This is a genomic window from Micromonospora sp. NPDC051924 (assembly GCF_055586005.1).
The window spans coordinates 1-57,671 of the sequence record NZ_JBVJJA010000006.1; the positions used below are offsets into that span (position 1 = coordinate 1).

Genomic DNA, 57,671 nt, shown 5'->3' on the forward strand with positions numbered 1-57,671 from the left:
CCCCCCCCCCCCCCCCCCCCCCCCCCCCCCCCCCCCCCCCCCCCCCCCCCCCCCCCCCCCCCCCCCCCCCCCCCCCCCCCCCCCCCCCCACCGCTCTTCAGGCATCTGTGCCCCTGTCGCTGAGATTTGAAGATTTCTGCAAGTGCTAAAGTCTTCAGCAACTCGGGAGGGATGTTCATGTCGGTGCCGCTGTACCAGGCGAAGGCGGAGCTGTTCCGCACCCTCGGGCATCCGGTCCGGATCCGGGTGCTCGAACTGCTCCAGGACGGACCGAAGCCGGTCCGCGACCTGCTGGCCGCCATCGACGTGGAGCCGTCCAACCTCTCGCAGCAGCTCGCCGTGCTGCGCCGCGCCGGCATGGTCACCTCCCACCGGGAGGGCGCGCTGGTCATGTACTCGCTGAGCACCCCCGACGTGGCCGACCTGCTGGCCGCCGGCCGGCGCATCCTCGGCGCGGTGCTCACCGACCGGGACGCCCTCCTCGACGAGCTGCGCGCCTCCGGGACGGACCGGTGAGCAGCGAGACGATCGAGCGCGCTCCTCGGGCCGGCGAAACGGTGCCGACCGCGGTCCGGGACCGGATCCTCGGGCTGCTGCCCGGCCGGGGCGACTGGACGGCCGTGCGCCGCTCGCCCCGACGCGACCTGCTCGCCGGGCTGACCGTGGCGGTGGTGGCCCTGCCCCTCGCGCTCGCCTTCGGCGTCACCTCCGGGCTCGGTGCGGAGGCCGGCCTGGTCACCGCCGTGGTCGCCGGGGCCGTCGCGGCGATCTTCGGCGGCTCCAACCTGCAGGTCTCCGGCCCCACCGGGGCGATGACCGTCGTCCTGGTGCCGGTGGTGCAGCGCTTCGGCCCCGAGGGTGTGCTGATGGTCGGCGCCCTGGCCGGGCTGCTGCTGATCGCCCTCGCCCTGGCCCGCCTGGGCCGGTACGTCCGCTACCTGCCGACCCCGGTGATCGAGGGCTTCACCGCCGGCATCGCCGTGGTCATCGCCCTGCAACAGGTGCCGGCCGCGCTCGGCGTCACCGACGCCCGGGGCGAGAAGGTCTGGGCGGTGGCCGCCGATTCGGTCGTCCGGTTCGCCGGGCATCCCCGTCCGGTCGCCGTGGCGATGGCGCTCGGCGTGGCGGGGCTCATGCTGCTCGGCGCCCGATGGCGGCCCGGCGTGCCGTTCTCCCTGCTCGGGGTGGCCGCCGCCACGGTCGTCGCCGAGCTGGCCCCGATCGACGTGGTGCGGATCGGCACCCTGCCGCAGGCGCTGCCCGCGCCGTCGCTGGACTTCCTCGACTTCGGCGCGGTCGGCACGCTGCTGCCCAGCGCGGTTGCCGTCGCCGCCCTCGCCGCGCTGGAGAGTCTCCTCTCCGCGACCGTGGCGGACGGGATGACCGTCGGCCAACGGCACGACCCGGACCGGGAACTCTTCGGCCAGGGCCTGGCCAACCTGGCCTCCCCGCTCTTCGGCGGCATCCCCGCCACCGCGGCCATCGCCCGTACCGCCGTGAACGTGCGGGCCGGGGCGTCCTCGAAGCTCGCCGCGCTCGCCCATGCGGTCGCCCTCGCCGCCATCGTGCTCGCCGCCGCTCCGCTGGTCGGCCGCATCCCGCTCGCCGCCCTGGCCGGGGTGCTGCTGGCCACCACCGTCCGAATGGTGGAGGCAGCTTCGCTCCGGGCGCTGCTGCGGGCCACCCGCGCCGACGCGGTGGTGCTGGTGCTGACCTTCGCGGTCACCGTGATCTGGGACCTGGTCACCGCGGTGGCGGTCGGGCTCGCCGTGGCGGTCGTCCTCGCCCTGCGCGCGGTGGCCCGCAGCGCCCGGCTGGAGCAGGTCCCCCTCGACCAGGGCGAGCACAGCGCCGAGGAACACGCGCTGCTCGCCGAGCACATCGTCGCGTACCGGCTGGACGGGCCGCTCTTCTTCGCCGCCGCGCACACCTTCCTGCTGGAACTGGCCGAGGTGGCCGACGTGCGGGTGGTGATCCTGCGGATGTCCCGGGTGTCCACCGTCGACGCCACCGGCGCGCAGGTGCTCGGCGACGCCATCGAGCGGCTGCGCGGCCGGGGGATCACCGTGCTGCTCTCCGGCATCACCCCCGGCCACGACCAGGTCCTCAGCGCCCTCGGCGTCGCCGAGCAGTTGCGCCGCGACGGCCTGGTCTTCCCGGACACGCCGGCCGCCATCCGGCACGCCCGGACCATCGCCTTCGCCGACGTTTCCCCCTAGCCGGGCAGTGCGCCCAGCCCGGCCAGCAGCTCCCACCGTTCGGCCTCGCTCAACACCGCGTACGCGGGCTCGTCGCGGCGGTCGGTCTCGGCCTCGACGGCTGCCCGTTCCGGGCCGTCGGGCAGCTCCTTGATCTGCGCGGCGGTCAGCCCGGCGGCCCGCCACGCCGTTCGGTGCGCGTCGGCGCGGTGGTGGCGCAGCGACCCGAGCCGGGTGACCAGCAGCAGCGCGGGCGTCGCGTCGGCCGGCTCGTACGGCGGGGTCATGGCGCGGAACGCCGGACCGCCGGTGGCCAGCCCGTGCTCCAGCACCCGGCCGACCAGCTCGGCGAGGCGCGGTACCGAGGCCAGGCCCGGCAGCAGGCTCGGCCCGGCGGACCAGAGCTCCTCGGCGGCCTCGGCGGTCGCCCGCTGCGCGAAGAGCGCCAGCTCCCGGCCCAGCTCGGTGAGGCGCCAGGCACCCTCGGCGTCCACCGTGGTGACGCCCTGGGTCAACTCCTGGTCCATGCTGCCGGAGGTGTAGACCAGCCCGTCGGCGAGGGCGTCGGCGGGCATCGGCCGGGCCAGCACGCCGGAGAAGAAGCTGTTCTCGTACCCCAGGTCCACGCCCCGTTCGGCGTAGAACGCCTCCATCCGGGGGCGGGCCGCCCAGCGGGCGGCCACGTACACCCGGTCGATGACCGGTCGGATCAGTCGCGCGTAGCTCACCGTCGTCTCCACGCCGCCGGACCCTACCGGCGGCGTGGAGACCCGTGGGGGCGCTACTCCGGCACCCGCCGGTACGCGCCGTCGCTCGCCGAGGTGGCCATCGAGGCGTACGCGCGCAGCGCGGCGGACACCGGCCGCTGCCGTTCGGTCGGGGTGTACGGGCGGTCCCGCTTCTCCTCCTCCACCCGGCGTGCCTGGAGCACGTCGTCGGGCACGGCGAGTGCGATGGACCGGGCCGGGATGTCGATGACGATCTCGTCGCCCTCGCGCACGAGCGCGATCAGGCCGCCCGAGGCCGCCTCCGGGGAGACGTGACCGATGGACAGCCCGGAGGTGCCGCCGGAGAACCGGCCGTCGGTGAGCAGCGCGCAGGAGCGGCCCAGCCCTCGGCCCTTGAGGAACGAGGTGGGGTAGAGCATCTCCTGCATGCCGGGGCCGCCCTTCGGGCCCTCGTACCGGATCACCACCACGTCCCCGGCGACGACCTCCTTGGCCAGGATCGCCGACACCGCGTCGTCCTGCGATTCGTAGACCTTGGCCGGCCCGCGGAAAGTCAGGCACTCCTCGGGCACCCCGGCGGTCTTGACCACGCAGCCGTCCGGGGCCAGGTTGCCGTGCAGGATGGCCAGGCCGCCGTCGGCGCTGTACGCGTGCTCCCGGTCCCGCACGCAGCCGCCCGCCGCGTCGGTGTCCAGGGACGACCAGCGGTTGGTGGTGGAGAACGGCTCGGTGGTCCGCACTCCGCCCGGGGCGGCGTGGAACAGCTCGACCGCCTCGCGCGTCGGCGAGCCGCCCCGGACGTCCCAGTCGGCCAGCCACTGCGCCAGGCCGGGGGAGTGCACCGCGTGCACGTCCCGGTTGAGCAGGCCGGCGCGGTCCAGTTCGCCGAGGAGGGCCGGGATGCCACCGGCCCGGTGCACGTCCTCCATGTGGTACTGCGGCGAGTTCGGCGCGACCTTGGCCAGGCAGGGCACCCGGCGGGAGATCGCGTCGATGTCCGCCACGCTGAAGTCCAGCTCCGCCTCGCGGGCGGCGGCGAGCAGGTGCAGCACGGTGTTGGTCGAGCCGCCCATGGCCACGTCCAGCGCCACGGCGTTCTCGAAGGCGGCCCGGCCGGCGATCGCCCGGGGCAGCACCGAGGCGTCGTCCTGCTCGTACCAGCGCTTGGCGATCTCCACGACGGTGCGGCCGGCCTCGACGAAGAGCGAGCGGCGCGCGGCGTGGGTGGCCAGGGTCGACCCGTTGCCGGGCAGCGCCAGGCCGATCGCCTCGGTGAGGCAGTTCATCGAGTTGGCGGTGAACATGCCGGAGCAGGAGCCGCAGGTCGGGCAGGCGGAGCGCTCGATCTGGCCGAGCTGGTCGTCGGTGACCGCCTCGTTGGAGGACGCGATCATGGCGTCGATCAGGTCGATCTTGGAGTGCACCACGCCCTCGATCGCCACCGTCTTGCCGGCCTCCATCGGGCCGCCGGAGACGAACACCGTCGGGATGTTCAGCCGCAGCGCGGCCAGCAGCATGCCCGGGGTGATCTTGTCGCAGTTCGAGATGCAGACCAGGGCGTCCGCGCAGTGCGCGTTGACCATGTACTCCACCGCGTCGGCGATCAGCTCCCGGCTGGGCAGCGAGTAGAGCATCCCGCCGTGCCCCATCGCGATGCCGTCGTCGACGGCGATGGTGTTGAACTCCCGGCCCACCCCGCCGGCCTCGGCCACCGCGTCGGCGACCAGGCCGCCGAGGTCCTTGAGGTGCACGTGACCTGGGACGAACTGGGTGAAACTGTTGGCGATGGCGACGATCGGCTTGCCGAAGTCGTCGTCGGTCATCCCGGTGGCCCGCCAGAGGGCCCGGGCGCCGGCCATCGTCCGACCGTGGGTGGAGGTCCTCGACCGCAGCTCAGGCATGCCTACCAGTCTGGCACCACCGTCGCGGCGCCCCCAGGGCATGCGTACCGTGTCCCAACAGTTGCGCACCCGGTGCCCCACGGAGTGCGCCCATCCGGCACAGTTGACGTCGTGCACCTCCCCCCGGGCATGCTCGCCGCCGCGGTGCTGAGCGGGCTCGTCGCCGCCGGCGCCACCGCGTTGCTGGCCGCGTCCGCCCGCCGTCGGGGCGGCCCGCACCGCCAGGCGTACGCCCTGCTCGCCACGGCCGCCGGCGGTGCGCTGGTCAGCCTGCTGGCCGGGCTCACCGGCGCGCTCTCCGCCGGCGACCACTGGGCACACCAGCAGGGGCAGCGCACCGGGTGGGCGACCCTGGTCTCGGTGGGCACCACGATCAGCGGGGTGGCGCTCGGCGTCGCCCTGCTCCGGCTGCTCGGCGCCGCGGCCACCCGGGCCGCCACCGCCCGGCTGATGCTCGACGGCGTGATCATGGCCAGCGCGCTCTGGTTCGTCGGCTGGGTGGTCTTCACCGAGCCCACCCGGCTGCTCGGCGCGGTGACCCCGGTGGCCTGCGTACCGATCGTGCTGGCCACCGTGAGCGCCGCGCTCGCCGCCGGGCTCACCCTGATCATGGTGCTCCGGGCCGTGCCGCCGCGCGGCCGGCTCGCCCTGCTCGGCGCCGGGCTGACCGGGGTGACCAGTGGCGGTCTGGGCCTGTCCGCCGGGCTCTGCCAGGCCGGGCCGGGGATGGCGGCCACCGGCGCGGCGCTGCTCGCCGCGGGCCTGCTCGCCGTCGCCGTGGCCGTGCACCGGGTCGACCTGCCCGGGCAGGTCGACGTCGACCTGATCGGCCGCGACGGCGAGTACGCCTTCGTGCCGATGTTCGCGATGGCCGCCTCGGCGATGTACCACCTCGTCCAGGGCGGCCGGTTCGACGCGTTCGGCATCGTGGCCGGCAGCGTCGAGGGCTTCGCCCTGGTGGCCCGGCAGTACCTGGCCCTCAACGACGTGCGCGGGTACGCCGGCCGGCTGGCCGAGCGGGAGGCGCACTTCCGTGAGCTGGCGCACACCGACCAGCTCACCGGCCTGGCCAACCGGCGCGGGCTGCTGCGGGCACTGCACCGGTGCGCCGAGGCCGGGGTGCCCTGCGTGCTGCTCGGGATGGACCTCGACGGCTTCAAGAACGTCAACGACATGCGCGGCCACGACGTCGGCGACGCGGTGCTGGCCGAGGTCGGCCGGCGGCTGCGCGCCAACCTGCGCCCCGGGGACCTGGCCGCCCGGCTCGGCGGCGACGAGTTCGCGGTGCTGACGTACGGCGGCAGCGACCCCGGCCCGGTCGCCGAGCGGCTGCTCGGGGTGCTCGGCCGCCCGTACGAGGAGGGGGACGGGCCAGTCTTCCTCTCGGTCAGCATCGGCGTGGCCACCAACACCGGGCAGACCGACGTCGAGCTGCTGCTGCGCAACGCCGACCTGGCGCTGCGGTACGCCAAGCAGCGGGGCAAGAACCGGATCGAGCGCTACGACGCCACGTACGACCAGGTGCTGAGCCGGCGGACCAGGCTGGAGCACGAGCTGCGCGGGGCGATCGAGCGCGACGAGCTGCGGCTGGTGTTCCAGCCGGTGGCCTCGCTGCCCTCGGTCCGCCCGGTGGGGGCGGAGGCGTTGCTCCGCTGGCACCACCCGGAGCTGGGCAACGTCCGACCGGACGAGTTCATCCCGCTCGCCGAGGAGTGCGGGATGATCTCGAAGCTCGGCGCGTGGGTGCTGCACCAGGCCTGCTACCAGCTCTCCCGCTGGCTGGCCGACGGGCACGACGTCTGGGTCTCGGTGAACGTCTCCCCGCGCGAGCTGCACGCCCCGGAGTACGTGGTCCAGGTCGCCGACGCGCTGCGCGCCCACCACGTACCGCCGCAGCGGCTGGTGCTGGAGGTCACCGAGCACGCGGTCGCCACCGACCTGGACGAGCTGATCCGCCGGCTCAGCGCGCTGCGCCTCACCGGGGTGCGGATCGCGTTGGACGACTTCGGCACCGGCTACTCCTCGCTGGGCCAGCTGCGCCGGCTGCCGATCGACATCCTGAAGATCGACCACAGCCTGGTCGCCGAGCACGAGCCGGTCCGGCCGGTGGGCCGGGACGGCCCGGCGTTCGCCCCGATGGTGGACATCGTGCTGCGCCTCGGGCACCACTTCGGCCTGGAGGTGATCGCCGAGGGCGTCACCAACCCGACCGAGCTGGCCGCGGTGGTCGCGGCGGGCTGCCGCTTCGGCCAGGGCGCGCTCTTCGGCTGGGGGGTGCCGGCCGAGCACCTGGAGGCGATGCTGGAGGCGGCCAGCTCGCCGGGGGCGCGGCCGGCCACGCTGCCCCCGCCTCCGCCGGCCCCGCCGGTGCGGCCCGGCCCGTCGCCCCTGCTGCCCCGGCTGCGGTCCAATCCGCCCCCGTCGGTGCCCGCCCCGCGTCCCTCGATCGAGGGGTCTTCGCAGGTGGCACCGGTCGCCGAGAGCGTTCCGAGGCCCGACACGCCCACGTCCGTGAACCAGAATGTGGGATCAGTTGACTCATCGCGTGAGATGCGTCAGGCTTAGCCCATGTCGTCGAACCGGTCGCTGCGAGTACTTACCTGAGCGCACTCTCCCTCCTCGAGAGTGCGCTGGCCCCCGTGCATCTGCACGTGGGCTTTTTTGTTGCCGTCGGACCATCGCCGGGACGGCCGCCGTCCCACTGAAGACAAGCGCATCACCCACTCCAGCCGAAGGCCTGAACCGCCATGACGAGACCCACGCCAGAGACCCTCGCCCACTCCGCCCGGCGAGCCCGCCCGGCCGCCGAGCCGGCCGGTGACACCGACCACGCCCCCACCCCCCGCAACGGGTCCGCCCCGGCCGCCCCGGCCGTAGCGGGAACGGGCGCCCCGGCCGGCGCGGACCGACGCACCGCGACCGAACGGCGGCCTGCGCCGGCGCAGGTCTCCGGCGCCGGCTCGCTGGTCCGGTCGCTCGAGGCGCTCGGTGTCGACGTCGTCTTCGGCATCCCGGGCGGCGCGATCCTGCCGGCGTACGACCCGCTCTACGACTCCAGCGTCCGGCACATCCTGGTCCGTCACGAGCAGGGCGCCGGCCACGCCGCCACCGGCTACGCGCAGGCCACCGGCAAGGTGGGCGTCTGCATGGCCACCTCCGGCCCGGGCGCGACCAACCTGGTCACCCCGATCGCCGACGCGTACATGGACTCGGTCCCGCTGGTGGCGATCACCGGCCAGGTCGCCCGTCCCTCGATCGGCACGGACGCCTTCCAGGAGGCGGACATCCAGGGCATCACCCTGCCGATCACCAAGCACAACTTCCTGGTCCAGACCGCCGACGAGATCCCGCAGGTCCTCGCCGAGGCGTTCCACCTGGCCTCGACCGGACGGCCCGGCCCGGTCCTGGTGGACATCCCCAAGGACGTGCTTCAGGCGCAGACCACCTTCGCCTGGCCGCCGACCCTGGACCTGCCCGGCTACCGGCCGACCCTGCACCCGCACGGCAAGCAGATCCGCGAGGCGGCCCGGCTGATGGCCACCGCCCGCCGCCCGGTGCTCTACGTCGGCGGCGGCGTGCTCAAGGCCGGGGCCACCGACGGGCTGCGCCGGCTGGCCGAGCTGACCGGCATCCCGGTGGTCACCACCCTGATGGCGCTCGGCGCGTTCCCCGACTCGCACCGGCAGCACCTGGGCATGCCCGGCATGCACGGCACCGTCGCCGCGGTCTACGGCCTGCAGAAGGCCGACCTGATCGTCGCGCTCGGCGCCCGCTTCGACGACCGGGTCACCGGCCGGCTGGACTCGTTCGCCCCGGACGCCACCGTCGTGCACGCCGACATCGACCCCGCCGAGATCGGTAAGAACCGGCACGCGGACGTGCCGATCGTCGGCGACGCCCGGCACGTGATCGACGAGCTGATCGCCGCGGTCACCAGCGAGCGGGCGGCCCACCCGGCGACCGACCTCGCCGACTGGTGGACCCAGCTCGACGACCTGCGCAAGCGCTACCCGCTGGGCTACGAGGAGCCGGCCGACGGCACCCTCTCGCCGCAGTACGTGATCAAGCGGCTGGGCGAGATCGCCGGCCCGGACACCGTCTACGTGGCGGGCGTCGGCCAGCACCAGATGTGGGCCAGCCAGTTCATCTCGTACGAGAAGCCGTACACGTGGCTCAACTCCGGCGGCCTCGGCACCATGGGATACGCCGTCCCGGCGGCGATGGGCGCCAAGGTCGGCAAGCCGGACACCACGGTCTGGGCGGTGGACGGCGACGGCTGCTTCCAGATGACCAACCAGGAGCTGGCCACCTGCGCGCTGGAGGGCATCCCGATCAAGGTCGCCGTGATCAACAACGGCAACCTGGGCATGGTCCGGCAGTGGCAGACCCTCTTCTACGGTGAGCGCTACTCCAACACCGAGCTGGGCACCCACAAGCACCGCATCCCGGACTTCGTCAAGCTCGCCGAGGCGCTCGGCTGCGTGGGCCTGCGTTGCGAGAACGCCGCGGACGTGGACAAGACCATCGCGGCCGCCATGGAGATCAACGACGCCCCGGTGGTCATCGACTTCGTGGTCGGCAAGGACGCCATGGTCTGGCCGATGGTGGCCGCCGGCACCAGCAACGACGAGATCATGTTCGCCCGGGGCGTCCGCCCCGACTTCGACGAGGACGAGCTGTAATGACGATGCACACTCTCAGCGTCCTGGTGGAGAACAAGCCGGGTGTCCTGGCTCGGGTCTCGGGGCTGTTCTCCCGGCGGGGCTTCAACATCGACAGCCTCGCGGTCGGGGAGACCGAGAACCCGGACGTCTCCCGGATCACCATCGTGGTCAACGCCGAGTCGTCCCCGCTGGAGCAGGTCACCAAGCAGCTCAACAAGCTGGTCAACGTACTGAAGATCGTGGAGCTGGACCCGCAGGTCTCGGTCGCCCGGGAGCTGCTGCTGGTCAAGGTCCGGGCGGACCGCAACGCCCGCGGGCAGGTGCTGGAGACGGTGAGCCTGTTCCGCGCCCGGGTGGTCGACGTCGCCCCGGACACGCTGACCATCGAGGCCACCGGCACTCCGGACAAACTCGACGCGCTGCTGCGGGACCTGGAGCCGTTCGGCATCAAGGAGATGGTCCAGTCCGGCACCGTGGCGATCGGGCGCGGCTCGCGCTCGATCACCGCCGGCCCCGCCCTGCGCGCCGCCTGAGCACGACCCGGGTGGCGCGGCGTCGCGCCACCCGGACCCGCACCACACGGATTCACGACGGGCCGCCGGGCACCGCCGTAGGAAAGGGAAGTCAATGAGCGTTGAGGTTTACTACGACGACGATGCCGACCTGGGCCTGATCCAGGGCCGCAAGGTCGCCGTGATCGGCTACGGCAGCCAGGGTCACGCCCACGCGCTGTCGCTGCGCGACTCCGGCGTCGACGTGGTGATCGGCCTGCCGGCGGGCTCCAAGAGCCGGCCGAAGGCCGAGGAGCAGGGCCTGCGGGTGCTCACCCCGGCCGAGGCGGCGGCCGAGGCCGACGTGATCATGATCCTGGCGCCGGACACCGCGCAGCGTGCCCTGTACGCCGACGCGATCGCGCCCAACCTGGCCCCGGGCAAGGCGCTCTTCTTCGGGCACGGCTTCAACATCCGGTACGGCCTGATCAAGCCCCCGGCCGACGTGGACGTGGCGATGGTCGCCCCGAAGGGCCCGGGTCACCTGGTCCGCCGCCAGTACGTCGACGGCAAGGGCGTGCCCTGCCTGGTCGCCGTCGAGCAGGACGCCAGCGGCAACGCCTTCGGCCTGGCCCTGGCGTACGCCAAGGCGATCGGCGGCACCCGGGCCGGTGCGATCAGGACCACCTTCACCGAGGAGACCGAGACCGACCTCTTCGGCGAGCAGGCGGTGCTCTGCGGCGGCGCCGCGGCGCTGGTGCAGACCGGCTTCGAGGTGCTCACCGAGGCCGGCTACGCCCCCGAGGTGGCCTACTTCGAGTGCCTGCACGAGCTGAAGCTGATCGTCGACCTGATGTACGAGGGCGGCATCGCCCGGATGCGCTACAGCATCTCGGACACCGCCGAGTACGGCGACCTCTCCCGCGGCCCCCGGGTCATCGACTCCCGGGTCAAGGAGGAGATGCGCAAGATCCTCGGCGAGATCCAGTCCGGCGAGTTCGCCCGCGAGTGGGTGGCCGAGGACGAGGCCGGCCGGCCGAACTTCGCCAAGTGGCGGGCGGAGGGCGCGGCGCACCCGATCGAGGAGACCGGGCAGAAGCTGCGGGCCATGATGAGCTGGGTCGACCGGCCCATCACCGAGACCGCCTGACGAGCCTTCCCGCACGGGGCCCCGCGGCCCGCGACCCGACGCTCTCCCCGGCGTCCGGTCGCGGGCCGCGCCCGTCCGGGGTCGATCGCCGGCCCGGTCCATCTGGTGGGACCGGGTGACGGACGCCTCGGGCGCGCGGCCGGCGGTGAACGGGGGGTGACGAGCGTGCGACGAGGCTGTGTGAGGGCGCTCACCCCGCAGTCCGGGACACACCGCCGGAACCGCCCCCTACGATCCTTCATAGGTGCGTAATCGGCACCTGACGGCCATGGCACGGATCAGCGCAGGGCGCAGCGCGGCGTCCCGACGCCCCAGGCCGACCGCATACGAGCGTCTACGAGGACCGATGAATCCTGTCGTACTGATCGCCGAAGAACTCGCTCCCGCCGCCATCGAGGTGCTCGCGCACGACTTCGACGTGCGTCACGTCGACGGCACCGATCGCCTGGCCCTGCTCTCCGCGCTTTCCGAGGCCGACGCCGTGATCGTACGCAGCGCCACCCAGATCGACGCCGAGGCGATCGCCGCCGCGCCGCGGCTGAAGGTGGTCGCCCGGGCGGGCGTCGGCCTGGACAACGTCGAGGTGCCGGCCGCCACCGCGCGGGGCGTCATGGTCGTCAACGCTCCCACCTCCAACATCGTCTCCGCCGCCGAGCAGGCCGTCGCGCTGCTGCTCGCCGTCGCGCGGAACACCGCCAGCGCCAGCTCCGCGCTGAAGGCGGGGGAGTGGAAGCGGTCGAAGTACACCGGCGTCGAGATCCAGGGCAAGACCGTGGGCGTGGTCGGCCTCGGCCGGATCGGCGTGCTGTTCGCGCAGCGCATCGCCGCCTTCGGCACCCGGCTCATCGCGTACGACCCGTACATCCAGCCGGCCCGCGCGGCCCAGCTCGGCGTCCGCCTGGTCGGGCTGGAGGAGCTGCTGCGGGAGAGCGACTTCATCTCGATCCACCTGCCCAAGACCCCGGAGACCGTCGGCCTGATCGGCGAGAAGGAGCTGGCGATCGTCAAGCCGGGCGTCCGGATCGTCAACGCCGCCCGCGGCGGCCTGGTCGACGAGCAGGCCCTGGCCGACGCCATCGCCGAGGGCCGGGTCGCCGGCGCCGGCGTCGACGTGTACGCCAAGGAGCCCTGCACCTCCTCGCCGCTGTTCGCCTTCGACAACGTGGTGGCCACCCCGCACCTGGGCGCGTCCACCCACGAGGCGCAGGACAAGGCCGGCCTGGCCGTGGCGAAGAGCGTCAAGCTGGCGCTGCAGGGCGAGTTCGTGCCGGACGCGGTGAACGTGCAGGCCGGTGGCGTGGTCGCGGAGGACGTCCGGCCGCTGCTGCCGCTGGCCGAGAAGCTCGGCCGGGCCTTCACCGCGGTGGCCGGCGGGGTGGCCGCCAGCGTCACCGTCGAGGTGCGCGGCGAGATCGTCACCCACGACGTCTCGGTGCTCAAGCTCGCCGCCACCAAGGGGCTGTTCAGCTCGGTGGTGGAGGAGCAGGTCACCTACGTCAACGCGCCGCATCTGGCCGCCGAGCGCGGTGTCGAGGTCACCCTGAGCACCCAGGCCGAGACCGTGGACCACCCCAACCTGGTGACGGTGCGCGGCGCGCTGCCCGATGGCCGGACGGTCAGCGTCTCCGGCACGGTGACCCACACCGGCACCCGGGACGTCCTCAAGCTGACCGAGGTGGACGGCTTCGACGTCGAGATCGGCGCCGAGGGCATCCTGGTCTTCCTGCGCTACGTCGACCGGCCGGGCGTGGTCGGCACCGTCGGCACGCTGCTCGGCGAGGCCGGCGTGAACATCGCCGCCATGCAGGTGGCCCGGCGGGAGGCCGGTGGCGAGACGCTGATGACGCTCACCGTCGACCAGGCGCTCGGCGCCGACCTGCTCAGCTCGGCCGCCGACTCGATCGGCGCGGTCGCGGCCAGCGCCGCCGACCTGCGCGACGAGTAGGTCCGGACAGGACGGATCGGGGGCCCGGCCGGACGGCCGGGCCCCTCGTCATGTCCGGGTCAGCTCAGGGGGCGACGCGGGCGGGCGGCGCGTAGACCGAGCCGTCCTGCGGGTCGAAGAGCATCAGGGCGTGCTCGCCGGCCAGCCGCTCGATGTCGAGCAGCACCTGGTCCGCACAGGTGGGGAGCAGTTGCATCGCCACGTGGTCGGCGGCCGTGTGCAGCGGGGCGACCTCCCACGGGGTGCCTGGGCCGGCCGGGCGGTCCGGGTAGGCGCGGGTGATCGCCCGGTAGAAGTTGACCACCCGCGGGTCGGGGTACTGCTCGCCGTGCCGCCCCTCGCGGCACCGCGACACCGCTGCCCGTACGTCGTCGGGCGTGGCTCCGGGCGGGAGGGCCCACACGCTCAGATCGAAACTCACGGCGGACAGCGTGCCATCCCCGGTCCGCGCCGTCACCCCTGCCCCACCGCAGGTTAACCCGGTGTTGACCGGCCGGGTGTCGCGACGGTCCGCTGTGGAGACTCTTGCGTCGAGTTGCGTCGATTCGCTAGCGTACCGGTGCGGTCACTGGCTGAGTTGGGACTCCGGCCCGTCTTCGGGTGGCGCGGTCGTTCGTCCGGCCCACCAGCCCGCACCCCTCGATTGCGCGAGCCACGCGCACTCGTCGCTGACCGGCCCCCACGGTCGTTGCCGAGACCGTGGGGGCCGATCGCGGACCGCGTCCCGGATGCGAAGACGGGGCGGGGGTCTCGGCGTTCAGCGCCGATGGTGGGTGAAGAGCGCCCGATAGTCGGAGCCGTTGCGGAACCAGGCCAGCCCGGCCGGCCCGGCGGCGTAGAGCGCGGTGGCGTAGGCGTCGGCGACCGCGAGATCCGGCCCCACCACGGTGGCGGAGACGAGCTGGTCGGCCGGCTCGCCGGTGTGCGGGTCCACCACGTGCCCCCGGCGCCCGGTGACGCCGGAGGTGCCGACCGCGCCGGCCGTCATCTCCAGCACCAGCGGCGCCCGGCGGGCGTCCGTGGGGTGGTGCACGGCGACCCGCCACGGGCCACCGTGCGCGGCGTGGCCGCGTACCGTCAGGTCGGCGCCGCAGAGCACCGCGTAGTCGTGCACGCCGGCGGCGCGCAGCCGGGCCGCGGCCCGTTCCACCGCCCAGCCGCCGAGCAGGCCGCCCGGGTCGAAGCCGCCGGGCACCGCCCAGGCGTCGAACCACCCGTCGGTGGCCGCCCGCATGGCGGCGCAGCGGTCCACCAGATCGGCCAGCGGGGGGTACGACTCGGGGCTGATCTCGCCCCGCCGCAGCTTCGACACCAGGCTGTCCGGCTGGTTCGGCCCGTAGGTGAGGTCGATGGCGCGTAGTTCGGCGACCGCGTCGCGCAGCGCCTCCCCGACCCCGCGTCGGCCGAGCCAGTCGGGAGCGTTGAGCAGCACCGTGTACTCGGCGGTGGAGGTGCGGACGGTGTGCTGGACGCTGATCCGGTCGACGGCCGCGCCGCCGGCCCGGTCCAGCCGGTGGCTGCGGGCGCCGAGGCGCAGGTCGGGGCGGGGGCGGACGAAGGCCGACTGGTCGATCCACCGGGTCCGGGGCTGCTCGTTCGTCCAAGCCGCCCGTCGCTGCTCGTCGATCCGCATCGCTGCTCCCTCGCTGGCGACGCCGCAGCGTCGCGGCGAAGCCGGTCCCGGGCCCCCGTCGACCCGCTCGCACCTGACCATAGGGGCTGGAGTTGATCGCCCCATGAGTGACACCTGAAAGCATCCTGAGTGTTCTGGTTTCCCGAATCGTGGAAGACGCGTACCGGGAGCCGGGACGGCGACGTACCGTTGCGCAGAACGACGAGGTGAGGAGCGGTCAGGTGGCACGCATCGCGGTGGTGGCTGGGGACGGGATCGGACCCGAGGTGGTCGGGCAGGCCCGCAAGGTCATCGACGCCGTGCTTCCCGGGGTGGAGGCCACCGAGTACGACCTCGGCGCCGCCCGCTACCACCGCACCGGCGAGGTGCTGCCCGACTCCGTCCTCGACGAGCTGGCCGGGCACGACGCGATCCTGCTCGGCGCGGTCGGTGACCCGACCGTGCCGGCGGGCGTGCTGGAGCGCGGCCTGTTGCTCAAGCTCCGGTTCGCCTTCGACCAGTACGTCAACCTCCGCCCGTCGCGGCTCTGGCCGGGCGTGCCCGGCCCGCTGGCCGCGGTCAAGCCGGGCGAGGTCGACCTGGTCGTGGTCCGCGAGGGGACCGAGGGCCTGTACGCCGGCGCCGGCGGCTCGCTGCACCGGGACACCCCGGCCGAGGTGGCCACCGAGGAGAGCCTGAACACCCGGCACGGCGTGGAGCGGGTGATCCGCGACGCCTTCGCCCGGGCCCGCCGCCGCGAGCGGCGCAAGGTGACCCTGGTGCACAAGACCAACGTGCTGACCCACGCCGGGTCGCTGTGGGCCCGCGCCTTCGAGTCGGTCGCCGCCGAGCACCCCGACGTGACCACCGAATACCAGCACGTCGACGCCGCCGCGATGTTCCTGGTGACCAACCCCCAGCGGTACGACGTGGTGGTCACCGACAACCTCTTCGGCGACATCCTCACCGACATCGCCGCCGCGGTGACCGGTGGCATCGGGCTGGCCGCCAGCGGCTGCATCAACCCGGAGGCGCGCTACCCCTCGATGTTCGAGCCGGTGCACGGCTCCGCGCCGGACATCGCCGGCAAGGGTGTCGCCGACCCGGTCGCCGCCGTGCTCTCCGCCGCGCTCCTGCTCGACCAGCTCGGGCACGCCGACGCCGCCGCCCGGGTCACCGCCGCCGTCGGCACCGAGCTGGCCGCCCGTACGTCGGGCGCCCCGCTGCGCACCGAGGAGGTCGGCGACCGGCTCGCCGGGTACGCCGTAGCCTGACCCCGGGTCCGTGGGTGGCCCGGGTACGGGCCGCCGGACCCGTGCCCTGGGGACCGCACCACCGGCCGGCCGTAGCGCCATCCGGTGGTCTCGATGTGTCGGGGCGGAGCTATCCGCTGAACGACCGTTCGGGGTAAGTTTCTGGCACCAGTGACGTCGGCGTGCGATCCCGCATGCCGTGGGACCCGCAGGGAGGTCAGCGCGATGAGCGGTGGTGACAAGCTCGATTTCGAGATCCGTCCGAATCCCGCGCCGGTATCCGCCGCCGACCGGGCCGCCCTGCTGGCGAACCCGGGGTTCGGTCGGGTGTTCACCGACCACATGGTGACGATCCGGTACGCCGAGGGGAAGGGCTGGTACGACGCCCGGGTGGAGGCCCGCGCGCCGATTCCGATGGACCCGGCCGCCGCGGTCCTGCACTACGCGCAGGAGATCTTCGAGGGGCTGAAGGCGTACCGGACCGGGGACGGGGCGGTCACCATGTTCCGCCCCGAGGCGAACGCGGCCCGCTTCGTCGCCTCGGCCAAGCGGCTGGCGATGCCCGAGCTGCCCCCGGAGACGTTCGTCGAGTCGCTGCGCCGGCTGGTCGAGATCGACCAGGAGTGGATCCCGGAGCACGAGGATGCCAGCCTCTACCTCCGCCCGTTCATGTTCGCCAGCGAGGTGTTCCTCGGCGTCCGCCCGGCCAACGAGTACCTCTACTGCGTGATCGCGTCGCCGGCCGGCGCGTACTTCGCCGGCGGGGTCAAGCCGGTGACCGTCTGGGTCTCCCCGGACTACACCCGGGCCGCGCCGGGCGGCACCGGCGCGGCGAAGTGCGGCGGCAACTACGCCGCCTCGCTGGCCGCGCAGGCCGAGGCGATCGAGGCCGGCTGCGACCAGGTGGTCTTCCTGGACGCCGTGGAGCGGCGCTTCGTCGACGAGCTGGGCGGCATGAACGTCTTCTTCGTCTACGACGACAACACCCTGGTCACCCCGCCGCTGACCGGCACCATCCTGCCCGGCATCACCCGGGACGCCGTCCTCACCCTGGCCGCCGAGGCCGGGCACCGGGTGGAGGAGCGGCCAGTCAGCTTCGCCGACTGGCAGGCGGACGCGGCCAGCGGCCGGCTCCGTGAGGTCTTCGCCTGCGGCACCGCCGCGGTGATCACGCCGATCGGTGGGGTGCGCTTCCCGGACGGTGAGTTCCTGGTCGGCGGCGGTGAGCCGGGCCGGTCCACGATGGCGCTGCGGCAGCAGCTGGTGGACATCCAGCGCGGCCGGGCGGAGGACCGGCACGGCTGGGTGCAGCGGGTGCTCTGACCTGCCCTAACGCACCCGGCGACCGGGTTGCACAACTGACTGTCCGATAGCCGACATCGCCTCCGGCGGTGTCGGCTGTTTTTCCTGGTAGAAGCACCCGTCACGGTGTGTCACCGGGGCTCGTCGCCGGACATTCACCTCGGTATCTATGCCCATTGATCGATGTCGCCTACCTTGCAGCGCAGAAGTTGCGTCTGTGGGGGAGGCAGCATGTCGAGTCCGCTCGGCCGTCGCACCATCCGATCGAGGGTCTGGGCCGGTGCCCGACTGCGGTTCACCGCGACCCTCGCCGCACTCGTCATGCTGCTGGCCCTCGGGTTCCGGGCCGACCTGCCGGACCTCGTCCCGGCCTCGGTCTCCTGCGACTCGGTGGGCTACGCGTACGACGCCGCCGGGCAGCTCGCCGGCGCGCGGGACCAGGCCGGCCGGACGGCCCGGTACGGCTACGACCCGGCCGGCAACATCACCTCGGTCACCAACGACGGCAGCCCGGCGCTGACCCTGCTGTCGGTGGTGCCCACCCGGGCGGCCGTCGGCGCCGAGGTGACTCTCCAGGGCGGCTGCTTCTCCGACGTACCGGCGGAGAACACCGTCGAGTTCAACGGCGTGCCGGCCCCCGTCACCGCCGCCGACGGGCACCGCCTGGTCACCCGGGTGCCCGCCGGCGCGACCACCGGCCTGATCACCGTCCAGGTCGGTGGGGCCACCGCGACCAGCCCGCAGTCGTTCGTGGTGGCCGGACCGGACGAGTCCGCGCCGACGATCACCGCCGTCTCCCCGAACGTCGTGCTGCCGGGCGGCACCGTCACCGTCACCGGCACCGGGTTCGCCCCCACCGCCGCGGACAACGCCGTCACGCTGAACCGCACCCGCGCCGCCACCTCCGCCGTCGCCGCCGGCAGCCTCACCCTGCAGGTGCCCGCCGGGGCGGCCTCCGGCCGGATCGGCGTGCGCACCCGGTACGGCAGCGGCGACAGCGCGGCCGACGTGTTCGTCGCGCCCGCCCCGTACACGGTCGCCGACGTGGTGCACACCTCCCGGGTCGCGCTCGGTGAGGCGAAGTCGGTGGCCATCCCCAGCGCCGGCGACGTCGCCCTGGTCGTCTTCGACCTGGCCGAGGGGCAGCAGGCGAGCGTGCAGCTGGCCGACGGCACCTTCGGCTCCTGCGGCATCTCCACCGCGAAGGTGCTCGACCCGTTCGGCCGGACCGCGGCGTCCTCCGGGTGCGTGGGCGCCACCGGCTTCATCGACACCGTCAAGGCCCGCACCCCCGGCACGTACACCCTGCTGCTGGCCGCGGCGAGCGGCGCCACCGGCTCGGTCACCGCCACCGTCCGGGAGGTGCCGGCGGACGCCTCGGCGGCCACCACCCCCGGCGGCGGCCCGGTCACCGTGACCACCACCGTGGCCGGCCAGAACGCCGCGGTCACCTTTCCCGGCAGCACCGGCCAGCGGGTCTCGGTGAAGCTGAGCGGCGGCACGTACGGCACCTACAACGCGGCGGTGTCGCTGCGCCGGCCCGGCGGCGGCACGGTGGTCGCCAACGGCTCCTGCGGCACCGGCTGCTTCCTCGACACCACGGTGCTGCCGGTCGACGGCACGTACACCCTCTTCGTCGACCCGCAGTCCACCACCACCGGCGCGATCACCGTCCAGGTGTACGACGTGCCCGCCGACGCCACCGCCAGCGCCACGGCCGGCGGGGACAAGGTCACCGCCACCACCACCGTGCCCGGCCAGAACAGCGTCATCTCCTTCGCCGGCACGGCCGGGCAGCGGGTGCTGGTGCAGCTGACCGACGGCACCTACGGCACGTACAACGCCTCCGCGATCATCCGGAAGCCGGACGGCACCAACCTGACCGGCAGCGCCTACTGCGGCAGCTCCTGCCTCTTCGACACCACCGTCCTGCCGGTGGACGGCACGTACACCATCCTGGTCAACCCGGACACCAGCTACGTCGGCTCGGTGAGCGCCCGGGTGTACGACGTGCCGGCCGACGCCACCGCGAGCACCACCCCCGGCTCCGGCGCGGTCACCGTGGCCACCGCCGTCGGCCAGGGCGCGGTCGTCTCCTTCCCGGGCACCGCCGGGCAGCGGATCTCGGTGCAGCTGAGCGGCGGGACGTACGGCACGTACAACGCCTCGGCGATCATCCGGAAGCCGGACGGCACCAACCTGACCGGCAGCGCGTACTGCGGCAGCTCGTGCTTCTTCGACGCCATGGTCCTGCCGGTCGACGGCACGTACACCATCTACCTCAACCCGGACGGGGTGAGCGTCGGCCAGGTCTCCGCGCAGGTTTACGTGGTGCCGCCGGACGCCACGGTGACCGCCACCCCGGGCGGCCCGGCCGTCACGCTGGGCACCACCGCGCCGGGGCAGAACGCCGCCATCTCGTTCAGCGGCACCGCCGGCCAGCGGATCTCGGTGCAGATGACCGGCGGGACGTTCGGCACCTACAACGCCTCGGCGGTGATCCGGAAGCCGGACGGCACCAACCTGACCGGCAGCAACTACTGCGGGTCCGCCTGCTTCTTCGACGCGGTGGTGCTGCCGGTCGACGGCACGTACACGATCTTCCTGAACCCGGACGCCACCGTGGTCGGCGAGGTCACCACGCAGGTGTACGACGTGCCGGCGGACGCCGCGGCCAGCACCACGCCGGGCGGCGCGCAGGTCACCGTCACCACCACCGTGCCCGGCCAGAACGCGGTGGTCTCCTTCGCCGGCACCGCTGGGCAGTCGGTCTCGGTCACGCTGGCCAACGGCACCTTCGGCACGTACAACGCCTCCGCGACGCTGCGCGCGCCGGACGGCGCCACCATCGTCAGCGAGAGCTACTGCGGCACGAGCTGCTCGTTCAACGCGGTCGTGCTGCCGGTGACCGGCACCTACACCGTCCTGGTGAACCCGAACGGCACGCTCCTCGGCTCGATCACCGGCCAGGTCTACGACGTGCCGAACGACGCGGTCGCCAACACCACGCCCGGCGGCGCGGCGGTCACGGTGACCACCACGGTGCCGGGGCAGAACGCGGTGGTCTCCTTCCCGGCGACGGCCGGGCAGCGGGTGGCGGTGGCGCTCTCCGCCGGCACCTACGGCAGCACCGAGGCGACGGTGACCGTGCGGAAGCCGGACGGCTCCACGGTCCTGACCAACACCTCGTGCGGCACCTCCTGCTTCCTGGACGCGACCGTGCTGCCGGTCGACGGCACGTACACGGTGCTGGTCGACCCGAAGGGCACCGCCGTCGGCGCGATCACCGTCAAGGTGCACGACGTGCCGGCGGACGCCACCGCGAGCACCACGCCGGGCGGTGCGGCGGTCACCGTGACCACCACCGTGCCGGGGCAGAACGCAGTGGTGTCGGTGCCGGGAACGGCCGGGCAGCGGGTCGCGGTGCAGCTCTCGTCCGGCACGTTCGGCACCAACGAGGCGGTGGTGACGTTGCGGAAGCCGGACGGCACGGCGCTCGTGTCGAACGGCAACTGCGGCGCGTCCTGCTTCCTCGACACCACCGCGCTGCCGGCCGACGGCACCTACACGGTGCTGGTCGATCCCAAGGTCACCGCCGTCGGCGGCATCACGGTGAAGGTGTACGACGTGCCGGCCGACCGGACGGCCGCCACCACGCCCAACGGGGCGGCGGTCACCGTGACCACCACCGTCCCCGGCCAGAACGCCGTGGTGTCGTTCCCCGGCACCGCCGGCCAGATCGTCACCGTCACCATGTCGGCGGGCTCGTACGCCGGCGGCAACACGGCCGTCGTCCTGCGCGCCCCCAACGGCAGCACCGTCACCAGCACCTCGTCCTGCGCCACGAGCTGCTCGTTCAGCTCGGTGTCGCTGGCCGCCGCCGGCACCTACACGGTGCTGGTGGACCCGGTCGCGGCGGCGGTCGGCAGCCTCACCGTCCAGGTCTTCGACGTGCCGGTGGACGCCACGGTGAGCACCACCCCGGGCGGCGACCCGGTCACCCTCACGACCACCGTGCCCGGGCAGAACGGCGTGGTGTCGTTCCCCGGCACCGCCGGCCAGCGGATCCTCATCCAGGCCACCGGCGGCACGTACGGCACGTACAACGCGTCGGCGATCGTGCGGAAGCCGGACGGGTCCAACCTGACCGGCAGCACCTACTGCGGGGCGTCCTGCCTCTTCGACACCACGACACTGCCGGTGACCGGCACGTACACCGTCTTCGTCGACCCGTCGGGCACCTACACCGGCTCGCTCACCGTCCGGGTGTACGACGTGCCCGCCGACGCCACCGGGAGCGCCACCCCGGGCGGCGGCGCGGTCACCCTGACCACCACCGTGCCGGGCCAGAACGCCGTGCTCTCCTTCCCGGGCACCGCCAACCAGCGGATCGTGGTGCAGGGGACCGGCGGCACGTACGGCACGTACAACGCCTCGGCGATCATCCGGAAGCCGGACGGGTCGAACCTGACCGGCAGCGCGTACTGCGGGGCGGGCTGTTTCTTCGACACCACGACGCTGCCGGTGACCGGCACGTACACCATCTTCCTGAACCCGGACGCCGTCGCGACCGGCTCGGTGACCCTGCGGGTCTACGACGTGCCGGCGGACGCCACGGCCACCGCGAGCGTCGGCGGCGACGCGGTGGCGCTGGGCACCACCGCCCCGGGGCAGAACGCCACGCTGACGTTCACCGGTACGGCCAACCAGCGGATCGTGGTGCAGGGGACCGGCGGCACGTACGGCACCTACAACGCCTCGCTGATCATCCGGAAGCCGGACGGGTCGAACCTGACCGGCAGCGCGTACTGCGGGGCGGGCTGTTTCTTCGACACCACGACGCTGCCGGTGACCGGCACGTACACCATCTTCCTGAACCCGGACGCCGTCGCGACCGGCTCGGTGACCCTGCGGGTCTACGACGTGCCGGCCGACGCCACGGCCACCGCGAGCGTCGGCGGGGACGCGGTGCCGCTCGGCACCACGGCGCCCGGGCAGAACGCCACGCTCTCCTTCACCGGCACGGCCGGGCAGCGGATCGTGGTGCAGGGGACCGGCGGCACGTACGGCACGTACAACGCCTCGGCGATCGTGCGGAAGCCGGACGGGTCGAACCTGACCGGCAGCGCGTACTGCGGGGCGGGCTGTTTCTTCGACACCACGACGCTGCCGGTGACCGGCACGTACACGATCTTCCTGAACCCGGACGGGATGTACACCGGGTCGGTCAACCTGCGGATCTACGACGTGCCGGCCGACGCCACGGCCACCGCGAGCATCGGCGGCGCCCCGGCCACCCTCACCACCACCGGTCCGGGCCAGAACGCGACCCTCTCCTTCACCGGCACCGCCGGGCAGCGGATCTCCGTGGTGGGCAGCGCCGGCACGTACGGCACCTACAACGCCTCGGCGATCGTGCGGAAGCCGGACGGGTCCAACCTGACCGGCAGCGCCTACTGCGGGGCGGGCTGCTTCTTCGACGTCACCACGCTGCCGGTCAGCGGCACGTACACGATCTTCCTGAACCCGGACGGCATGTACACCGGCGCGGTCACCCTCCAGGTGAACGACGTCCCGGCGGACGCCACCGCGAGCGCCACGCCGGGCGGGCCGACGGTCACCCTGACCACCACCGTCCCCGGCCAGAACGCCGCGATGACCTTCGCCGGCACCGCCGGCCAGGTGGTCAGCGTGGTGATGAGCGCCGGCACCTACGGCACGTACAACGCCTCGGCGATTGTCCGGAAGCCGGACGGGTCCAACCTGACCACCAGCGCGTACTGCGGCTCGTCCTGCGCCTTCAACTCGCTCACCCTGCCCACCACCGGCACGTACACGGTCTTCGTCGACCCGTCGTCCACCCTGGTCGGCAGCCTCACCGGCGAGGTTCGGCTGCCCGCCGGCCTCACCGCCGCCGCCCCGAAGGCCACCACCGAGGCGAAGGCCACCACCGACGCGAAGACCGCGCCGGCCGACGTCACCGAGAGCTGGACGCCGGACCGGTTCAACCTCTCCGGGGAGGACTGGGCGGCCCACCGCACCGGCGCGTACGGCCACGTGCAACCGGCGCGGCGGGCCGAGCCGGGGGTCACCGCCCTCGCCGGGCAGGCGCTGCTGCTCAACGGCAAGCCGCTGCCGGGCGTCACGCTCTCCGTCGGCCGGCACGCCACCCGTACCGACGCCAGCGGCCGGTTCCTGCTCGCCGGGCTCACCGCCGGACACCAGGTGCTGGTCATCGACGGCGCGACCGCGAGCAGCCCGGGTCGGGCGTTCGGCCGCTTCGAGACCGGGGTGGACCTGAAGGCCGGCGAGACGGTCGAGCTGTCGTACCCGATCTGGATGACCCGCCTGGACACCGAGCACGCCGTCCGCATCCCGTCGCCGACGAAGCAGCAGACGGTGATCACCACCCCGGCGATCCCGGGCTTCGAGGTGCGGCTGCCCAAGGGCAGCGTGATCCGCGACCGGGCCGGCAAGCGCGTCACCGAGCTCTCCATCACCGCGATCCCGGTGGACCAGCCGCCGTTCCCGCTGCCGGTCGGGGTCCGCACCCCGGTCTACTTCACCGTGCAGCCCGGCGGCTCGGTGATCCTGCCCGACGGCGCGCAGATCATCTACCCGAACACTCAGGGTCTGGCGCCGGGCAGCCGGCTGGACTTCTGGGACTACGACCCGGGCCGGGTGCCGTGCACCAAGGCGCCGGTCAAGTCGTACCCGAAGAAGCCCGCCAAGGCGGTGAAGGCGCCCGCGGTCTGCGCGGTGACCGGCGCGGAGGCCGGCTGGTACATCTACGGCCACGGCACGGTCAGCCCGGACGGTCGGCAGATCGTGCCCGACCCGGACGTGCGGGTCTGGGAGTTCACCGGCGCCATGTTCAACGGCAGCGGCAAGCGCCCGGCCGGCTCGGGCCCGGGCGAGGACGGCGACTCCGGCGGCGACCCGGTCGACCTGGCCAGCGGGCTCTTCGTCGACGAGCACACCGACCTCGTGGTCAACGACGTGCTGCCGATCTCGATCACCCGCACCTACCGGCAGAACGACACCAACTCCCGCGAGTTCGGCATCGGCGCCAACTTCGGCTACGGCATCTTCATCTACTCGGAGCAGCAGTACGTCCAGGCCGACCTGGTGCTGCCGGACAGCGGCAAGGTCCACTTCGACCGGATCAGCCCCGGCACCGGCTGGACGGACGCCGTCTTCAGGGCGGTCAACACCACCGGACCGTTCCGCGACTCGGTGATGAGCTGGAACGGCAACGGCTGGGACCTGGTCCGCACCGACGGGATGACCTACGTCTTCGGCGAGAACGCGCCGTTGCAGGCGATCCGGGACCGGCACGGCAACCAGATCACCCTGACCCGCTCCAGCGGCGGGCAGTCCGGCGACATCACCCAGATCACCTCGCCGAACGGGCGCTGGATCAAGCTCGCCTACACCAGCGGCCGGGTCACCCGGGCCGAGGACAACGCCGGCCGGGTCGTCCAGTACGGCTACGACAGCTCCGGCCGGCTCACCTCGGTCACCTCGCCGGGCGGCCGGACCACCAGCTACACCTACGACAGCGCGCACCGGATGACCACGGTCACCGACGCCCGGGGCATCACCTACCTGACCAACACCTACGACGCCAACGGGCGGGTGGCCGGCCAGACCATGCCCGGCGGGGTGACCTACGGGTTCGCGTACACCACGGACGCGACCGGCAAGGTCGTGAAGACCACGGTCACCGAACCGGACGGCAGCGTCCGGGAGACCAGCTTCGACGGCGACCGGCGGGTGGTCGCCGAGACCATCGACGTCGGCACCGCCTCGGAGCGCACCTCCACCGCCATTCGTGACCCGGCCACCCACCTGCCCACCGCGCTGGTCGACCCGTACGGCCGGCGCACCACCGTCGGCTACGGCCCGAACGGCGACCTGAACGCGGTCACCACGCTCGCCGGCACCGCCGCCGCGCAGTCCGCCACGGTCACCTCCGGCGGCCCGTACCGGCAGCTCACCTCGGTCACCGACGACCAGGGCCGGAGCACCCGGATGGAGTACGACGACGACGGCGACCTGGTGGCCACCACCGACGCCGCCGGCCGGACCCGCCGGTACACCTACAACGGAGCCGGCCAGGTCACCTCGTCCATTGACCCGCTCGGCAACACCACCCGCTACACCTACGAGCAGGGCGACCTCGTCGCGGTGACCGACCCGCTCGGCCGGACCACCCGCAGCTTCGTCGACGCGGCCGGCCGGCCGGTGGCGGTGACCGACGCGCAGGGCGTGCTGGAGCACGTCCGCTACGACCCGGACAACCAGATCGTCACCAGCACCGACGGCCTGGGCCGCAGCACCACCTTCGAGTACGACGGCAACGGCAACCTGACCAAGGTCACCGACCCGCGCGGCAACAACACCACCGTCGCGTACGACAGCTCGGACCGGCCGGTCACCGTCACCGACCCGCTGGGCAGGCAGGCCCGGCAGTCGTACGACCTGCTCGGCCGGGCGGTCTCCGCCACCGACCGGCGGGGGAAGACCACCGTCACCGAGTACGACGCGCTCGGCCGGACCACCTTCGTCGGGTACGGCACCACGGCCGGCCCGAACTACGAGAGCACCAAGCGGTTCGGCTACGACACCCTGGACCGGCTCACCACCATCGACGACTCGGCCGGCGGCGTGGTCAGCCTCGCCTGGAACGACCTCGACCAGGTGACCAGCGTGACCAGCCCGGCCGGCACGGTCGGCTACTCCTACGACGACACCGGCCGGCGCTCCGGGATGACCGTGCCGGGGCAGCCCGCCATCGCGTACGACTACGACCCCAGCGGCCTGATCGAGCAGATCACCCAGGGCGGCACCACCGCCACCTGGCACCGGGACGCGGCCGGGCGCACCGACCGGGTCGAGCAGGCCGGCGTGGTCACCCGGTACGCGTACGACGCGGCCTCCCAGCTCACCGGGATGTCGTACGAGAGCGCCGGCGGGGTGCCGATCGGCAACCTCGGCTACCGGTACGACGCCGCCGGGCGGGTGGCGGACCTGACCGGCAGCCTCGCCCACGTCACCATCCCCAGCACCGGCCCGCCGGCCAGCTACGACGCCGCGAACCGGCTGACCGCCCGGGGCGACCGGACGTACAGCTACGACGACGAGGGCAACCTCACCGGCGACGGGGTGCTCGGCTACACCTGGAACGCTCGGGGCGAACTGGCCGGGGTGACCGGGCCGGGCCTGGCCGCGACGTACGGCTACGACGCCGCCGGGCGGCTGGCCAGCCGTACCGCCGGCGGGGCCACCACCACGTTCCTCTACGACGGACCGAACCTGATCCGCGAGCAGGCCGGCGCGACCGTCGCCGACCGGCTCACCGCCGGGCTCGACCAGACCGTGGTCCGCACCGACGTGGACGGGGCCCGGGTGCCGATCACCGACGCGCTGGGCAGCGTGCTCGGCCTGGCCGACTCCACCGGCACGCTGACCACCCAGTACGCCTACGACCCGTTCGGCGTGGTCACCGCCAGCGGCGCGGCCAGCGGCAACACCCAGCAGTTCACCGGCCGCGAGCGTGATCCGGACACCGGGCTGCTCTACAACCGGGCCCGCTGGTACAGCCCGGAGACGGGCCGCTTCCTCAGCCAGGACCCGGCCGGCTTCGGCGGCGGCAGCGCCAACCTCTACACCTACGCCCTCAACGACCCGGTCAACCTCTCCGACCCCAACGGCGACTGCCCGATCTGCGTGGCCATCATCGTCGGGGCGTTGGTCGGCGGCGCCACCTCGGTGGGCATCGGCGCCGGCATCTCGGCGGTGACCGGCCGCAAATACACCTGGAACGACGCCCTCAAGGACTTCGCCATCGGCGCCGCGATCGGCGGCCTCACCGGCGGGGCCGGGGCGTGGCTCAAGGCGGGCAGCTCGGTGTGGAAGCTCGGCCAGTTCGAGCGCGGCCTGGCCATCGAGGCGAAGCTCGGCGGCAACCTGCCCCGCAGCTTCCCGACCATCGACCGGTTCGCCAACGGCACCGCGACCAGCATCAAGAGCGTCGACCTGGGGGCCAAGACGTACCAGTCGGCGGCGAAGCTGACCAGCCGGCTCAAGGGCTATGTGGACAAGGCCGCCGGCTTCGCCAAGAGCAACCCGGTGACCTGGGACGGCGTCACCATCCGGCCCGGCCAGGTCGCCGCCCGCGAGTTGGAGATCGTGGTCCCGCGCGGGGCCACCGCAGCCCAACAGAACGCGTTGAACCAGATAATCCAGTACGGCGCCCAGAAGGGCGTGACGGTCCGGATCATCGTGATGTAGGCAGCCCGGCGGGGGACGTCCCACGGGTACCCTGGGACGTCCCCCGGTCGACAGAGGACACCCATGATCAGAACCGCTGGACTCGACCTGCGCAGAGGTCGGTACGTCGCGCACTCCTCCTCGCTCACCATCGACGGCATGTGGATCGCCAACGGCGTCTTCGACCTCCTCGACGGCGACGCCGGGGACAAGGAGCTGGGGGCGGCGGTGCGTCGCATGCTGGACGCCTCGCGCAGCGGGGTGCCCACGCCGGACCTGCGGACCGGGCCGTCGCCGTTCGCGCCGGTCCTCGACGCGCTCGGCCTGCGGTCCTGGGCCACCTACGCCAAGGGCACCGTGCACGTCGACGTCGAGCAGGACGGTGACGAGGTGCTGGTGACCCCGACCCGCAACGGGGGCGCCCGGGAGGGCTTCGTGGGCGACACCGACCGGACGGCGCGGTTGACCGCCCCGGACGACGAGGCGCTGGGCGGGGCGCTGCGCGCCGCGCTCGGCCGGTCCAGCTGACCCGATGGACGGCGAACCCCGGCTCAGCCGGCGCACCATGCTGGCCGGCGGCGCGCTGGCCATGGCCGCCTCGGCCCTCGCGGCCTGCTCGGCGAACGCCCGCACCCCGGCCCGCCCCGCCGCCCCGGACGGCGCGGCGGAGCTGCCCGACATCCAGTTCGACGTGGCCCGGTACAGCGCGCCCGAGCAGACCTCGTCGACCGGCGGCCCGTTCGTCATGCCGCCGGTGCACACCGTCTACCTGACCGCCGCGCTGGGCCGTATCCCCACCCCGGCCGACCAGCGCGAACTGGTCCGGGTGCTGGCCGCGCTGGAGTCCCGGTACCCGTTCGGCGCGGCCGGCCTGATGACCTTCGTGTCGTACGGCCTGCCGTACTTCCGCCGGCTGCCCGGCGGGCTCACCGGCGAACTGGTGGGCGCGCACCTGCCGAAGCTGCTCGCCGACCCGGCCCGCTCGGTGCTGGAGGAGGCCGAGCCGGCCCCGACGGACGTCCACCCGGACAACCCGGGGGTCACCAAGAAGCGGTTCACCGTGCCGGTCCGGATCGAGCAGAACGACCTGCTCTTCACCTTCCGCAGCGACCGGGCCGCGGTGATCCAGGAGGTGCTCGCCTGGTTCGACGGCAGCGGCACCCTGGCCGGCCGGCCGACGCCCTCGCCGGCCTTCGCCGGCCTGCTCACGGTCACCTCCAGCCGGCACATGTTCACCCAGGTCGGCCTGCCCCGGTCGGTGGCCGAGCAGAACCACCTGCCGTACGCCCGGTTCATCCAGCCCGACTCGCCGATGTGGATGGGCTTCTCCGACCAGCAGGTCAACGCCTCGGGCCCGCCGGCGATCTGCACCTTCGCCGGCAACGCCGCGGCCCGGCTCACCACCGCCCGGCCCGGCGACTACCTGGACAACGGCGGCATCCAGCACCTGTCGCACGTCATCCTCGACATGCTCCAGTTCTACGACATGGCCTCCCCGGACACCCCGCCCAGCGACAACGGCAACTTCACCAAGCGGGTGCAGTACATGTTCCACGCGCCGCCGGTGCACCCGGGCAAACCCGACCAGCTGACCGACGGCGGCGGGCCGTCCTTCCTGCCGGCCGAGAACCGCGGGCCGGACTACGCGGAGCGGACCGCCCGCGGCATCGGCCTGCCCCGCGGCGAGCGGCGGATGGGGCACCTCTCCACCCTCCAGCGCACCTCCCGGGCGCCGGACGGCACCCCGATGCACCTGCGGGTGGACGGTCCGGGCTTCGACGCGCTGGACGTGCCGGACGGCAGCAGCCAGCCGAAGCTGCACTTCAGCGTCTTCGTGCCGACGGCCGACTTCTTCGCCCGGATGCGGCGCAGCCAGGCCGCGGTGGACCTGGCCCGCAAGCACCGGGTGGCCGAGCAGGACAACGGCCTGGAACGCTTCCTGACCTGCACCCGCCGGCAGAACTTCCTGGTCCCACCCCGGCGGCACCGGGCCTTCCCGCTGGTCGAGCTGGCCTAGTCCAGGAGGTGCGCCCGCAGCCCGTCGAGCTGTGCGTCGGTCACCCCGGCGTGGCGCAGGTAGCCGTCCACCGAGCCGTACCCCTCGCGCAGTTCGGCGAGGAAGAGCGTCATCGCCTCGGCCGGGGAGGCGAGGTAGGGACGGGGCGGCTGCTCCGCCTCGGGCAGCGTGGCGGCCACCCAGGCGCTGAACCGCTCGGACGCCTCGGTGCTCAGCGCGTAGTCGGCGGCGATGTCGACATCGGCCACGCCGAGCACCGCGAGGGTGAGCGCGCAGACGACGCCGGTGCGGTCCTTGCCGGCGACGCAGTGCACCACCACCGGCGCGTTGGCGCTGTCCGCGATGAGCCCGACCGCCTCGGCCAGGCCGGCGGTGCCGGTCTGCGCCAGGGCCGCGTAGCGGTCGGCGAGCCAGCGGGCCAGGCTCTCCTGCGGGTCGTACGAGACCGTGGCCCAGTCCTGGTGCTCCGGGTGGATGTGCCGGTAGGCGAGCCCGTCGTACGCCGGCACCCGGCCGTCGCGGGCCACCTCGGTGTCGCGGCGCAGGTCGATGACGGTGCGGATGCCCAGCGCGGTGAACGCCGCCCGGTCGGTCTCGTCGATCCGGTGCAGCGAGTCCGAGCGGTAGAGCCGGCCCGGACGGACGCGACGCCCGTCGTGACCGGTCAGGCCGCCGACGTCGCGGAAGTTGAAGAGGGCGGGGAAGGGGCTGCGGTGCGGGGTCTCCGTGGCGTCCACCCCTGACACGGTAACGGCCGGCGGGACACCGTGGTGCCCCGCCGGCCGCCTGCGCAGGTGTCTCCGTTACCGGGCGGTACCCGGCGGGATCGACGAGTAGGTGTCGTCGTAGTACCCGCCGAGCTTCTCCCGGTACGCCGGATCCGTGTCGGTGCTCTCGTCGTACTCGGGCGCGGCCTTGATCTGGTCCTTGCCCCGGTCGACGTAGACCTTCCGCTCGTCGTGGTCGACGTGGTTGACGGTGCCGGCCGGCAGCATGACCTTCTTGCCGAAGATCCACGGCCCGGTGTCCACCACGAGGTAACTGGAGTTCACCTCGTGGCTGGCCCGGTCCACCTTGCCGATACCGCCGTCCGTCGCCTCCACCTTGTAGCCGACCAGGTCGATGCCGGTCACCCCGGCCTCGTCCCGGTAGGCCCACGGATCGAAGCGCCCGGCGGGCGCGCCGCCCGCGAAGGCGCCCTGACCACCCTGGGTCAGCGGGTCCGGCGTCCCGTGGGTCGTTCGAGGGTCGAGCCGCTCCATGGCGTTCACTCCCTTTCTCGACTTTCTCGGGGGATGTGCCTGTCGAACCCTTTCGTACCCGGTGCGGAGATCGGTACACCTGTGACTCAGGCCAACGCGGCCTCCGCGTCCAGCGCCACCGCCGCGGCGTGCACGACCGCCGCGATACGCAGCGCCTCGTGCACCTGCTCGCGCGTGTACCCGGCCGCCCGCAGGGTCTTCTCGTGCGACTCAAGGCAGACGCCGCAGCCGGTGATCGCCGAGACAGCGAGGCACCAGAGCTCGAAGTCGCCCTTGTCCACCCCCGGCCGGGCGATGATCTGCATCCGCAGCCGGGCCGGCATCGACGCGTACTGCTCGTCGCCGATCAGGTGCTTGGCCCGGTAGTAGACGTTGTTCATCGCCATGATCGTGGCCGCGCCCTTGGCCGCCTCGATTGCCTCCGGGGTGAGGTGGCCGGCCGCCTCGGCGGCGATCTCCCGCAGCACCACCGGGTTCCGCGCGGCGACCGCGCAGGCCAGGGCGGTGCCCCAGGCCTGCTCGGGCTTCAACGTGGAGGTGCCGGCGGTCGAGCCGAGGTTGAGCTTGATGTCCTTGGCGTACTCGGGCAGAGCCGCCTTGACCGCGTCCAGCCCCACGGTCAGGCCCCGGCGCCCGCGAGCAGCGCGGTGGCGTCCAGGGTGGCGCCGCCCTTGTTCCAGTTGCACGGGCAGAGCTCGTCGGTCTGCAGCGCGTCCAGCACCCGCAGCACCTCGGCGACGTTCCGGCCGACCGAGCCGGCGGTGACCATGGCGAACTGGATCTCGTTGTTCGGGTCGACGATGAAGGTCGCCCGCTGGGCGACGCCGTCCTCACCGAGCACGCCGCAGGCGGCGGTCAGCTCGCGCTTGATGTCGCTGACCATCGGGAAGGGCAGCTCGCGCAGGTCCGGGTGGTCCTTGCGCCAGGCGTAGTGGACGAACTCGTTGTCGACGGAGACGCCGAGGACCTGGGCGTCCCGGTCGGCGAACTCCCCGTTGAGCCGGCCGAACTCGGCGATCTCGGTCGGGCAGATGAAGGTGAAGTCCTTCGGCCAGAAGAAGACCACGCGCCACTTGCCCTCGTAGGACTTGTGGTTGATCGTCTCGAACGCCTTGTCGGCGTCCAGCGACACGCAGGCGGTGAGTTCGTACTCGGGGAAGCGATCACCGACAGTGAGCACAGGTCCTCCTTGGCAGCGGCTTGTCAGCGGCGCGGGGCCGGTAACTGGATCGGTTCCAGATACTTCCGCAGTCGCGTTTCCGCCGCTCCGCGGGCGGATCACTTGTGAAGTCGATCACCGGCGGCGCGCTCTGCGCCGGACCCGCCCGCCCGTCGGGTATGGCCACCCTCCGTCACCGTCCCGGCATGTGGATTTTGCCTCCCAAAACCGGGGTCGGGGTGGCAGAGTACGGAACGTGACCAGCTCCGTCCTGATTATTGGCAACTAGCGCGCCGGCCTCCCCCTCGCCGAGCGCGCAGACCTCCCGCATCCGCGGGGGGTCTTTTTGTTGCTCCCCGCAGGTTCGAGAAGAGGACTCCCATGACCTTCCAGGTGTACGACACGACGCTGCGCGACGGCGCGCAGCGCGAGGGGCTCAGCTACTCGGTGGTCGACAAGCTGGCGGTGGCCCGCCTGCTCGACGACCTCGGGGTCGGCTTCATCGAGGGCGGGTGGCCCGGCGCGGTGCCGAAGGACACCGAGTTCTTCCGGCGCGCCCGCACCGAGCTGGACCTGAAGCACGCGATCCTGGTCGCCTTCGGCGCCACCCGCAAGGCGGGGATGGCGGTCGAGGCCGACCCGCAGGTGCGCGGGCTGCTCGACGCGGAGACGCCGGCCGTGGCGCTGGTCGCCAAGGCGGACCTGCGGCACGTCGAGCGGGCGCTGCGGACCACCGCCGAGGAGAACCTGGCGATGATCCGCGACACCGTGACCCGCCTGGTCGCGCAGGGGCGGCGGGTCTTCGTCGACGGGGAGCACTTCTTCGACGGCTACCGCCACGACCCGGCGTACACCGCCGCGGTGCTGGAGACGGCGCTCGCCGCCGGGGCGGAACGGTTCGTGCTCTGCGACACCAACGGCGGCATGCTGCCGTCCCAGGTCACCGCCGCCATCGCCGACGTCACCGCGCGCACCGGCGTGGCGCCGGACCTGCTCGGCATCCACTGCCAGAACGACACCGCCTGCGCGGTCGCCAACACCATCGCCGCCGTCGAGGCCGGCGTCCGACACTTCCAGGGCACCGCCAACGGGTACGGCGAGCGCCCCGGCAACGCCGACATCTTCGCGGTCGTCGCCAACCTCCAGCTCAAGCTCGGGCTGCCCGTCCTACCCGAGGGCTGCCTGGAACAGATGGTGCGGGTCTCGCACGCCATCGCCGAGATCGCCAACATCGCCCCCGACACCCACCAGGCGTACGTCGGGGCCGCGGCCTTCGCCCACAAGGCGGGACTGCACGCGAGCGCGATCAAGGTCGACCCGTTGCTCTACAACCACGTGGACCCGTCGGTGGTGGGCAACGACATGCGGATCCTGGTGACCGAGATGGCCGGCCGGGCCAGCATCGAGCTCAAGAGCCGCGAGCTCGGTCTGGACCTGGCCGGCCATCCGGAGGCGCTCGCCACGGTCACCAAGCGGGTGAAGGAGCTGGAGGCGGGCGGCTGGTCGTTCGAGGCCGCCGACGCCTCGTTCGAGCTGCTGGTCCGGGCCGAGCTGCCGGACCGGGCCGCGCCGCGGCCGTTCACCCTGGAGTCGTACCGGGTGATCGTCGAGCACCGCGAGGACGGCGCGGTGGTCTCCGAGGCCACCGTGAAGATCCGGGTACGCGGCGAGCGGGTGATCGCCACCGCCGAGGGCAACGGCCCGGTCAACGCGCTGGACGAGGCGCTGCGTACGGCGCTGGCCCGGCACTACCCGGAGCTGCGCGACTTCGAGCTGGCCGACTACAAGGTCCGCATCCTGGAGGGCAGCCACGGCACCGGCGCGGTCACCCGGGTGCTGGTGGAGACCGCCGGCACGGGCCGCGACTGGACCACGGTCGGCGTGCACCCGAACGTCGTCGAGGCGTCCTGGCACGCGCTCGTCGACGCGCTCACCTACGGCCTGGACCGCGCCCGGGTGTGAGGAGGTGGCTCTGCCGACGTGGGTCGGCCGGCGCGCTCAGCGCGCGGCCGGCAGGCGCAGCTCGGCGAGGACGGCGCGGTGGTCGCTGCCCGGGAGCGGGTGCACCTCGACCGCGCGGACCGCGATGCGCCGATCGGCCAGCACGTGGTCGATGGTGACCGGCGGGATGCGGTCGCCGTCGTACGGGCCCCAGGTGCCGGCGAGCCCCGCGCCGGCCGCGTCCGCCGCGTCGACGTAACCGGTGGCGATCAGGTCGCGCAGCGGCGCGTGGTCGAGGGTGGCGTTGAAGTCCCCGGCCAGCACGCTGAGCTGCCCGCGCGGGGTGGCGGGTGGCTGCGCCCGCAGGTCGGTCCACCAGTCCGGGACCACCGCGACGGCGTACGGGGAGGCCGGGTGCGCCGACTCCACCCGCAGGGGTGGCGCGCCCGGCACGGCGAGGGTCCCGTACGCCTGGAGGAAGGCGAAGCCGTTGTTGCGCCGGACGCCCGTCGCGCTGAGCGGGTGGCGCGCGTAGAGGGCGGAGCCGCCGGCGCCGGGCTCCGGGTGCAGCTCCCGGAAGGGCAGCAGGGTGGCCAGCCCGAGCCGGTCCAGCTCGGTGGCGATGCCGGGGGTGAACTCCTGCACGGCCAGCACGTCGACCCGTCGAGTGCGGACCAGGCCGACCAGCGCGGCCGGGTCGGCGCCGCCAAGCAGCAGGTTGGCGGTGAGCAGGCGCAGGGTGGGGCCGTCGGCCGGCGGCTGGTCGGCCCGGACGGCGCGGGGCGCCACCGCACCGAGCAGCGTCAGCGCGGTGACCGCCGCGACCACCGCCGGGGTGCGGCGGCGCAGGGCGAGCGCCAGCGCCAGCGGTGCCAGCGCACCGGCCGCGACGTACGGCGTGAAGGCGACCGCCTGCACCAACGGCCCCCGCTCCAGCCCGGCCAGCCGCAGCACGGCCCAAGCGGCTGCCGGCACCACGGCCAGCCAGCAGGCCACCGTAGCGATCCGGGCCGCCCGACCCGTCGTCCGCCCCTCGCGCACTACCCCCGTCACGGCCGTCACCGTACCGGCCGGGTGCCCGGCGCGATGCCCTGAGGCAATTTCGCGAATCGCCGATAATTCATCTTTCGGCCCCCGCCGTGGCGGGGGCCGGTGCCGTCCGGGCCGGCCTGGGTCCTCACGTATCAGCCGTGCCGTTGCGACCCGGCCGAGGGAGTCGTCCCGATCTCGTCCGGGATGGGTCGCGGAGGGGCTGATAATCCGACGTTTGTCCGACCTCCGGCACGGGAAGCAAGCACCGTGACGGACATCTCGGACACCCTGGCCAGCGTGCCCAGCCCGGCCGATGCCGACGCGAGCGGCGTCGAGCTGGAACAGACCCTCTTCGAGGTCAAACGCGTGATCGTCGGGCAGGATCGGCTCGTCGAACGCCTGCTGACCGCCCTGGTCGCCGACGGACACTGCCTGCTGGAGGGCGTGCCGGGGGTGGCGAAGACCCTCGCGGCGCATACCCTCGCCACCGTCGTCGGCGGCACCTTCTCCCGGATCCAGTTCACCCCCGACCTGGTCCCCTCGGACATCGTCGGCACCCGGATCTACCGGGCCTCCACCGAGAGCTTCGACGTCGAGCTCGGGCCGGTCATGGCGAATCTGGTGCTCGCCGACGAAATCAATCGCGCCCCGGCGAAGGTGCAGTCGGCGCTGCTGGAGGCGATGGCCGAGCGGCAGGTCTCCATCGGCGGCCGGAGCTGGGCCGTGCCCGACCCGTTCCTGGTGCTCGCCACCCAGAACCCGATCGAGTCCGAGGGCGTCTACCAGCTGCCCGAGGCGCAGCGCGACCGGTTCCTCATGAAGATCGTGGTCGACTACCCGAGCGACGCCGACGAGCTGGCCATCCTCTACCGGATGAGCGCCGACCGGCCGACGCCGCGACAGGTGCTCGACCCGGTGCGGCTGCGGGACCTCCAGCGCCGGGCCAGCCAGATCTTCGTCCACCACGCCCTGGCCGAGTACGTGGTCCGGCTCATTTTCGCCACCCGCGACCCCGGCCGCTTCGGGCTGCCCGAGATGGCGCCGCTGCTCGCGTACGGGGCGAGCCCCCGGGCCACCCTCGGCCTGGTCGCCGCCGCCCGCGCCCAGGCGCTGATCCGGGGCCGGGAGTACGTGCTGCCCGAGGACGTCCGGGACCTGGCCGTCGACGTGCTCGCCCACCGGCTGGTGCTCTCCTTCGACGCGGTGGCCGACGGCGTCTCCGCCGAGGCGGTGGTCCACCGGCTGATCGAGGCGGTGCCGCCACCCCGGGTCGTCCACGGCCCCCCGGAGACGGCGGCCGACCTGGCGGCGGCATGAGGCGCCGGGTGCCACCCGTCCAGCCCGAGCCGACCCTGATGGACCTCACCCCCGACCAGCGGCTGCGCCGGCTGGAGCTGACCGTCACCCGCCGGCTCGACGGGCTGCTGCACGGCCAGTACCGGGGCCTGCTGCCGGGGCCCGGGAGCGAGGCTGCCGGCAGCCGGGAGTACCGACCCGGCGAGGACGAGGTACGCCGGATGGACTGGGCGGTCACCGCCCGGACCACCGTCCCGCACGTCCGGGAGGTCGACGCCGACCGGGAGCTGACCACCTGGCTGCTGGTCGACGCCAGCCCCAGCATGGAGTACGGCACGGCCACGCTGGACAAACGCGAGCTGGCCGTGGCCGCCGTGGCGGCGGTCGGGTTCCTCACCGCCGGCGTCGGCAACCGCCTCGGCGCGCAGGTGCTCGCCCTGGACGGGGTACGCCGGTTCCCGGCCCGGAGCGGCCGCACCCACCTGCTCGGCCTGCTCCGCGCCCTGCTGACCGCGCCCCGCTACGACGACTCCGACGCGGCGCATCCGACGCCACGCCGCTCCGACGGCGCCGGCTCGGCGCGTCCTACGCCGCGCCGCGACCGCGAGCCGGGGCTGGCGCCGGCGGCCGGCGGGTACGACGGCGGCTCCGCGCCGACGCTGGCGGACGGGCTGGCCGGCATGCAGCGGATGGCCACCCGCCGGGGCCTGCTGGTGATCGTCTCCGACTTCCTCGACGCCCTGCCCGACGACCCGGCCGCCGGCCCGCCCTGGGAGGCCCTGCTGCGCCGGCTCGCCGTCCGGCACCAGGTGCTCGCCGTCGAGGTGACCGACCCACGCGAACTCGAACTGCCGGACGTCGGCCTGATCACCCTGGTCGACCCGGAGACCGGCCGGCGTCGCGAGGTGTGGACTGGCGACCGGAACCTGCGCGCGCGGTACGCGGAGGCCGCCGCCGCCCAGCGCGACCAGGTACGCCAGGCGCTGCGCCGGTCCGGCGCCACCCACCTGGCGCTGCGGACCGACCGGGACTGGAGCGCCGACATCGTGCGGCACGTGCACACCCAGCGCCGGCTGGCCGCCGCACCGGCCGCGACCCGGGGAGGTGCCGCGTGAACTGGCAGTCGCCCGGCCGGCTGTGGCTGCTGCTCGGGGTGGCCGCGCTCGTCGTCGGCTACCTGATGATGCAGCGCCGGCAGAGCCGGTACGCGGTTCGCTTCACCAACCTGCGCCTGCTGGACCGGGTCGCACCGCAGCGGCCGGCCTGGCGCCGGCACGTGCCGGCGGGCCTCTTCCTCGCCATGCTCGCGCTGCTGGTGGTCGGCTTCGCCCGGCCCAGCGCGGAGGTGCGGGTGCCCCGGGAACGGGCCACCGTGATGGTGGCCGTGGACGTCTCCACCTCGATGCTCGCCAGCGACGTCGACCCGGACCGGCTGACCGCCGCCAAGGAGGCCGCCCGCCGGTTCGTCGACGGCCTCCCGGACGAGTTCAACGTGGGCCTGGTCGCCTTCGCCGGCAGCGCGGCGGTGCTGGTGCCGCCGAGCACCGACCGGGACGCGCTGCACGAGGGGATCGGCCGGCTGGCCGAAGGGGTCACCGGCGTCCAGGGCACTGCGATCGGAGAGGCGATCAGCACCTCCCTCGGCGCGGTGAAGAGCCTGGACGCCAAGGCCGCCAAGGATCCGCCGCCGGCCCGGATCATCGTCCTCTCCGACGGGGCGAACACCTCCGGGATGGATCCGATGGAGGCCGCCGCCCAGGCGGTGGCGGCCAAGGTCCCGGTGCACGCCATCTCGTTCGGTACGCCGTCCGGCTTCGTCGACCGGGGCGGACGGGCGATCCAGGTGCCGGTCGACGGCCAGACCCTCAAGGCGGTGGCCGAGGAGACCGGGGGCGGCTTCCACGAGGCGACCAGCAGCGCCGAGCTGCGGGACGTCTACGAGGACATCGGCACGTCGGTCGGCTATCGGAAGGAACGGCAGGACATCTCCGCCCGTTTCATCGGCCTGGGGCTGGTCTTCGCCATGGGCGCGGCCGCCGGATCACTGCGGTGGTTCTCCCGGCTGCCCTGAACCGCGGCACCCCAACGGCAGGACGGCACGACACGTGAGGAGCCAGGTATGGCAGTGCAGACCGGACTCGGCGAGCCGCGCGGCCCGTGGTTCGTCTCGCCGGAGCTGGGCCCGGACGGGCGCGGGCGGTGGGACGTACCCGGATCGCAGCGCGGCCCGGGCGGCGGGGGGTGGCGCGGGCGGATGCTGACCGCGCTGGCGGTGGTGGCCCTTTCCACCGTCTCCGGTGCGGCGGCCGGCAGCTGGGTGGCGGGCCGCGACGCGCCCGGCCCGGCCGCGGCGTCCGCGGCGCCGGTGCCGGCGGAGCTGACCACCGCCGCCGAGAAGACCGTGCCCGGCGTGGTCTCGGTGATGGTCGGCGGCACCTCGGGCGCCTCGGCCACCGGCTCCGGCTTCGCCATCGACCACGAGCAGCACATCGTCACCAACGACCACATCCTGTCCCGGGGCGGCTCCGGGCCGGTGACCGTGGAGACCGCGGACGGCCGCCGGTTCACCGCCCAGGTGGTCGGCCGGGAACCGAGCAGCGACCTGGCGGTGCTCAAGGTGCCGGCGTCGGCGGGACTGCCGCCGCTGCCGCTGGCCAAGCCGAACTCCACCCGGGTGGGGGAGCCGGTGCTGGCGGTCGGCTCGCCGCTCGGCCTCGCCGGCACCGTCACCGCCGGTATCGTCAGCGCGCTCAACCGGCAGGTACGCATCGGCAGCGGCCGGCACACCGCGGTGCAGACCGACGCCTCGATCAACCCGGGCAACTCGGGTGGGCCGCTGGTCAACGCCCGGGGTGAGGTGGTCGGGGTGAACACGGCCATCGCCACCATCGACGGCAGCGGCTCGATCGGCATCGGCTTCGCCATTCCGATCGACCAGGTCCAGCAGACCGCCGACACCATCATCGGGCGGGGCGGCTGAGCTGCGGAAGTTCAGGCCGGCGGTCGCGGGACAGGAACTGTCGGATATCCGCCCCGAGGCCATCGGGCCATGGAAATATTACGCTGAGTATGGATACTGGCGTGAGTGGAGCAAGCTGTAATCGCGGCCCTCCTCGTCGTGGGCCTGATCATCGGCGCCGGTGTCGGCGCGGCGTACGCCCGTGCCAAGCGCGGCTGGACGGACTACCGCACGATCCGGAGCACCGTCCCCGGCGCCCGGCGGAACGCCTGGGTGGCGATCCGCGCGGTGGTCGTCAAGGTCGGCGTGATCGCTCTGCTGCTGGTCGGCGCGGCCGCGTACGCGGCAGCCGGCTCAGACCACGAGCGGGCCGGTCCGGCGCCCACCCCGACCGGGACCGTGACCCCCACCCCGAGCCTCCGGCCGGGGCGCTAGCCTCGGGACGTGGACGACGGACTGCGGGTGACCGACCGGCTCGTGGTCCCCGCCGCCGAGCTGCGGGAGCGGTTCTCCCGCTCGTCGGGGCCGGGCGGGCAGGGGGTCAACACCGCCGACTCCCGGGTCGAGCTCAGTTTCGACCTGGCCGGCTCGCCCAGCGTGCCCGAGACGCTGCGCGCCCGGGCCCTCGACCGGCTCGCCAACCGGCTGGTCGACGGCGTGCTCACCGTCGCCGCCAGCGAACACCGGGCGCAGCTGGCCAACCGGGAGGCGGCCCGCGACCGGATGGCCGCACTGCTGCGCGAGGCGGTCGCCCCGCCGCCGAAGCCGCGCCGCCCGACCCGGCCCTCGCGCGCCGCCAAGGAACGCCGGCTGGCCGAGAAGAAGCGCCGGTCCCAACGCAAGCGCGACCGCCGGGTGGACGGGGACTGATCGGCCACCGCGCGTTCAGCGGGCGGTCACCGGCCCGGTGCCGGCCGGCACGTGGCCGCGTACCACCTCGAACACGGTGAAGGCCAGGCAGACCGTGGTGAGCAGGGCCAGCGCGAGCAGCGCCGCAAGCGAGCCGGTCAGCGGCAGCAGAGCCGCGACCACCAGCGCCCGCACCACCCGGGCCGGCCGGTACCGCCCGGTCAGCCGCCGCCGGAACGCCAGGTCGCCGAGCAGGTAGAGCAGCACGCCGCCGAAGAGCGCCACATGGCCCACCGGGTACGGCGGCGGCCCGAACTCGAAGAAGCCCCGATTGCCCAACGCCGAAATGGTCTTGCGCAGGCCGAGCGAGACCAGCACGATCCCGGCGACCATCGGCAGGTGCAGCCAGGTGTACGCGTCGCGGGCCAGCCGGGTACGCCGCTCGCCCCGCGCTGCGGCCAGAACCCGCTCCCCCTCCGCGCTGCCCCAGCCGAAGTAGACCCACCACAGGCTCGCCAGCAGGGCGGTGCCCAGGAACGCCGCCACGATGATCCGGGCCGAGATCGGCGTGTAGAGCACCGCGGAGCCCATCGAGATCACCGCCTCGCCGAGCCCGATGATGATGATCAGGGAGTACCGGTCGGTCCAGTGCTCGGCAGAGCCGATCCGCAGGTGGCGCAGACCGATCCGGGCGTTCCCGCCGAAGTCGACCGCGATGGCCAGCAGCCAGAGCGCGACCTGCACCGGGGTGAGCCGGTGGAGGTCGGTGACCGGCGGGCGCACCAGCCCGGCGGCCAGCAGCAGGGCGAGCGCGATCAGCGTCGGCAGGGCGGTGGCCACCGGCGGCGTCCGCCAGCCCGGGTCCTGCCACGCCACCAGCCCGAACGAGGCCAGGTGGAGCAGGCGGATGGCCGCGTAGCAGGCCACGAAGACCAGCGGCCCGGGGAGACCGCCGAGCGCGTCGGCGAACGCCTGCGGGCTGGCCAGGGCGATCAGTGCGGTCAGCGCGACCACCAGGACCATGACCAGACGCACCACGGGACTCTCCGAGCGGACCACGGCGGCCAGCCAGGCGTACCCGCACCAGGCCAGCCAGAGGATGGTGAGCACGAGCAGCCCCCGGGCCAGGCCGGTCCCGGTGGGGTCGTCGGACATCAACGCGGCCACCTGCAGGAACGCGTAGACGAAGACGAGGTCGAAAAAGAGTTCCTTCGGCGTGACCCGGGCGTGCTCGTGGGCCGGGGCGATCTGCGCGTGCAGTCGCCGGTGCCGCGTCCGGAAGACGGTCACGTCCGCCAGCGCCATCGCGCCCACCGCCGCGGTGAGCAGGGCCAGCTGGACCAGCACCGGTAGGTGCGGGGCGAGCGGGGCGAGCAGCGCCACCAGCAGGAGACCCAGCACCGGCGACCGACCCAGCAGGCGCAGCGTACGGATCTCGAAGAGGATCAGCCCTACCAGGTAGAGCGCCACCCCGCCGTAGAGCACCAGCGACTCGAAGCCCGGCGTGGTGGTCTCGCTGTCGGTGTGTACGCGCAGGTCCCCGAGCACCTTCTTGAGCCCGAGCGCCACCAGGATCAGACCGGCCATCATCGGCAGGTGCAGCAGGCTGTACGCGTCCCGGCCGAGCCGGCTGCGGCGTTCCCCGGAAACCTGCCCCAGCGCCTGCTCTCCCGCGAACCGGGCCACGTCGAAGTACGTCCACCAGAGCGCGCCGGCCAGCGCCACCCCGAGCAGTGCCCCGACCAGCACCACCGGGGTCAGCGGCTGCGCGACGGCGGCGCCCTGGCTGAGCCCCACCGAGATGATCGTCTCGCCGAACCCGATCAGGATGATGAGACTGTGCCGCTCCGCCCAGTACCGGCTCGAGCCGATCCGCCAGAGCTCCGACCCGATCAGCAGCGCCGCGCCGTACTCGACGACAACCGTGCAGGCGACCAGCGCGAAGCGGATCCACTCCCGGACCACCGGGTCCTCGATCCAGCCGGGCACCAGCGCGGCGGCCAGCAGGAAGAGGGCGGCGGCCAGCACCGGTGGCCAGGCCTGGCGGAACAGCCGCCGGCCCTGCCCGTTGGTGCCGGCCAGCGTGCCGACCGCGAGGACGGTGGTCCGGACAGCCAGGTAACCGAGCGCGAACACGACCGGCCCGGGCAGCCCCCCGGGGCGGTCGAGGAACGCCTCCCGCACGGTCAGGGCCATCACGAACAGTGCCGCGCTGAGACCGAACATCACCACCGGCATGACGCCCCGGTACAGCCGGACGGAGTTGCCGAGCCAGGCGAACGGCGCCCAGCACCACCAGAGCAGCACCAGCAGCAGCAGACCCCGCGGCAACCCCGCGGCGTTCAGCTGCTCGGCGGTCACTCCCGTGACGTTGAGGAAGGCGAAGACGAAGATCAGGTCGAGGAACAGTTCCAGCCGGCTGACGGCACCCTCGGTGCCGGCCAACTGGATTCGACGGGCGTCGCCCACCACGTCACTCTGCCAACGCCCGGGGGTTGTTCACCGGTGATCGGGCGCAACGCGGCCGGCCGACCGGGCGAAAACGGTTTGGGCCGGCGGATCCTCACGCCGGACAATCCGCCGCGTGCCGACCGACTTCTCGATCAAGCCCACCCTCACCGGCGAGCGGGTGGTGCTGCGCCCGTTCACCGTCGACGACGCTGCCGCCTTCCAGGTCATCCTGGCCGACCCGGAAGTGATCCGGCTGACCGGCAGCCCGCCGCAGGAACGGTTCGACCTGGACCGGCTCCGCGACTGGTACGGCAGCCGCAGTGCCCAGACCGACCGGCTGGACCTGGCGGTGGTGGATCGGGCGACCGGGGAGTGCGTCGGCGAGGTGGTCCTCTACGAGTGGGACCGGCACAACGACAACTGCACCTTCCGCACCCTCATCGGCCCCGCCGGCCGGGGCCGCGGGCTCGGCACCGAGGCGGTCCGGCTCGTCGTCGGGTACGGCTTCGAGCAGCTCGGCCTGCATCGGATCGGGCTGCACGTGTTCGCGTTCAATCCGCGCGCCCGCCGGGTGTACGAGAAGGTCGGCTTCGTCGCCGAGGGCACCGAACGCCAGGTGCTGCGGGACGGCGACGACTGGGTGGACGCCACGGTCATGTCGATCCTCGCCCCGGAGTGGGCACGGCACCGGGGCCACCCGGCGGGCTGAGTCCGTCCGGCGCCCGGCTAGGAAGCGGTCGATGACGCTGCCCGCGCAGCCCACTGCGCGAAGGTCGAACAGGCCGCCAGGGCTGCTGGCCCCGCCGGCGGATCCGATCGCCGCGGTGACTGGGAACGTTGGTCAGCCGTCCGAGGCGGCGAGGAACCGATCGCACTCCACCATCAGACGCGTGCGCAGCGGAGCAGCCCGCTCCGCGAACGACCGCTGCGCCTGCACGTACTCGTGCCGGCCCTCGACGGTTTCGATCCTGACGGGCGAGTAGCCCAGTGCGGCGAGGTCGTACGGAGAGGCGCGCATGTCCAGGGTCCGGATCTCTCTCGCCAGCTCGAAGCAGTCGGCCACGAGTTCCGAGGGGACCAGGGGCGAGAGCTTGTAGGAAAGCTTGTAGAGGTCCATGTTGGCGTGCAGGCAGCCCGGCTGCTCCAGCGCGTGCTGGCTCTCCCGGGTCGGGGTGAGCAGGTTCAGCGGCCGGGCCGGCGCGGTGAAGAACCGGAACGCGTCGAAGTGGCTGCACCGCACGCCCCGCTCCTCGACCACCGCGGCGGTGGCCTGCGGGCTGAGCCGCAGCGGCCAGGCGTTGTGGCGTACCTCGTCCTGGGTCTGCCGGTAGACCATCGCCCACTCGTGCACGCCGAAGCAGCCGAGGTGGGCCGGGCGGGCGGCGGTCGCCGCGAGCAGCGTACGGATCCAGCGGATCGAATCGGCGCGGCGGGCGCGTACCCGACCCGTGTCGAGGGTGAGCCCGGCGGCGGTGACGGCGTACTCCGGGCCGAACCCGGCCGGGTCCGCCTCGCGCAGCACCACCCCCGCGCCCGGGTGCCAGCGGCGCAGCTGGGCCGGGCGGTGCGAGTAGTAGGTGAAGAGGAAGTCCTCCACCGGGTGCTTCACCCCGGACCGGCGGCGGGCCAGGTGCGGGGTCAGCCAGGCGTCCACCCGCTCCTCGTGGGCCCGGCGCCGGGCCTGCCAGTCGGCCGCGTCGAGGGCGGCGGTGGGGGCGAGGGCGGCGGTCACGGACCCCAGGGTACGACCGCCGCCCGACCCCCCGGTCAGGCCACGTCCACCCGGACCCCGGCGGAGAAGACCCCGCTGCGCAGCTCCAACTGCTTCGGCGGGTCGGTGCCGTGCACGGTGAAGACCAGCGGCAGGAGCACCCGGCTGCCCGCGGCGACGGGTTTGGCGAAGACGTCCTGGCCCAGGTTGGCCACCCGGGTGGCGTCCTCGTCGGCGGACACCCAGTTGCCTCCCGGCAGATAGGCGCGTTGCAACTGGCCGTGCCAGGTCTGCTCGCCCGGGGTGAGGTTGCGCACCCCGACCGTGGCCAGGCACTGCCGGTCGCCCGGCTTCATCACCGGCAGGCTCGCGGCGCCGCAGGCCATCCGGTAGACGGTGAACTCGAACGCGGTCTCGCGCAGCGGGACCCCCAGCGTCCCGGAGACGCTCTTGCCCATCCACGCGCCGCTGGTCGGTTGCTTGGCGGTGTCGATCGCGGCGACCCGCTGGCTGGCGGTCCACCCGGCCGCGCCGACCACGCCGGCCAGCACCGCCGCCGCCACCCCGACCATCAGCCAGACCGGCGGCTTGCGCCGCCCGGCGGCCACCGCGGGCATGGCCGGGCGCGGGTAGACGCCGCCCCGGTCCGCCGGGCCGCCCGGGTGGACGGGGGCGCCGGCGCCCGCCGGACCGCCCGGCGCCAGCCGGGCCCGCCGCCGGCGGCGGCGCCACCACGCCCAGAGCCCGCCGCCGACGATCACCAGGGCCACGACCAGCGCGGCCAGCAGCACCGGCGGGCGTCGCCAGGTGGGCGCCGCCGTCACCTTCGTCGCCGGAGCCACGGCCGGCCCCGTCCAGGTCGCCGTGGCGCAGTCGTACGCCCGGGTGCCGTCGGTGCCGTAGACGCAGGCGGGCGCGGTGACCGACCGTCCGCCGGTGGTCGTGTTGAGCGCGGTGTGCAACGTCGTGGTGCTGTGCGCCGGCAGCCGCAGCCGCCAGGTCACCTCGTTGGCCCCGCTCGAACCGATCGGGACGGTGGCGTGGCCCCCGCCGGTCACGGTGGTCGCCCGGGACCCGGTGGGCAGCTCCTGCCGCACGGTCGTCTCGACCATGCTGCTCCCGGCGTTGCGCACCGCGATCCGGTAGCCGGGCGTCGGGGTGTTCACCGAGGTCACCGCCACGGTGACCGGCGGCGTCGACATCTGGATCGGCGCCGCCTTCGTCGGGGCCACCGCGGGCGGGGCCGCCGGCACGCCGGTCGGGATCGGGGTGGCGCGCTGCGCCGGCGCGGCCGGAGCCGCGGGTGCCGGGTGCGCGGGTGCGGCCACCGCCCGGGGAGCCGCCGGCGGCAGCGCCGGTACGGCGGCGAGGACGCCCAGGCAGTTCACGAACACGGCCAGGGCCCTGTGGTGTCGTCTCGATGCAGGCATACGAACGAACCTCCGGACCCGAAGCTATGGGCCCCGGCCCGCCGGGCGGGTACGAAGTCGGCATTCCCGCCCCGGCCGGCGCGGGCCGGCGTACCCTTCGCGCGTCCGACGCCCGGCGGGGTCGGCTCGCGGTGTCCGCGGCCGTCGGGTCGCCACCGCGTCGGGCGTGGCCGGGGATAGATTGGCCGGGTGCGTATCGCTCGTTTCGCTCATGCCAAGGGAATGTCGTTCGGGGTCGTCGAGGGCGAGTCGGAGGCCGGGCCGCAGGGCCTGACCATCGCCGAGATCGAGGGGCACCCGTTCGGCCAGATCCAGTTCTCCGGTGCCCGCTGGGCGCTCTCCGACGTCCGGCTGCTCTCGCCGATCCTGCCGAGCAAGGTGGTCTGTGTCGGCCGCAACTACGCCGAGCACGCCGCCGAGCACGGCAGCGAGGTGCCCAAGGAGCCGCTGCTCTTCCTCAAGCCCTCCACCTCGGTGATCGGTCCCCGGGACGCGATCCGGCTGCCGGTCTTCTCCAAGCAGGTCGAGCACGAGGCGGAGCTGGCCGTGGTGATCGGCGCCCCGGGCGCGCGTCGGGCCGACCGGGCCGCCGCCGAGCGGGCCATCTTCGGCTACACCTGCGCCAACGACGTCACCGCGCGGGACCTCCAGCGCTCCGACGGGCAGTGGACCAGGGCCAAGGGCTTCGACTCGTTCTGCCCGATCGGGCCGTGGATCACCACCGGGCTGGACGTCTCCGACCTGGAGGTCCGCTGTGAGGTGGGTCGCAACCCGGAGGAGATGGAGGTGCGCCAGCTCGGCCGGACCAAGGACATGGTCTTCGACGTTCCGGCCCTGGTGTCGTACATCTCCCACGTGATGACGTTGCTCCCCGGCGACGTGGTGCTGACCGGCACCCCGGCGGGGGTTAGCCCGCTCACGGACGGGGATACGGTCACCGTGCGGATCGAGGGGATCGGCGAACTCACCAACCCGGTGGTGCCGGTCGCCTGACGCGTCCGACGCCTCGTTTCCGCAGTTCAAGTGCGGTTCGGGGGGTTGGATTTGGCCTGCCGGCACCGGGAGGGTAAAGTTCATTCCCGGCGCCGCAAGGGGCCAATGGGGTATGGGGTAATTGGCAGCCCGACTGATTCTGGTTCAGTTAGTCTAGGTTCGAGTCCTGGTACCCCAGCGCAACCGCGGATTCGCGAGAATCCCGGACGCTGGATTCTGGCGGAGTTCCGCTCCGCTCCTCGCGAGAGGGGCGGCAAGTGATCTCTGATAGAGTGCAGCTTCCTCGCCCGGTCGGGTGGGGAAGCAGGAAGTTCTGGCCCCGTCGTCTAGCGGCCCAGGACGCCGCCCTCTCAAGGCGGTAGCGCCGGTTCGAATCCGGTCGGGGCTACAAGCGCTGGCAGCCCGTCCCACCTGGTGGGGCGGGCTGTTTGGTGCCTACGGCTGCCCCGATGTCCGCGTTCCCTGCTGCTCCGGGTCCCGGGACTCCTCGGCCGGGTCATCGGGCGGCCTTGCCGGGCCACCCCCCTCGTCGGGCCCCGGTCGTGGTGCCGATAGAATACTGCCGCACCGCTCGTCAGGGCGGTGAAGCAGGAAAAGTGCCTGGCCCCGTCGTCTAGCGGCCCAGGACGCCGCCCTCTCAAGGCGGTAGCGCCGGTTCGAATCCGGTCGGGGCTACCACACCGAACGGCCCGTCTCGCACCCGCGAGGCGGGCCGTTCTTCGTTGGTCGCCGGTGTGGGCGCCCTCGACCGGGTGGCGGACCGTCCGCCGGGGCGGCAAGGGCTCCACCCCGCGGCGCGGGGTCGCTCGCCGAGCCACCCCTCCCGGAACCCGCCCAAGCGCCCCGGCCCACTCACCCCCTCGCACTGTGCCCCCGCTGCCACCCGGAGGCGATCAAGAGGTTTGCGTCCCGGAGCGCGGGAACCGTGACGCGAACCTCTTGATCGACGGAGGAGGGCAGGGGAGGGGAGAAGAGGCGGGTGGGTCAGAGGCCGGAGAGGCGTTGGCCGGCGCGGACGACCGCCATGGCGTGGCGCTCGCCCGGGCGTCGACCGAGGCGCTCGATCGGGCCGGAGATGCTGATCGCGGCGATGACCCGGCCGGTGCGGTCGCGGATCGGGGCGGAGACGCTGGCCACGCCGGCCTCCCGCTCGGCGACGCTCTGCGACCAGCCGCGACGGCGTACCTCGGCCAGGGTGCGGCCGGTGAACTTGGAGCGGGGCAGCAGCGGCATGACCGCCTCCGGCGGCTCCCAGGCCAGCAGGATCTGCGCCGCGGAACCGGCCGTCATCGGCAGCACCGAACCGACCGGCACGGTGTCCCGCAGTCCGCTGGCCCGCTCGGCGGCGGCCACGCAGATGCGCTCGTCGGCCCGGCGCAGGTAGAGCTGGGCGCTCTCCCCGGTGGCGTCGCGCAGTGCGGCGAGCAGCGGCTCGGCCGCAGTCAGCAGCACGTCCGGCGCGGCGTTGGCCAGCTCGCCGAGCCGGGGGCCCGGGCGCCAGCGTCCCTGGGTGTCCCGGACCAGCATCCGGTGGATCTCCAGCGCCTGTGCCAGCCGGTGCGCGGTGGCCCGGGGCAGCTTGGTGCGTTCAACGAGTTCGGCCAGGCTGGCGCCGTCGACGCAGGCGGCCAGGATGACCACCGCCTTGTCGAGAACGCCGACACCGCTCATACTGTGTCCCACAAGCCGAAATTTACCTCCCAGAATTTAGGATGTCCAGATGGTGGGAGTCACTCAACCGAGGACCCTGGCCGAGAAGGTCTGGGACGCGCACGTCGTCCGCTCCGCCGACGGCGAGCCGGATCTGCTCTTCATCGACCTGCACCTGCTCCACGAGGTCACCAGCCCGCAGGCGTTCGACGGGCTGCGCCTGGCCGGTCGCCCGGTGCGCCGCACCGACCTGACGATCGCGACCGAGGACCACAACACCCCGACCGGGTACGACGACCCGGCGTTCCGGTCCCGGCGCGGCGACCTGCTCACCATCGCGGACCCCACCTCCCGCACCCAGATCGAGACGCTGCGCCGCAACTGCGCCGAGTTCGGCGTACGGCTGCACCCGCTGGGCGACGAGAACCAGGGCATCGTGCACGTGATCGGCCCGCAGCTGGGCCTCACCCAGCCGGGCATGACGATCGTCTGCGGCGACTCGCACACCGCCACCCACGGCGCGTTCGGCGCGCTGGCCTTCGGGATCGGCACCAGCGAGGTGGAGCATGTCCTGGCCACCCAGACGCTGCCGCAGGCCCGGCCGAAGACCATGGCGGTGAACGTGGTCGGCGAGTTGGCCCCGGGTGTCACCGCCAAGGACCTGGTGCTCGCCCTGATCGCCCAGGTGGGCACCGGTGGCGGGCGCGGCCACATCGTCGAGTACCGGGGCGAGGCGATCCGGAACCTCTCCATGGAGGGCCGGATGACGATCGCGAACATGTCCATCGAGTGGGGCGCCAAGGCCGGCATGATCGCGCCGGACGGGACCACCTTCGCGTACCTGAAGGGGCGGCCGAACGCGCCGCAGGGGGCCGACTGGGACGCGGCGGTCGACCACTGGCGGACACTGCCCACCGACCAGGGCGCGACCTTCGACACCGAGGTGACCCTGGACGCCAGCCGGATCACCCCGTTCGTCACCTGGGGCACCAACCCGGGGCAGGGCGTGCCGCTGGGCGCGACCGTGCCCGACCCGGAGGAGTTCGTCACCGAGCCGGAGCGGGTCGCCGCCCGGCGGGCCCTGGAGTACATGGACCTCGCCCCCGGCACCGCGCTGCGTGACCTGCCCGTGGACGTGGTCTTCGTCGGTTCCTGCACCAACGGCCGGCTGGAGGACCTGCGGGCCGCCGCCGACGTGCTGCGCGGGCACCAGGTCGCCGACGGCGTACGCATGCTGGTGGTCCCCGGCTCGGCCGTGGTCCGCGAGGCCGCCGAGGCGGAGGGCCTGGACAAGGTCTTCACCGACGCCGGCGCCGAGTGGCGTTTCGCCGGCTGCTCCATGTGTCTCGGGATGAACCCCGACACGCTGCAGCCGGGCCAGCGTTCGGCCTCGACCTCCAACCGCAACTTCGAGGGCCGCCAGGGCCGGGGTGGGCGTACCCACCTGGTGTCCCCGCCGGTTGCCGCCGCCACCGCCGTGGTCGGCCGGCTGGCCGCCCCCGCCGACCTGTAGAAGGGCAGCCGAGAGATGGACAAGTTCACCACCCACACCGGCACCGCCGTGCCGCTGCGTCGCTCCAACGTGGACACCGACCAGATCATCCCCGCCGTGTACCTCAAGCGGGTGACCCGGACCGGTTTCGCCGACGGACTCTTCAACGCGTGGCGGGAGGATCCGGCATTCGTTCTGAACGATCCCGCTCATTCGGGTGCGTCGATTCTCATCGCCGGCCCCGAGTTCGGTACCGGCTCCTCCCGGGAACACGCCGTCTGGGCGCTGCGGGACTGGGGCTTCCGCGCCGTGATCTCTCCCCGCTTCGGTGACATCTTCCGCGGCAACGCGCTCAAGGAAGGGCTCCTGCCGGTGGAGCTGGAATTGAAAGCCGTGGAAGAACTCTGGGACCTGGTGGAATCCGACCCGACCACCACGATCACCGTCGACCTCACCGCCCGAGAAGTCCACGCGGGGGACGCCACCTGGGCCTTCCCGCTCGACGACCACAGCCGCTGGCGGCTGATGGAGGGCTTGGATGACATTGGACTCACCCTTCGGCACGAGGCCGAGATCAGCGCCTACGAGGCGTCCCGGCCGGCGTTCCTGCCCTCGGTCGCCTAACCGTAGATAGCTTTTCGCCCCCACCGGCCCGGCCGGTGGGGGCGAATCCGTTACGACACAAGGGCTTTTTTCCACCGAATGTTTGTGTCCAGGCAGCACAGGGCATACCGTGCGCGCAGAATGGCTCGCGTCGAGTCAGTCGCACAATCGGGAGGAAGTCGTGAACAAGGCCGAGCTCATCGAGGCGCTCGCCGTTCGCCTGGGGGACCGGAAGACGGCGACGGCCGCGCTCGACGCGGTCCTCGCTGAGGTCCAGGCGGCGGTCACCAAGGGCGAGAAGGTGGCTATCACCGGTTTCGGAGCGTTCGAAAAGCGCGTCCGAGGGGCCCGAACAGCGCGTAACCCGCGGACCGGCGAGGCGGTGAAGGTCAAGAAGACCTCCGTCCCGACGTTCCGCCCGGGCGCCGGTTTCAAGGAGATGGTGGCCGGCGGCAAGGTGCCGAAGGCCACGGCCGCCGCCAAGAAGACCGCCGCGGCCGCCGCGGCCAAGACCACCGGGGCCAAGGCGGCGGCCGCGAAGAAGACCACCACGGCCGCCGCCGCCAAGAAGACCACGGCGGCGAAGGCCGCCAAGGCCGCCGCGACCAAGAAGGCCGCGCCGGCGAAGAAGGCCCCGCCGGCGAAGAAGGCCGCCGCGACCAAGACCGCCGCGGCGAAGAAGACCACGGCGGCCAAGAAGACCACGGCCGCGAAGACCACGGCGGCCAAGAAGACCACCGCCGCCAAGAAGACCACCGCCGCCAAGAAGACGACGGCCGCCAAGAAGGCGCCCGCGAAGAAGGCTCCGGCCAAGAAGGCCGCCACCCGGCGCTGACCGGCCGGACGGCCTGGAAAGGGCGCTCACCGCTCGCGGTGGGCGCCTTTTCTCGTGGGTACGCGTTGACCGGTCCGCGGGTGCCCCCGCAGAATCGCCGTGCCGAACACCCCTGTCGGTCACGAGAAGAGGCGCCCGTGCGGCACCGTCACCTCCCCACCGTCGCGCTCGCGCTCGGCGTGGTGGTCCTGCTGGACGTGCTGCGGGTCTGGCTGCCGTCGATCATCACCATCTTCGGCCGGGCGGCCGAGACCCCGGCCGAACTCCTCGGCGCCTTCGCGCTCTCCTGGTTCCTGCTCGCTCTAACCGCCCCGGCACTGGTCCGCCGCCTCGGCGCCGGCCCGGTCGGCCTGGTGGCGGCCGGGCTGCTGGCCGCGGCGCGGCTCGCCCTGACCGCCGGCCCCGGCGGACGACCGCAGCTCTGGCTGGCCTGCGCCGGGCTGCTCGCCGGCCTGGTCTGGCTCACCGCCACCGCCGCCCGGGTCGACCGGCCGGTGCCCGGTCTGGCGCTCGGCCTGGCCGTCGCCGCCGTGGGCCACGCCCTGCTCGCCACCGAGGACCTGGTCTGGCGGGGCGACGTGCTCGGCTGGACGTTGAGCGTCCCGCTGGTCCTGGCGTTCCTGGCGGCGTCGGCGGCGGCCCGACCCCGGCCCGGCGAACCCGGGCCGGCCATTGGCCGAACGGGGGCGCGGGCCTGGCTGCTCGTCGGTCCGGCGCTGCTCATCGCCGGTCAACTGGCGCTGGCCCCGGCCCTCTGGAGCGCCTCGCACTCCTACGGGTACGGCACGTCCCATTTTCCCGGCCTCGCAATCCCGCCTGCCGACTCCCCCTCGGTGCTCCCGGCGGTCGCGGTCGGGTTGTTCCTGGTGACCGCGCTCACCCGGGCACCCGCCCGGCTCGGGCGGGTGGTCTGGCCCGCAACCCTGCTCGCGGGGGCGGTGCTCTTCGCCACCGACCGGCCCGGCTGGCTGGGCTGGGCCTACCTGCTCGCCGCCGTCGGCCTTGGCGGCTGCCTTGCCCGGACCGACGCCGCGTCGTCCCGTGTGTCCGGCAACGGTGCCGCGCGGCGCGGCTACGCGGCGGTCGGCGGGATGTTGCTCTTCGCCGTCGCCTCCGTCGCCTACTACGCGGCCTACGACCTGGGTTACCCCAACGGCTGGGTGCCGGTGGGGACGGCCGTGCTGATCGCCGCGCTCGCCGTCACCGGACCGGTTCCACCCGACCCCGTCCTGACCGGATACGCCCGGCGCGCGGCGGCCGTCGTGCTCGCGGTGCTGGCCGGGGTGGCGGGCGAGGTGCCCCGGCCGGAGCAGCCGCCGGCGCCGCCCGCCACCCCACCGGCGGCGGTACGGGTGGTGGCGTACAACATCCGGATGGGGTTCGGGCTGGACGGCCGGCTCGACCTCGACGCGGTGGCCCGGGTGGTCCGGCGCGCCCGCCCGGACGTGGTGCTGCTCAGCGAGGTGGACCGGGGCTGGCTGCTCAACGGCGGCCACGACACCCTCGCCCTGCTGGCGCGGCGGCTGCGGATGCCGTACGTCTTCGCGCCGGCCGCCGATCCGGTGTGGGGCGACGCGGTGCTGAGCCGGTACCCGGTGCGGTCCGGGCGGAGCCGGCCGCTCGCCGCGCACGGCGCGCCCACCGGGGCGCAGGCCCTCGGCGTCACGCTCGACCTCGGGGGCCGGGACCTCGCCGTGGTCGCCACGCACCTGCAACCGCCGCCCGGGCAGGGGCCGGTGGCGCAGGCCCGCGAGGTCGCCGCCTTCGCCGTCGGGTACGCGGCCGGCCGCCCGCTGGTGCTGGCCGGCGACCTGAACACCGAGCCGGACGACCCGGCGTTCGCCGCGTTCACCACGGCCGGCCTGCTGGACGCGCTGGCCGCCGCCCGGCCGCTGCCGACCAGCCCGGCCGACCACCCGCGCGAGCAGATCGACCACGTCTTCGTCTCACCCGGCCTCACCGCAGCTGACGTGGCGGCGCCGCGCAGCACCGCCAGCGACCACCTGCCGGTCGCGGTGACCCTCACCCTGCCCTGACCCACCCTCATCAGCGGGAAGCGCGTCAAGAAGGGGCCCGTCCTCACAAGCGGTCGGCGGCGAGCAGGCGGTCGCCGGCGAAGGCGAGCAGCCAACCGCCGCCCTTCGCGGTGGTGAAGTCGTCGGTGCGGCCGGTCAGCCGCTCCAGCATGCCCGGGATCACCTTGCCCTGGCTGCACACCGCCACCGGGTCACCGGTGGCGCCCAGCTCGGTCAGCCGGGCCGCCCCGGCCAGCGCGCACTCCTCCTGCTGCTGGCCCGGCCGCGGCTCGTCGAAGTCACCGACCACCTCGATCGGCAGGTCCAGCAGGGCGGCCGCCGGGTCGAGGGTCTGCAGGCAGCGGCGGGCCGAGGCGGAGAGCAGGCGTACCGGGCGGATGAGGGCGACCAGCTCGGCCAGGGCCCGCGCCTGCGCCCAGCCCTCGGCGTCCAGCGGCCGGCCGGTGTCCGGGGCGGTCCAGGTGCCCCGCTTGCCGGCGTGCGCGTGCCGGACCAGCAGCACGGTGCCGGTCACCGGCGGCAGCGCCGCGAACGCGGCGAGCACCTCGGCGTCGTGCGGATAGCTGACCAGGCGTACCGCGGCGTCGACGGGGAGCCAGCGGACCTCGTCGACCTCGGTGTCCGGCTGGAAGCCGCCGGTCGCCACCGCCCGCATCGACCAGTGGTCGACCACCTTCGGTCGGCCCTCGCTGCGGTAGTGGACGGTGGGCAGGCGCACCTGCGGCACCGCTCGTACGTCGGTCTCCTCGGCGATCTCCCGGACGGCGGCCCGCAGCGGGTGTTCGCCGGAGTCCAGCTTGCCCTTCGGCAGCGACCAGTCGCCGTACCGGGGACGGTGCACGAGGCAGACCTCGACGCCCGTGGCGGCGGGGCGCCAGGCCACCCCGCCCGCCGCCCGGATCCGCCCTGGCTCGTCGTCCGTCATCGGCTCACCGTAAGCCGTGCGGGGCCGGTCAGCCGGCCGTCCCGCCCACCCGGCGCAGCAGCAGCTCCTGCAGGCGCGCCAGCGGCGCCTCGTCCGTCCCGGTACGTCGGTGCCAGGTACCGTCCCCGGCCAGCTCGAACGCGTCCACCTCGGGACCGAACGCGGCGGACAGCACGTGGTCCAGCTCGGCCCGGGCCACCGGGTCGCTCACCTGCACCAGCGCCTCCACCCGGCGGTCCAGGTTGCGGTGCATCAGGTCCGCCGAGCCCATCCAGAACTCGGCGTCGCCGTTGTTGCCGAACCGGAAGATGCGGGAGTGCTCCAGGAACCGGCCGAGGATCGAGCGGACCCGGATGTTCTCCGACAGCCCCGGCACCCCGGGCCGCAGCGTGCACATGCCCCGGATCAGCAGGTCGACGTGGACACCGGCCCGGGACGCGCGGTAGAGCGCGTCGGTGATCTCCTCGTCGACCAGCGCGTTCACCTTGAACTGGACGAGGCCCGGCACGCCGAGCCGGACGTGTTCGACCTCCCGCTCGATCCGTTCGATCAGGCCGCGCCGGATGCCCTGCGGGGCCACCAGCAGCCGCCGGTACGCGGTCTGCCGGCTGTAGCCGGTGAGCACGTTGAACAGGTCGGTCAGGTCGGCGCCGATCTCCGGGTCGGCGGTGAGCATGCCGAAGTCCTCGTAGAGCCGGGCGGTCTTCGGGTGGTAGTTGCCGGTGCCGATGTGGCAGTAGCGCCGGATCTGGTTGCCCTCCTGGCGCACCACCAGGGCGGTCTTGCAGTGCGTCTTCAGCCCCACCAGGCCGTAGACCACGTGGCAGCCGGCGCGCTCCAGGGTGCGGGCCCAACCGATGTTCGCCACCTCGTCGAAGCGCGCCTTCAGCTCCACCAGCACCACCACCTGCTTGCCGGCGGCGGCCGCGTCAACCAGGGCGTCGACGATCGGGGAGTCGCCGCTGGTGCGGTAGAGGGTCTGCTTGATGGCCAACACGTTCGGGTCGGCGGCGGCCTGCTCGATGAAGCGCTGCACGCTGGTCGCGAACGAGTGGTACGGGTGGTGCACCAGCACGTCCCCGTCCCGCAGCGTGGCGAAGACGCTGCGCGGCACCTCGCCCTCGGTCAGCCGCGGATGGGTGGCCGGCACGAACGGCGGATCCGCGAGGTCCGGGCGGTCGGCCTCGCCGTACACCTGCCAGAGCGCGGAGAGGTCGAGCAGGCCACGGACCCGGAGCACGTCCTGGCCGTCCATGTCCAGCTCGCGGACGAGCAGCTCCAGCATGTGGTCGGAGATGGAGGCGGCCACCTCCAGCCGGACCGGCGGGCCGAACCGGCGCCGGGCCAGCTCCCGTTCGAGGGCCTGGAGCAGGTCCTCGTCGCGGTCCTCGTCGACCTCCACCTCGGCGTTGCGGGTGACCCGGAACAGGTGGCACTCGACCACCTGCATGCCGGAGAAGAGCTGCCCCAGGTGCACCGAGATGAGGTCTTCCACCGGCAGGAAGCGCGCCCCCGGCTGGTTGCGGGCCACCCGGACGAACCGGGGCACGTTGTTCGGCACCTTGACCCGGGCGAACAGCTCCGGGCCGCCGTCCGGGTCGCGCACCGACACGGCCAGGTTCAGCGACCGCCCCGAGATGTACGGGAACGGGTGCGCCGGGTCGACCGCGAGCGGGGTGAGCACCGGGAAGATGTGCTCCCGGAACCAGGTGCGCAGCCGCTCCCGCTCGGCGTCGTCCAGGTCGCTCCAGCGCAGGATCCGGATGTCCTCCTCGGCGAGCTTGGGCAGCACGTCGTCGACGAAGCAGGCGGCGTGCCGGGCCACCAGGTCGGCGGTCTTCTCCGCGATCAGCTCCAGCTGGGTCCGCAGCGGCAGCCGGTCGCCACCGCGGACCGGCAGGCCGGCGGAGAGCCGGCGCTTCAGCCCGGCCACCCGGACCATGTAGAACTCGTCGAGGTTGCTGGCGAAGATGGCCAGGAACTTGGCCCGCTCCAGCAGCGGGGTGCGGGGGTCCTCGGCGAGCGCCAGCACCCGGGCGTTGAAGTCGAGCCAGGAGAGCTCGCGGTTGAGGAAGCGGTCCTCGGGCAGCGTCTGCGCGGCCGGCGGCGCGACGTCCGGCCCGGGGCCCGGGCCCTCCACCGGGTCGAGTGACTCCTCCAGGCCGGCGGAATCGGGCGCGGCCGACTCGGCGCCGAGGTTCTCCTCCGGGGAGCGGATCCGGCGGAACCGGCCGTCGCTGCCCCGGGTCGGGGCGCCGTTACGGGGCGCGGTCGGGTGCAGGAGGTGCGGCGGACTCTCGGGGTGCTCGCGAGGGGTGCTCACCACCTCATGATTCCCCGACATCGGTGAACAGAAAATGAACTCGGGGCAGGTCGATCAGGACATGGTCGGCAAAGTCACCCGGACGACCTCGCCGGCGGCGTCCCGCTCGATCCGGACCCGCTGCCCGAGCCGGAGGAGCCGCAGCCCGGAGGCGTCGAAGGCACGGGCCGGGAAGGGCAGCTCGGTGCCGTCGTCGAGGAGCAGCACGCCGCTGCGGGTCGACGCGTCGTAGGTGGCCACCGTGCCCTGCATGCCAGCACCGTAGCGGATCCCGCAGCCGCCCGGTGGCGCCCGCCCGGGACCGGTCAGCCGGGGGTGGCGGCCGTGCGGGCGCCGAGCAGCGCGGCGGTGCGCGGACCCAGGCCCAGCCGGGCGGCGGCGGCCAGGTCGGCGGCGGTGTCCACGTCCCGCCGCAGGGTGGGCCAGTCGCCGCGCAGCGGCCGCGCCCCGCCGGCCGCGTGCGCCGCGGCGGAGCCCACCCCGAAGCGGGGATCCAGCGGTACCCCGGCCGGCGCGGCGAGCAGCACGGTGCCGCTGCCCGGGGCGTCGGCCACGAACCCGCGTACCCCCGGCGGGCCGGTGGGGACGGCCCGCAACGCCCCGGCCAGCTCGGCCGGGCGCAGCGCCGGCAGGTCGGCGGTGAGGCCGGCCACCGCGGCGCGCGGCCCGGCGACCGTCGCGCCGTGCCGGAAGGCGGCGTTCAATCCGCCCGCCGGGTCCGGCACGGCCCGGGCGCCGGCCGCGGTGACCTCCGCCGCCACCCGGGGGTCGTCGGTGACCACCAGCACCTCGGCCACCGCCGGGCAGGCCCGCACCGCGCGGACCGTGTCGGCCGCCAGGGCGAGCGCCAGCTCCTCATGGGGTACGCCGGAGAGCGCGCCCCGCAGGCGGCTCTTCGCCGCCCCGAGGCGCTTCACCGGCACCACCACGGTCCAGCTCGGCTCGGGCACGTGACCATCCTGCCAGTCGGGCGGCGGTACCCTCACTGGCCGGACCCGGGGCGAGCAGGCATGATTTCGTCGCGGGACGTGGGCGCGTGGTCGGGGCACGAGGAGGGGACGCAGGTGGCGCGGCGGAAGGTGGGATTCTGGCCACGGTTAGCCGTGGTGCTGGTGAAGCCGGTGCTGACCGTCTGGACCCGGCGTACCTGGCGGGGCATGGAGCAGCTGCGCCGGGACGGCGGCGTCA

Annotated in this window: 43 protein-coding genes and 3 tRNA genes (1 of these 46 running past the window's edge); 29 read left to right on the forward strand and 17 right to left on the reverse strand. The window is 73.5% G+C overall.

The window, feature by feature from the left end; genetic code table 11:
* The first annotated feature begins 177 nt into the window (after positions 1-177).
* Both ACZ6S5_RS06220 and ACZ6S5_RS06225 read left to right on the forward strand, forming a co-directional pair.
* Positions 178-516, forward strand: a complete 339-nt coding sequence (locus ACZ6S5_RS06220) for an ArsR/SmtB family transcription factor (protein WP_465998306.1) — start codon at positions 178-180, stop codon at positions 514-516.
* A 41-nt stretch (positions 517-557) separates the two neighbouring features.
* A complete protein-coding gene (locus ACZ6S5_RS06225) occupies positions 558-2,219 on the forward strand; it encodes a SulP family inorganic anion transporter (protein WP_465998669.1) in 1,662 nt (553 codons plus the stop codon).
* Here ACZ6S5_RS06225 and ACZ6S5_RS06230 read toward each other — a convergent pair.
* The gene (locus ACZ6S5_RS06230) at positions 2,216-2,938 is read right to left on the reverse strand and encodes a hypothetical protein (protein WP_465998308.1); all 723 of its coding nucleotides are present in this window, start codon (positions 2,936-2,938) and stop codon (positions 2,216-2,218) included. The two genes, ACZ6S5_RS06225 and ACZ6S5_RS06230, sit on opposite strands and share 4 nt — an antisense overlap.
* A gap of 41 nt (positions 2,939-2,979) precedes the next feature.
* The gene (gene ilvD, locus ACZ6S5_RS06235; RefSeq protein WP_465998310.1) at positions 2,980-4,827 is read right to left on the reverse strand and encodes a dihydroxy-acid dehydratase; all 1,848 of its coding nucleotides are present in this window, start codon (positions 4,825-4,827) and stop codon (positions 2,980-2,982) included.
* A 129-nt stretch (positions 4,828-4,956) separates the two neighbouring features.
* On the opposite strand from ilvD, the gene ACZ6S5_RS06240 reads away from it, so the two are divergent.
* The 5 genes from ACZ6S5_RS06240 (at position 4,957) to serA (ending at position 13,077) form a co-directional block, all read left to right on the forward strand.
* Positions 4,957-7,392 carry a putative bifunctional diguanylate cyclase/phosphodiesterase gene (locus tag ACZ6S5_RS06240; RefSeq protein ID WP_465998671.1) on the forward strand — a complete coding sequence of 812 codons (2,436 nt, stop codon included), beginning with the start codon at positions 4,957-4,959 and terminating at the stop codon, positions 7,390-7,392.
* A gap of 182 nt (positions 7,393-7,574) precedes the next feature.
* Complete coding sequence (locus ACZ6S5_RS06245; RefSeq protein ID WP_465998311.1) at positions 7,575-9,509, forward strand: acetolactate synthase large subunit; 1,935 nt, start codon at positions 7,575-7,577, stop codon at positions 9,507-9,509.
* The gene (ilvN, locus tag ACZ6S5_RS06250; RefSeq protein WP_148797876.1) at positions 9,509-10,024 is read left to right on the forward strand and encodes an acetolactate synthase small subunit; all 516 of its coding nucleotides are present in this window, start codon (positions 9,509-9,511) and stop codon (positions 10,022-10,024) included. Before ACZ6S5_RS06245 ends, ilvN begins: the two co-directional genes overlap by 1 nt.
* Positions 10,025-10,118: 94 nt before the next feature.
* Entirely contained in the window at positions 10,119-11,132 is a 1,014-nt protein-coding gene (gene ilvC / locus ACZ6S5_RS06255) for a ketol-acid reductoisomerase (protein WP_465998314.1), read from the forward strand.
* 346 nt (positions 11,133-11,478) lie between these two features.
* On the forward strand, positions 11,479-13,077 hold the full coding sequence (gene serA / locus ACZ6S5_RS06260) for a phosphoglycerate dehydrogenase (protein WP_465998316.1): 1,599 nt from the start codon (positions 11,479-11,481) through the stop codon (positions 13,075-13,077).
* A 64-nt stretch (positions 13,078-13,141) separates the two neighbouring features.
* On the opposite strand, the gene ACZ6S5_RS06265 is transcribed toward serA, so the two are convergent.
* Both ACZ6S5_RS06265 and ACZ6S5_RS06270 read right to left on the reverse strand, forming a co-directional pair.
* Entirely contained in the window at positions 13,142-13,498 is a 357-nt protein-coding gene (locus tag ACZ6S5_RS06265; RefSeq protein ID WP_465998318.1) for a hypothetical protein, read from the reverse strand.
* A 336-nt stretch (positions 13,499-13,834) separates the two neighbouring features.
* A complete protein-coding gene (locus tag ACZ6S5_RS06270) occupies positions 13,835-14,710 on the reverse strand; it encodes an FAD:protein FMN transferase (RefSeq protein ID WP_465998320.1) in 876 nt (291 codons plus the stop codon).
* A gap of 221 nt (positions 14,711-14,931) precedes the next feature.
* On the opposite strand from ACZ6S5_RS06270, the gene ACZ6S5_RS06275 reads away from it, so the two are divergent.
* The 5 genes from ACZ6S5_RS06275 (at position 14,932) to ACZ6S5_RS06295 (ending at position 29,536) form a co-directional block, all read left to right on the forward strand.
* Positions 14,932-15,963, forward strand: coding sequence for a 3-isopropylmalate dehydrogenase (locus ACZ6S5_RS06275; protein ID WP_465998322.1), 1,032 nt, complete (start codon positions 14,932-14,934; stop codon positions 15,961-15,963).
* Positions 15,964-16,167: 204 nt separating this feature from the next.
* Positions 16,168-17,265: a branched-chain amino acid aminotransferase gene (locus ACZ6S5_RS06280; protein WP_465998324.1), complete on the forward strand. Its 1,098-nt coding sequence runs from the start codon at positions 16,168-16,170 to the stop codon at positions 17,263-17,265.
* Positions 17,266-17,475: 210 nt separating this feature from the next.
* Positions 17,476-27,540: a pre-peptidase C-terminal domain-containing protein gene (locus ACZ6S5_RS06285; protein WP_465998326.1), complete on the forward strand. Its 10,065-nt coding sequence runs from the start codon at positions 17,476-17,478 to the stop codon at positions 27,538-27,540.
* A gap of 63 nt (positions 27,541-27,603) precedes the next feature.
* Positions 27,604-28,047: a hypothetical protein gene (locus tag ACZ6S5_RS06290; protein WP_465998328.1), complete on the forward strand. Its 444-nt coding sequence runs from the start codon at positions 27,604-27,606 to the stop codon at positions 28,045-28,047.
* A 4-nt stretch (positions 28,048-28,051) separates the two neighbouring features.
* Positions 28,052-29,536: a DUF7405 family protein gene (locus ACZ6S5_RS06295; protein ID WP_465998330.1), complete on the forward strand. Its 1,485-nt coding sequence runs from the start codon at positions 28,052-28,054 to the stop codon at positions 29,534-29,536.
* On the opposite strand, the gene ACZ6S5_RS06300 is transcribed toward ACZ6S5_RS06295, so the two are convergent.
* The 4 genes from ACZ6S5_RS06300 to ACZ6S5_RS06315 all read right to left on the reverse strand — a co-directional run bounded on the left by ACZ6S5_RS06300 (position 29,533) and on the right by ACZ6S5_RS06315 (position 31,978).
* On the reverse strand, positions 29,533-30,282 hold the full coding sequence (locus tag ACZ6S5_RS06300) for a tyrosine-protein phosphatase (RefSeq protein ID WP_465998332.1): 750 nt from the start codon (positions 30,280-30,282) through the stop codon (positions 29,533-29,535). The genes ACZ6S5_RS06295 and ACZ6S5_RS06300 overlap by 4 nt on opposite strands.
* Positions 30,283-30,339: 57 nt before the next feature.
* The gene (locus ACZ6S5_RS06305; RefSeq protein ID WP_465998334.1) at positions 30,340-30,798 is read right to left on the reverse strand and encodes a PRC-barrel domain-containing protein; all 459 of its coding nucleotides are present in this window, start codon (positions 30,796-30,798) and stop codon (positions 30,340-30,342) included.
* A gap of 86 nt (positions 30,799-30,884) precedes the next feature.
* Positions 30,885-31,415: an alkylhydroperoxidase, AhpD family gene (gene ahpD / locus ACZ6S5_RS06310; protein WP_465998336.1), complete on the reverse strand. Its 531-nt coding sequence runs from the start codon at positions 31,413-31,415 to the stop codon at positions 30,885-30,887.
* A 2-nt stretch (positions 31,416-31,417) separates the two neighbouring features.
* Positions 31,418-31,978, reverse strand: coding sequence for a peroxiredoxin (locus tag ACZ6S5_RS06315; RefSeq protein ID WP_465998338.1), 561 nt, complete (start codon positions 31,976-31,978; stop codon positions 31,418-31,420).
* Between the two features lie 360 nt (positions 31,979-32,338).
* Here ACZ6S5_RS06315 and cimA point away from each other — a divergent pair, with 360 nt between their 5' ends.
* Entirely contained in the window at positions 32,339-33,919 is a 1,581-nt protein-coding gene (gene cimA, locus ACZ6S5_RS06320; RefSeq protein ID WP_465998340.1) for a citramalate synthase, read from the forward strand.
* A 36-nt stretch (positions 33,920-33,955) separates the two neighbouring features.
* Here cimA and ACZ6S5_RS06325 read toward each other — a convergent pair whose 3' ends face one another.
* Positions 33,956-34,894: an endonuclease/exonuclease/phosphatase family protein gene (locus tag ACZ6S5_RS06325; RefSeq protein ID WP_465998673.1), complete on the reverse strand. Its 939-nt coding sequence runs from the start codon at positions 34,892-34,894 to the stop codon at positions 33,956-33,958.
* Positions 34,895-35,197: 303 nt separating this feature from the next.
* On the opposite strand from ACZ6S5_RS06325, the gene ACZ6S5_RS06330 reads away from it, so the two are divergent.
* The 6 genes from ACZ6S5_RS06330 to arfB all read left to right on the forward strand — a co-directional run bounded on the left by ACZ6S5_RS06330 (position 35,198) and on the right by arfB (position 40,055).
* On the forward strand, positions 35,198-36,247 hold the full coding sequence (locus ACZ6S5_RS06330; protein ID WP_465998342.1) for an AAA family ATPase: 1,050 nt from the start codon (positions 35,198-35,200) through the stop codon (positions 36,245-36,247).
* The gene (locus ACZ6S5_RS06335) at positions 36,244-37,341 is read left to right on the forward strand and encodes a DUF58 domain-containing protein (protein ID WP_465998344.1); all 1,098 of its coding nucleotides are present in this window, start codon (positions 36,244-36,246) and stop codon (positions 37,339-37,341) included. Before ACZ6S5_RS06330 ends, ACZ6S5_RS06335 begins: the two co-directional genes overlap by 4 nt.
* A complete protein-coding gene (locus tag ACZ6S5_RS06340) occupies positions 37,338-38,297 on the forward strand; it encodes a VWA domain-containing protein (protein ID WP_465998346.1) in 960 nt (319 codons plus the stop codon). Before ACZ6S5_RS06335 ends, ACZ6S5_RS06340 begins: the two co-directional genes overlap by 4 nt.
* Positions 38,298-38,345: 48 nt before the next feature.
* Positions 38,346-39,206: a S1C family serine protease gene (locus tag ACZ6S5_RS06345; RefSeq protein WP_465998348.1), complete on the forward strand. Its 861-nt coding sequence runs from the start codon at positions 38,346-38,348 to the stop codon at positions 39,204-39,206.
* A 105-nt stretch (positions 39,207-39,311) separates the two neighbouring features.
* Positions 39,312-39,620, forward strand: a complete 309-nt coding sequence (locus ACZ6S5_RS06350; RefSeq protein WP_465998350.1) for a hypothetical protein — start codon at positions 39,312-39,314, stop codon at positions 39,618-39,620.
* Positions 39,621-39,629: 9 nt separating this feature from the next.
* Positions 39,630-40,055 (forward strand): alternative ribosome rescue aminoacyl-tRNA hydrolase ArfB, encoded by a 426-nt coding sequence (arfB, locus tag ACZ6S5_RS06355; protein WP_465998351.1) that lies wholly within the window; start codon positions 39,630-39,632, stop codon positions 40,053-40,055.
* Positions 40,056-40,070: 15 nt separating this feature from the next.
* Here the strand turns inward: arfB and ACZ6S5_RS06360 are convergent, their stop codons facing one another.
* Entirely contained in the window at positions 40,071-42,503 is a 2,433-nt protein-coding gene (locus ACZ6S5_RS06360) for a low temperature requirement protein A (RefSeq protein WP_465998353.1), read from the reverse strand.
* Between the two features lie 115 nt (positions 42,504-42,618).
* Here ACZ6S5_RS06360 and ACZ6S5_RS06365 point away from each other — a divergent pair, with 115 nt between their 5' ends.
* The gene (locus tag ACZ6S5_RS06365) at positions 42,619-43,194 is read left to right on the forward strand and encodes a GNAT family N-acetyltransferase (RefSeq protein ID WP_465998355.1); all 576 of its coding nucleotides are present in this window, start codon (positions 42,619-42,621) and stop codon (positions 43,192-43,194) included.
* A 132-nt stretch (positions 43,195-43,326) separates the two neighbouring features.
* On the opposite strand, the gene ACZ6S5_RS06370 is transcribed toward ACZ6S5_RS06365, so the two are convergent.
* Entirely contained in the window at positions 43,327-44,217 is an 891-nt protein-coding gene (locus ACZ6S5_RS06370) for a 3-methyladenine DNA glycosylase (protein ID WP_465998357.1), read from the reverse strand.
* A 35-nt stretch (positions 44,218-44,252) separates the two neighbouring features.
* On the reverse strand, positions 44,253-45,626 hold the full coding sequence (locus ACZ6S5_RS06375; RefSeq protein WP_465998359.1) for a hypothetical protein: 1,374 nt from the start codon (positions 45,624-45,626) through the stop codon (positions 44,253-44,255).
* Between the two features lie 189 nt (positions 45,627-45,815).
* Between ACZ6S5_RS06375 and ACZ6S5_RS06380 the strand changes: the two genes are divergently transcribed.
* The 4 genes from ACZ6S5_RS06380 to ACZ6S5_RS06395 all read left to right on the forward strand — a co-directional run bounded on the left by ACZ6S5_RS06380 (position 45,816) and on the right by ACZ6S5_RS06395 (position 47,297).
* Positions 45,816-46,619 carry a fumarylacetoacetate hydrolase family protein gene (locus ACZ6S5_RS06380; RefSeq protein ID WP_212837605.1) on the forward strand — a complete coding sequence of 268 codons (804 nt, stop codon included), beginning with the start codon at positions 45,816-45,818 and terminating at the stop codon, positions 46,617-46,619.
* 106 nt (positions 46,620-46,725) lie between these two features.
* A tRNA-Gln gene (locus ACZ6S5_RS06385) sits at positions 46,726-46,797 on the forward strand.
* 137 nt (positions 46,798-46,934) lie between these two features.
* Positions 46,935-47,007: transfer RNA gene (locus ACZ6S5_RS06390), tRNA-Glu, on the forward strand.
* 214 nt (positions 47,008-47,221) lie between these two features.
* Positions 47,222-47,297 (forward strand) — tRNA-Glu (locus tag ACZ6S5_RS06395).
* Positions 47,298-47,603: 306 nt separating this feature from the next.
* Here the strand turns inward: ACZ6S5_RS06395 and ACZ6S5_RS06400 are convergent.
* Entirely contained in the window at positions 47,604-48,290 is a 687-nt protein-coding gene (locus ACZ6S5_RS06400) for an IclR family transcriptional regulator (RefSeq protein ID WP_130322559.1), read from the reverse strand.
* Between the two features lie 49 nt (positions 48,291-48,339).
* Here ACZ6S5_RS06400 and leuC point away from each other — a divergent pair, with 49 nt between their 5' ends.
* The 4 genes from leuC (at position 48,340) to ACZ6S5_RS06420 (ending at position 53,235) form a co-directional block, all read left to right on the forward strand.
* The gene (gene leuC, locus ACZ6S5_RS06405) at positions 48,340-49,782 is read left to right on the forward strand and encodes a 3-isopropylmalate dehydratase large subunit (protein WP_465998361.1); all 1,443 of its coding nucleotides are present in this window, start codon (positions 48,340-48,342) and stop codon (positions 49,780-49,782) included.
* 15 nt (positions 49,783-49,797) lie between these two features.
* The gene (gene leuD / locus ACZ6S5_RS06410) at positions 49,798-50,385 is read left to right on the forward strand and encodes a 3-isopropylmalate dehydratase small subunit (protein WP_465998363.1); all 588 of its coding nucleotides are present in this window, start codon (positions 49,798-49,800) and stop codon (positions 50,383-50,385) included.
* 160 nt (positions 50,386-50,545) lie between these two features.
* Positions 50,546-51,199: an HU family DNA-binding protein gene (locus tag ACZ6S5_RS06415; protein WP_465998365.1), complete on the forward strand. Its 654-nt coding sequence runs from the start codon at positions 50,546-50,548 to the stop codon at positions 51,197-51,199.
* 137 nt (positions 51,200-51,336) lie between these two features.
* Positions 51,337-53,235, forward strand: a complete 1,899-nt coding sequence (locus ACZ6S5_RS06420; protein WP_465998367.1) for an endonuclease/exonuclease/phosphatase family protein — start codon at positions 51,337-51,339, stop codon at positions 53,233-53,235.
* Between the two features lie 43 nt (positions 53,236-53,278).
* Here the strand turns inward: ACZ6S5_RS06420 and ACZ6S5_RS06425 are convergent, their stop codons facing one another.
* From ACZ6S5_RS06425 to cofC, 4 genes are read right to left on the reverse strand one after another with little or no spacing between them, the layout of a single operon-like run.
* Positions 53,279-54,160, reverse strand: a complete 882-nt coding sequence (locus ACZ6S5_RS06425) for an NUDIX hydrolase (protein ID WP_465998369.1) — start codon at positions 54,158-54,160, stop codon at positions 53,279-53,281.
* Between the two features lie 28 nt (positions 54,161-54,188).
* On the reverse strand, positions 54,189-56,483 hold the full coding sequence (locus ACZ6S5_RS06430; RefSeq protein WP_465998371.1) for an RNA degradosome polyphosphate kinase: 2,295 nt from the start codon (positions 56,481-56,483) through the stop codon (positions 54,189-54,191).
* Between the two features lie 54 nt (positions 56,484-56,537).
* Positions 56,538-56,735 carry a cold-shock protein gene (locus ACZ6S5_RS06435; RefSeq protein WP_265008045.1) on the reverse strand — a complete coding sequence of 66 codons (198 nt, stop codon included), beginning with the start codon at positions 56,733-56,735 and terminating at the stop codon, positions 56,538-56,540.
* Positions 56,736-56,788: 53 nt separating this feature from the next.
* Positions 56,789-57,433, reverse strand: coding sequence for a 2-phospho-L-lactate guanylyltransferase (gene cofC / locus ACZ6S5_RS06440; protein ID WP_465998373.1), 645 nt, complete (start codon positions 57,431-57,433; stop codon positions 56,789-56,791).
* A gap of 114 nt (positions 57,434-57,547) precedes the next feature.
* Here cofC and ACZ6S5_RS06445 point away from each other — a divergent pair, with 114 nt between their 5' ends.
* Positions 57,548-57,671: the 5' portion of a lysophospholipid acyltransferase family protein gene (locus ACZ6S5_RS06445; RefSeq protein ID WP_465998675.1), read on the forward strand. Its footprint extends 602 nt past the window's final position; the window shows 124 of its 726 coding nt (coding positions 1-124); it begins with the start codon at positions 57,548-57,550; the stop codon falls past the right edge of the window.

Bases quoted from the DNA above. Each gene is read 5' to 3' on its own strand.
- ACZ6S5_RS06220 (WP_465998306.1), top strand. From the start codon at position 178: ATGTCGGTGCCGCTGTACCAGGCGAAGGCGGAGCTGTTCCGCACCCTC.
- ilvD (WP_465998310.1), bottom strand. From the start codon at position 4,827: ATGCCTGAGCTGCGGTCGAGGACCTCCACCCACGGTCGGACGATGGCC.
- ACZ6S5_RS06240 (WP_465998671.1), top strand. From the start codon at position 4,957: ATGCTCGCCGCCGCGGTGCTGAGCGGGCTCGTCGCCGCCGGCGCCACC.
- ACZ6S5_RS06245 (WP_465998311.1), top strand. From the start codon at position 7,575: ATGACGAGACCCACGCCAGAGACCCTCGCCCACTCCGCCCGGCGAGCC.
- ilvN (WP_148797876.1), top strand. From the start codon at position 9,509: ATGACGATGCACACTCTCAGCGTCCTGGTGGAGAACAAGCCGGGTGTC.
- ilvC (WP_465998314.1), top strand. From the start codon at position 10,119: ATGAGCGTTGAGGTTTACTACGACGACGATGCCGACCTGGGCCTGATC.
- serA (WP_465998316.1), top strand. From the start codon at position 11,479: ATGAATCCTGTCGTACTGATCGCCGAAGAACTCGCTCCCGCCGCCATC.
- ACZ6S5_RS06270 (WP_465998320.1), bottom strand. From the start codon at position 14,710: ATGCGGATCGACGAGCAGCGACGGGCGGCTTGGACGAACGAGCAGCCC.
- ACZ6S5_RS06280 (WP_465998324.1), top strand. From the start codon at position 16,168: ATGAGCGGTGGTGACAAGCTCGATTTCGAGATCCGTCCGAATCCCGCG.
- ACZ6S5_RS06285 (WP_465998326.1), top strand. From the start codon at position 17,476: ATGTCGAGTCCGCTCGGCCGTCGCACCATCCGATCGAGGGTCTGGGCC.
- ACZ6S5_RS06290 (WP_465998328.1), top strand. From the start codon at position 27,604: ATGATCAGAACCGCTGGACTCGACCTGCGCAGAGGTCGGTACGTCGCG.
- ACZ6S5_RS06295 (WP_465998330.1), top strand. From the start codon at position 28,052: ATGGACGGCGAACCCCGGCTCAGCCGGCGCACCATGCTGGCCGGCGGC.
- ACZ6S5_RS06305 (WP_465998334.1), bottom strand. From the start codon at position 30,798: ATGGAGCGGCTCGACCCTCGAACGACCCACGGGACGCCGGACCCGCTG.
- cimA (WP_465998340.1), top strand. From the start codon at position 32,339: ATGACCTTCCAGGTGTACGACACGACGCTGCGCGACGGCGCGCAGCGC.
- ACZ6S5_RS06335 (WP_465998344.1), top strand. From the start codon at position 36,244: ATGAGGCGCCGGGTGCCACCCGTCCAGCCCGAGCCGACCCTGATGGAC.
- ACZ6S5_RS06345 (WP_465998348.1), top strand. From the start codon at position 38,346: ATGGCAGTGCAGACCGGACTCGGCGAGCCGCGCGGCCCGTGGTTCGTC.
- ACZ6S5_RS06375 (WP_465998359.1), bottom strand. From the start codon at position 45,626: ATGCCTGCATCGAGACGACACCACAGGGCCCTGGCCGTGTTCGTGAAC.
- ACZ6S5_RS06400 (WP_130322559.1), bottom strand. From the start codon at position 48,290: ATGAGCGGTGTCGGCGTTCTCGACAAGGCGGTGGTCATCCTGGCCGCC.
- leuC (WP_465998361.1), top strand. From the start codon at position 48,340: ATGGTGGGAGTCACTCAACCGAGGACCCTGGCCGAGAAGGTCTGGGAC.
- leuD (WP_465998363.1), top strand. From the start codon at position 49,798: ATGGACAAGTTCACCACCCACACCGGCACCGCCGTGCCGCTGCGTCGC.
- ACZ6S5_RS06425 (WP_465998369.1), bottom strand. From the start codon at position 54,160: ATGACGGACGACGAGCCAGGGCGGATCCGGGCGGCGGGCGGGGTGGCC.
- ACZ6S5_RS06435 (WP_265008045.1), bottom strand. From the start codon at position 56,735: ATGCAGGGCACGGTGGCCACCTACGACGCGTCGACCCGCAGCGGCGTG.